A 57671-nucleotide genomic window follows, 5' to 3' on the forward strand; every position below is an offset into this window, starting at 1 on the left:
CGGCCAGGGCCCGCCCGAACGCCCTGCCCGAACGCGTGCTCCGGGCCCCGGCCGCACGCTCTCCGCCCCCCTCCGCCACCCCACACCCCACGCGGCCTTCACCCCCGCACCCCCCACCCCCCACCCCCCAGCCCCGCAGCAGGCCCAGACCCCGGCAGCAGGCCCAAACCCCGGGGCCGGCCCAAACCCCGGGGCAGACGCAGCCGGCGACACCGACCGGCCACATCCACACCGGCCCCACCCACACCCACACCCACACCCACACCCACACCCACCAGCACACCACCAGCCACCCAGCCGGCATGCCCGCCGCGAACAGGACCCCGCGCACACAGACCCCGCGATACCACCCAACCGCAAAGCAAAGGACCGCACCCGCGGCGGGCGAGCAGCCTCCGGCTCGGCCGGGGCACAGACCTGCAGACTCCCACGCATCCCCCTCCCCCAACGAAACACCGCCCGCTGGGGGGTGTGGTGGGCGAGCCCGTCAGTATGCGCAGGTTGACCGACCAAGAAGGGCAGAAGCTCCAGCAGATCGTGCGCCGGGGCAATACCCGTTCGGTTAGACGGACACGGAGTTCGTCGCCTCGGTCCAGGTCGTCCGCTCATCCGGACGCCGAGTTGCCGCAGGAGCCGGGGAGGCCGCCCACCGCCAGGATCCGGACTACCCCGGTCGGGCAGCTCGGGTGAGGACTGATGCGGGGGCGCTGCCCCACTTCTTGTGGGGCAGCGCCCCCGCATCGGACACGTCGACGGCGAACTGGCCAAGCTCCTGCAGGGTGAATAGCCGATGCCCCGTGCCTCCGAGCACAGATCGCCGGCGGCCCAGCGACACGCCGACACCGTCCGGTTCGTGCTCTTCGAAACCCGGCCGGCCGGTCTGACCTTTGTCCAGCTGGTCAGATCCAGCGAACTCTCCCCTCACCAGACTCGCGCGGGGCTTGCCTGCCTGCGGGACATCATCACCGAACGCGGCTGGCCGCCGCTGATCTGGACGAAGAAGGACGGCTACAAGTTCTGCGCCGACCCCGCCCAACTCCAGGCATACGAGATCGCGATCATCCGGGGCAAGCTCACCTAGATCCGCCGGTTCATCACCGGAGCCGTCGCCCCGCACGCGGCCCTCCGGCCCAAAGGCCGGTGGATCAAACACCTCAACACCCAGCTCAACTCGGTCGAGTCGACACTCGACGTCATCGCCGACTACACCGACGCCGACGCCTGATCGGCGGGCCCGGCCGCTTCGCGGCCGACGCCCGCCCCCCGTCTTTGAGGGAGGCAACGATGCCGCGCAGGCGCTGCTACCCCTCTGACATTTGGGACGACGAATGGGCGCTGATCGAACCGCTGCTGCCGGTCCCGGCCTGTGAGACCCCGGCCGGCGGCCGTCCGGAGAAGCACCCCCGCCGGGAGATCGTGGACGCCATCCGCTACGTCGTGGATACGGGCTGCAAGTGGAGGGCCCTGCCCAAGGACTTCCCGCCCTGGCGCACGTGTTACGGGTTCATGGCCCGCTGGGCCGCCTGCGGCGTCATCGGGCAGATCCGTGACCAGCTCCGCAAGCGGATCCGCCGCGAGATGGGCAAGGCGCCCGGAGCAGTCGCCACCGTCATCGACTCGCAGTCGGTCAAGGCCGCCGAGACCGTCGGCAAGGACTCCCGCGGCTACGACGCCGGCAAGAAGATCAACGGCCGCAAGCGACACCTGGTCGTGGACACCAAGGGCCTGCCGCTGTTCGTCATGGTCACCCCGGCCGACATGACCGACCGCAACGCGGCCAAGGAAGTGCTGTTCCGGCTGCGGCTGATGCACCCCGAGATCACCATCGTCTGGGCCGACTCCGCTTATGCCGGACAGCTCGTCGACTGGGCGAAGACCTTCCTGGGCCTGACGATCAAGACCGTCAGCCGGCCGAAGAACGTCCCCGGGTTCGTCGTCCTCCCCCGGCGATGGGTCGTCGAACGTTCGCATGCGTGGGTCATGCATGCCCGCAGACACGCGCGCGACTACGAACGGCTCGTCCAACACTCGGAATCGCTCATCACCTGGGCCGCAATCACCTTGATGACCAGGCGCATCACCCGCCGAAGCTCTCGCAGGAGCGGACAGCCGGCCTCCCGAGAGGCCCACCGCGACTGATCCGATCGGCACTGACGGTCAGCAGTGCCATCGAGAAGTCACCGGGCCCCCAAGTCAGCCCAATTTTCGCACCACCACGACGACTTCATCAGCGCAATCGGCAACATCGAGACCGGTGTCCTGTTGCCCAGAAAACCCAGGTCGCGCTGCCGGACGGCATAGCCGGAGTCGTCCTGCGTCCACCAGGCCGGCACGCTCTGCTCGACGGGTCTGTAGTGTGCGGCAATGACAGGAAGCGAGCGGCTCGCGGAGCAGTTGGACTGGTACTGGCGCAAGAACCTGCGGCCACGGTTGGACGGTCTTACCGACGAGGAGTACTTCTGGGAGCCGGTGCGCGGCTGCTGGAGCATCCGCCCACGTGGCACGGCCGCCGCACCGATGTCGGCGGGTTCAGGGGAGTGGACGATGGACTTCGCGTCCCCTGCCCCGGAGCCGGCGCCGGTGACCACGATTGCCTGGCGGCTGGCGCACATCATCTTCTCGTGCCTGGCCTATCGGGTCGAATGGTACTTCGACGGCCAGGACTTCGACGCCGAGGCATTCGCCTACGCGGGGACCGCTGACGAGGCGCTGAAACAGCTCGATGAGATGTACGAGAGATGGAACGCGGGGGTCCGCGAACTCTCGGACGCCGACCTGGAGAATCCGCCCGCGATGGGTCCCGAGCCGTATCCCATGGAGAACAGGGTCCTGCACGTCAACAGGGAGCTGATCCACCACGGCGCCGAAATTTCCCTGCTGCGCGACCTCTACCGCTGGCAGGACGGAGCCGCACCGCACCGAATATGAGCCGGGTGCGGTGCCAAGCAGCAGTCGACCAGCCGCCCCCGCCACCCAAACCCCGCCGTTCGAATTCTGAGCTGGGTAAACGCCCAAACGCCGCAGCTGGTCATGTCATGCCCAGCTCAGAAATAGCACTCAGCTGTTCTTTATAGTCTGACTTCGTGTGACAGGTCGGTGTAGCTGGCGGACGTTCATGAGCCGTGGAAGAGGGAGGACGGTCCGGAAGACATCAGCCAGCACACTGGGGAGAACCCGACCATGGGACCTCTGGTTAGTCGGATGGTTCGCCAGACGTGTCGTTCTTAGCGTTGCCTTCATGTCGATCACGCTGAGCCGAATCAGCCGTGGGACAGTGACCGTGCTCGCTGTCGCCCTCATGGCGTTATTCGTTCCGGCAGGATCCAGAGCGGCGGCCTCCGATCGCCTGGCCCAACTGCAGTTTGATGTCGACGCCCTGCGGGACGAGGGCACCACAGGCGTATAGGTAAGACTGGAGACACCCCATGGAGTGTGGGCCGTCCGTAGCGGGGGCAGTAATCTCAGCACCGGCCAGCCTGTGCCGACGAACGGCTACCTGCGGATCGGCAGCACCACGAAGACGTTCGTCGCGACCGTACTGCTCCAGCTCGCCGGCGAAGGCCGCCTGTCGCTGGACGACACGGTGGACTCGTGGCTGCCCGGCCTGGTCCACGGCCACGGCAATGACGGGCACCGGGTCATGCTGCGCCAGTTGCTCCAGCACACCAGCGGGCTGCCCGACTACATCGGCGACGTCGTCCCTGATCTCAGCGCGGCCGGGTACCGCACGAACCGCTGGACCACCTACACGTCCCTACAGCGTGTGGCCCTCGCGATGAAGCACCAGCCGTCCTTCGCACCCGGTGTCGGCTGGGAGTACTCCAACACCAACTACGTTCTTCTGGGCATGGTCATCAAGGCTGTCACGGGCCATTCATGGGAGTACGAGGTCCGGGCCAGGATTCTTCGTCCGCTGCGGCTCACCCGCACTCTCGCACCTGGCAACTGGCCGTTTCTCCCCGGCCCTCATGCCCGCAACTACCAGCAGTTCGAGCCAGGTGGTGCCATGACCGATACCACGGCCGCCTACCTGCCCTTCGACGCCGATGCCGACGGGTCGATGATCAGTACGGCTGCGGACATCAACAGGTTCTTCACAGCACTGGTGCAAGGCAGGCTTCTGGCCCCCGCCCAACTGACTGAGATGCAACGCACCGTCGGAGTCCCCGCCGACCGCGGTTTTCCACCGGACACGCGCGACGGGCTGGGCCTGTTCTGGACACCGCTGTCCTGCGGCGGCGGGTACTGGGGGCACAGCGGCGACGGATTCGGATACCTGGTGTGGCCTGCCACGACTCCGGACGGCCGGACCACTGTCACAGTCTCCTTGCACAGCCGACCAGGCGATGAAGGCACCGCCACTCGGCAGATCCAAGACGTTACGGCTTTTGTCGACCGCGCACTGTGCTCCGCTCATCGCTCTCCGACGTCCACGTGAACAGCACTCGCCCAACCGCACTGAGCGAAGTCACTGCAACAAACCCTCACAGCGAGCCCTGTCCGCCGGCCAAGCCAAACAGCTGCACTTCGAACGATGCCCCGAACGTAACCGCTCGTACGAGGATTCCGGGGACGTGAACTCGGCCTCCGTCTGGTCCTGTGCTCCGACCAAAGAGGCACTGACCAGTACGAAGGCCGTGGGGGAATGACTCTGCCGCATCACGATGTCCGGCGGGAAGTGTTGGCGGTGGCGTCACACTTCCGGGACGACTTCTTCGACTGCCTGCCCGCGCGCGGGGACACCTTGTTCGAGCTGACGGACGCCCTGCTGTGTGCGGACGGGCCGGTGAAGACACCGGTCGACCTCACGCTGACTGCCGAGCACCGGCGCGGACACGGTGCGATGTATGAAGCATTGAACCGCGGAGACGTCGATGTGTCACGGCTACGGCGGGTGCTGGCCGGGCTGCCGCAGCCCGAGGCCGCCGACGGGCGCCTGGTCCTGGCCGTGGACGTCACCCACTGGCTGCGGCCGGGCGCGCCGACCAGCTCGGACCGTTTGTTCTGTCACGTCTATGGTCGCAGCGGACGCTCGTCGGACCAGTTCGTGCCCGGCTGGCCCTACTCCGTCGTCGCCGCGCTGGAGTTCGGCCGGACCTCATGGTGCCAGATCCTGGACGCGCTGCGGCTGGGGCCGGCAGACGACGTCGCCGAAGTCACCGCCGTCCAGGTCCGCCGAGTCGTCACCGACCTCATTGAGATGGGCCGCTGGAAGCCGGGTGACCGCGACATCCTGATCGTCTTCGATGCCGGGTACGACGCTCCGCGCATGACCCATCTCCTGACCGGACTGCCGGTGGAGATTCTGGGACGGATGCGCACAGACCGTGTGATGCGCAAGCCCGTTCCGGTCCCATGGATCTCTCCACCGCAGGGTGGACGCCCGTCGAAACATGGCAGGGAGTTTCGCTTCGCCAAGCCGGACTCATGGGGCGATCCCGACGCGGAGACCGTGCAGGTCACCGACCGCTACGGCACCGCTCGCGTGATGGCCTGGGACCGCATTCACCCCCGGTTGACCACCCGCTCGGCTTGGATCGACCACACCGGCGACCTCCCTGTCATCGAGGGCACGTTGATCCGTCTGGAGGTCGACCGTCTGCCCGGCGGCCACGATCCGCTGCCGGTCTGGCTGTGGTCGTCGGTGACCGGTCTGTCGGGTGGAGACGTCGATCTGCGCTGGCAGGCGTTCTTGCGCAGGTTCGATCTTGAACACACCTTTCGAAGGATCAAGCAGACCCTCGGCTGGACCCGCCCGAAACTCCGCACGCCCGCAGCGGCGGACCGATGGACCTGGCTGATCATCGCCGCACAGACCCAGCTCCGCCTAGCCCGGCCCCTTGTCGCCGATCTCCGTCGTCCGTGGCAGAAGCCAGCCGAGCCAGGCCGGCTCACCCCGGCACGGGTTCGCCGGGAGTTCAGAAACCTCCGCCCCAACTTGCCCTGTCCGGCCCGTGCGCCGAAACCCAACCGGCCCGGCCCCGGGCGCTCGTCCGGCTCGAAGAACCGGCGCCCCGCCACCCGCTACGACGTGGGCAAAACGACCAGACGCCCCGCCACCATCATCGAACGTGACCAGGCCAGACCATAAAGAACAAGCTCAGGATTCTCCGGCCACGGGCCGGACGAGCCCCGGGCGGACCAACAGGCGCCAGGGCCAACGGCGTTGTGGCCCCTACCTCCTTCATGCCCATGAAATCGTCGCAGGAGAGTCACACGGGCTGCGCACAGCCTTGCGAAAGTCCCGTTAGCGTGACTGGCTGCTCGATCCCCGAGGGAATTCCGCTTATACGCAGCCAGGCCGTGGCCCGGGTGAGCCGACGGTGCAGTGGAACAGGAAGACCGGTAGACCGCAGATGGATTACTGCTCCTCATGTCGTCGGCACCTCAACGGCGCCCTGGTGTGCCCCGGATGCGGCGCCTACGCCCCGGACATCGACCCGCACGTCGGCGGGAACACCGGCGACACGGGTGACACAGGCGACAGCGGTGACTCCGCGGGCGCGAGACCGTCCGCCGCCTGGCCCTCACCCGTCGTCATCCCGCCCTCGCCCCCGTATCCGCGCCCGGCATTCGTGCCGACATCGGTGCCACTGACGGACCGCCCGCGCAGCAATCGGGGCGGGCGGCCCGCCGCCGCCAGGTGGCCAGATGGAAGAAGAACAAGCGCCGCGCAGTCGTCGCCAGTGCAGTCGCGATCGTCGGCGGCGGACTGACCATCGCCTCCGTGGACCGGCACTCCGACCACCGGGCCCAGGCCACCACCGCCCCGGCCGACCGGCCCCCCTCCGCCTCACCGGAGCAGCCCCCCGGGCAGGAGCCACCGACCACCGCCGCACCGACCGCCCCCGAGAGCGCACAGGGCCCGACGCCCGCCTCCGGCCCGTCGCAGCCGCAGCCGCGCCCGTCGACGGACAGTGTCAAGCCGCAGCAGCCCGCCGAGCCCCGGCACCGTTCGACGACGACAGCCTCGTCACAGAGCAACGACACCACCCCCTCCGGGACCACCCAGGGCCCGACGACCGCACGGACCCGGCCGGACACATCCGCCCCGGCCTCCGGTGACACGCCGCCCGAAGGCACCGACCCCACGACGCGGCCGTCGCCCGTCACCACCGCGCCGGGCGACGGCACCGACGAGGACACACCCGGGACACCACCCGCGGCAGACCCGTCATCGCCGCAGCTCTGCCTGCTGGTGGTATGCCTCGGCTGACCCAGGCGTCCCAGCCGTGGACGGGGGGCGGCACCCACCCCGCACAGCGAACTGCCAGCGGGCGGCTGTCCCCGTGGCGGTCGGCCTCGTCGCCGTCGCGCACCGCGAGGAGGATGTGCCGGCCGGTGAGCCGGTGCAGGTCCTGCATGAACGGCAGCGCGGCGGCGGTTCAAACCCCAGTTACTCGGCGTGAACACTCACCCCGACCGGCCGCACCGACCGACTGCCCATTCCACACCCGCTGCGTTCTCCCCCAAGACGGCTCCGCCCCGGCCTCGCCCGCACGATCAGGCCCGCCCACGAGGTCCAGCGGCCGACCTCCCTCCTCCAGGCGGTCGAGCATCCCTCGTTCAGGAGCGTGGTGGCGCGCTCACGTTTCACGGGAGACCTCGGCCGGCCGCTCCGCGTCAGCCGCGTACTGCGGTCAGGCACTCGTCGGGTTGTTGCGCGGTCCGAGCAGCCGCCAGACGACAACCAGGTGATGCCGGAGCCGCGGAACGCGGAAGATCGAGGTCGCCGTGGCGTGGCTGATCTTGGTGGCCGCGTGTGCCTGCGTCGCGCCGCCAGGGTGGCCGTGTCACATGTGCCACGGCCGTAGCCGGAGTTGACATCGATGGCCCGGCGGCCTCCGATGTGGCGGGGAACGGACAGTGCGCAATGCCTCCCAGGCAGGGTGCCCGGACGGAAGCATGCCGGACGACGTGCCCGGACCGGCGGGCAGGGAGCGCGTTCCCCGGCCGGCTCAGGGCAACTCCGCCGGGGACGCGCCGGAGTCCTCGGACTTCGATGCCCCGTTGTGAGGGGTTGCGACATCACGGGGGCGGGCACCGGCGGCCGGCGCCAGGAAGACGGCGATGACGACGAAGGCGAGTACCACCGTCATCGCTGGACGCAGCCCGTAGTGGTCGCCCAGGAACCCGAGAGCGGGCGGCCCGACCAGGAAAGCGATGTACCCGATCGTGGCCACGAGACTGACGCGGGCGGTCTGGTCAGGGCCGGAGCCGGCCGCCGCCGACAGTGCCACCGGGAAACCCAGAGACGCCCCCAGACCCCAGAACAGCACGGCCGCCGACGCCACGACGACGTTGTCGGAGAAGATGACCAGGACCAGGCCCATCGCACCGGAGACGGCACTCGCGCGCATCACGGTGACCCTGCCGAACCGCTCCAGGAAGAACTCTCCGCCGAAACGTCCCACGGTCATCGCCGCGGCGAATCCCACGTAAACGAGCGAGCCCGCGGTGGCACCCAGGCCGTGGCCGTCGACCATGAGCAGGGGCAGCCAGTCGTTCGCGGCGCCCTCGGCGAGGGCCATGGCCAGGATGATGGCCCCGATCAGCAGGAGCCTGCGGTCCTTCCACACCGCGGGAGCCGGATGCCGCCCCGCGCCGGGGTCCTGGGGCACGCCCCGGGCACCGACGCCCGAGGGGACGCCGCCCAGGGCGTAGGGCAGGACTCCCGCGGCGACCACCGCGGCGGCGGCCAGATGCCAGTGGACGGGAAACGCCGCAGCCGTGGCGGCCATGCCGAACAGACCACCGATGACCGTGCCGAGGCTGAAGCCGCCGTGCAGCAGGGGCAGGACCGCCTTGCCGGCGATGCGCTCCACGTCGGCACCGTCCACGTTCAGGGCCACCTCGCCCGCACCCATACCGGCGCCGAACAGACACAGTCCCAGCGCGACCAGAGGTGGCGACGGCACGGTGGCACCGGCTGCGACGACGAGCATGCTCACGGGTATCAGAAACGCGCCGAGTCCGATGACCGGCCTGGTGCCGAACCTGGCCACGAGACGGCTGGAACTCAGCAGGCCGCTCATGGAACCGACGGACAGGCCGAAGAGGACCAGCCCCATCTGGCTGGTGGACACGCCCAGTTGATCGCGGATGTCGGGGGTGCGCGTGATCCACGACGACATCGCGATGCCCGGCAGGAAGAAGAACAGGAACAGGGCGCCACGACGTCGGCGCACGGTGCGATCTGTCAAGGAGAGGCTCCGCTGAAGTACAGAAAGGGGTGGCCCGGACACTGCAGGCACGGACCTCGGCCCGAGCATGTACAAATGTACACACTAGGATGGTGCCGAAGAAGAGAAGAGAAGGAAGAGAGGCGGCCTCAGTCATGGCAGGCGGTTCCCGCGGGCCCAACGACCCGCAGCGGCGCGAGCGGATCCTCGACGCGGCACTCGACGTCATCGCCGAGCACGGCGCCATCAAGGTGACGTTCCGCAGGATCGCCGAGGCCGCGGAGGTGCCACTCGGCTCCCTCACCTACTACTTCGACGACATGCAGGATCTGCTCACCTCGGCGTTCACCCGCCTCGCCGAGTCCGTCTCGTCACGCTACGGAGCTCTTCTGGCGGCAGCGCGAACGCCCGAGGAGGCACGGGAGGCCGTGGTCGAGATCATCTGCGGCAAGGTCTGGGGCACCGAACGCAATCTCCTGCTGAGTTACGAGCTGTACGCCTTCGCCGCACGAAACCCCGAAGTACGCGAAGTCATGTGGTCCTGGATGCGGGCCAGCCGCGAGTCACTGGCCCGGCACTTCGACCCGCTTACGGCCCGTGCCCTGGACGCCCTGGTCGAAGGCTTCTCCATCCACAACTCCGTCGATCCCCGGTCCACCGACCGCGCGGAGGTGGCAGCCGTCGTCGACGCCATCGCGAATCGTCGCGCCCACGGGGACGGCGGGAGCGCCCCGGCCGGGTGAGGTGAACGTGGCCGCGAACATCATGAACCCTGCGATGAGCGTGACCGCGTTCAGCGCGCCGGTGATCTGAGTGAGGTGGTTGCCGGGCGGGGAGAGCACCTCGCCGGTCGCCCGGAGCCGGAAGGGGGCGGGCTGATCGGGAATGGCCACATAGGCGAGGGCGATCCACACCGGGATGTACACGACCACCAGTAGCATCGCGAACCGGTTGCGGGCGTGTCCGATCAGCGCGTACCGCGATGCCGTGGCGAACAGGGACAGGTGCCGCCTCACGCCGCGGCCTCCGTAGGCCGTTCCTTGATGTGCAGGCGCCCGCCCTCCAGGCGCCAGAGCTGGTCCAGCCGGTCGATGTCGTACGCGAGGTGCGAGACGACCAGCACCGAACGCCCGGCGTCGCGCAGCCTGGTCGCCAGTTCCCAGAAGCGCAGGTAGGTCTCCCAGTCGAAGCCCTGGTAGGGCTCGTCCAGCAGGAGTACGTCCGGTCGTGCATGAGGGCCAGGGTCAGGTTGAGCTTCTGCCGCGAGCCGCCGCTGAGCCGACCCGCGCGCTGGTCGAGGTACTCGGTGAAGGCCAGTGTCTCCATCACCTCCTCGGCCCGTTCGAGCCCGGTGAGGCCGAACGCGCTCCGGAAGAAGTCGAGATGCTGGCGGACGGTGAAGGAGTCGTCCAGCACCATGGTCTGCGGACAGTAGCCGAACCTGCCGCTGTGGTGCACGGCCCCCCGGTCCAGACGGAGTTCACCGGAGAGGATCTTCAGCAGGGTCGTCTTGCCCGCACCGTTCTCGCCGCCGATCCCGGCCAGGGTGCCGGGCTTCAGCCGGAGGCCGACGCCCCGCAGGACGGCATGCTGCCGGTAGGAATGGTGCGCATCATGGACGTCCATCGCTTCGCTCCGTCGTACCTGGCCTGCGGTCCGCGGAACCGCTCCGCGCGTGCCCAACGAGTCGGCCGGGCGAGGGAAACGGCAGCCGGGAGAGCGGCCTCCTGCGGTGTCAACCTGGCGCCTGCCCGTCACGCGTGCGACGGGAAGCCTGCCCGAAACCGCCTCGGTCGCAGTGGCGGCGGCTACCGTGACCGGGCTCCCGGAGGGGCGTACCCCTCGCGCCTCGTCCCGCTCCGGTGCCCGACGCAGTGTGACCAGCCCTCCCGTGCCGGTGCGGGGGCGGGGCCCGGCCACGTGCGGGCGCGGGGCAGCAGGGGCCCGTGCCCGCGCCCGCACACCCGCTCATCATCGCCGCACGCTCTCCTCCAGCTCTCGCACGGCCTGTTCCCACAGCTCCGGCAGCAGCTCGCCCAGCGGCAGGGCGCGGTCCGCGACGAAGGACACCTCCGCCCAGTCGCCGAAGAACGACAGCCCCACTCCGCAGAGGTGTCCCGGCACGAGGAGCGGCAGCAGGGCCGTCCCCGTCACCCGGGTCTCCCCCAGGCTCCCCTTTTCGGCGAGCGGCATGGAGGTGGCCATGACGTTGGTGACGCGGGGGGACAGCATTCTGCGCAGGTACCACGCGGTGGGACGGTCCGGCATGTAGCGGACCAGGTCCTGAACGGCCTGTCGCCAGGTGTCGCCCCGCAGCTTCTGGGTCACTGCCATGATCCGGTCGAGCCGTCGCAGCGGCGCCTCCTCGTCCGGGGAACCGTCCGGGCGGCCCGGGGTGGGTCCAACCGGCAGGTCGACCGGAAGGGCGAAGCAGCGGTTGCCCCAGGTCTGCTCCTCGTCGGCCCGCCGCGCGTCGACGGGCAGCACGGCCGTCACCCGGGGCAGTGGCACGCCGGAGCGGGCCGCCCACACCGACAACGCCCCGGCCAGCGCGGCGAGATGGGCGTCGTGGGCCGAGCCACCGCGTCCGGCGCCGATCAGCCGCAGGGTGTCCACGGGGACGCGCCCCCGCCACAGCCGCCGCTCACCGGCAGGGGCGAAGGCCGGGTCCGGGCGGTGTCCGCGTACGGCGAAGGTGCGCGCCAGGAACCTCGTGGCCAGCGCGGCTGCCGCGCCGAACCGCCGGGGCACGCCGACCACGCCGCTCCCGCCCGGCAGTGGACGCGCTGATGGCTCCCCGTCGCCCAGCATCGCGCGGAACGTCATGGCGGCGGCCGAGCCGTCCTGGCAGGCGTGGAGGAAGCGGTAGCAGAGGGCGTACGCGTCGGGTTCGTGGCCGTGGATCAGCCAGACCCCCCAGTAGGCGCCGGGCGCGAACGGGGCGTTGAGCGCGCTGTGCAGGGCGGTGTCCCAGTCGTCGGGTCCGTCGGCCACCACCTCGTACACGTGCCGGTCGACGGGGAAGTCCTCGGACGGCTGCCACCCGGGCCGCCTGCCTCCCGTCACCCGGCTGGTGAGCAGCGGCAGTTCACCGAGCCGGAACGCCACGTACGCGCGCAGATCGGCCAGGCTCGGGGGCGGGCCGCTGAGATACGCGACGCCGCCCGCGTCCCAGCGGACGTCGGGGCGGCGGCGCTCCAGGTCGAGGAACGCGCGGTCGACCGCGTGGGTGGGATGACGGGGCGGTGGGACGGAACGCTTCGGCAGGTCGGACCCCGTAGAGGGGGCCGCCGGCGCGGTGGGCGGGTCGGACACGGTGGACTGCTCGGAGTCGGGCATGCGGGTGCGGGCTCCCGTTCGGGCCGAGGCGGTCGCGATGACCACCGGTGGTGGGACAGAGGTACGGCGACGCGCGAAGGGCGGGGACTCCGGCGGCCGGGCGCCCCATCCGTCCGAGCCGGTCGCGCTGCCGGGACCGGCGGCTCACCAGGATGACCGGCGGCCGGGACAGCGTCGGCCGGCTGCGGCGGCCCGTCCCGGCTCCGCGGGCGGGTACCGGACGGTTCCGCGACGGTCGCCGCCCACCGGCTGTCCGCACCTCGCGGCCTCGCTTTCCCGTGCCGCGGCGGGGTCCCGGTGCCCGGCGAGCGCGGCCGTGTCCCGGGTCGCGGCCCGCGAGGGTGTCATCCTGGGGTGCCGCGACGAGTTCCCCCGAAAGAGGGACCGGACCGAGCGGCGTACGCCGGCGCCACCCACGGTCGAGCGAGATCCTCCGTTCGGGTGGCCAGGGCGGATCGATGGGTGTGTTCCGCCCGTCGTCTGCCATCGTGTGGAAGGCGCCGGAGATCACCGGGGTTCGAAGGCCCGGTGAGCGCCGTCCGGGACGAGCGTCGGGAGAGCCGGGGGGGGAGCGGCAGCACGGATCGGCGGGACGATTCGGACCGTGCGCGGTGCGATCGCCGACGACGACCCGCGCCGCGGGACGGTCGACGCCGTGCCGCTCCTGTCCGCTTCCGGTCCGCCGCACCGCCGGTGCTCCGCCGCCGCACGCCCCGCATGGCAGGGGACCGCCCTTCTCACCGCTCTGGGAGCCACGCTCGTGCACGTCGCACTCACCGGCGCCACCGGATTCCTCGGACTGCGCCTGTTACGTCGTCTGCTCGACACGCACGCGTGGGTGACGGTCCTGGCCCACGCCGGTTCGGGCGACGCGCTGCACCGCATCACCCGTTCCCTCGAACTGACGGGTGCGCCGAGCGCGTTCCTCGCACGACTGCCAAAGCGGCTGAGGGTGGTGGAGACCGATCTGGCGCTGCCCCGGCTGGGCCTGTCCGCACGGGCGTTCCGAGAGCTGGCCGACAGCCTCGGCGCGATCTGGCACAGCGCGGGAAGCATCCATCTGGAAGGGGACCTTCCCGAGCTGCGACGGACCAATGTCGAAGGCACCCGCCACGTCCTGGAATTGGCGGCCGCCGGGCGCGCGGAACCGGTGGTGCGCCATGTGAGCACCGCGTTCGTGGCCGGGGCGCGGCGCACCGGGGTGGCGTACGAGGACGAACTGGACGACGGCGCCGGTTTCGAGAACGCCTACGAACAGTCCAAGTACGAGGCGGAGCTGCTGGTTCACGCCTGGTCCCGCGAGCACGGGCGACCGGTCTTGGTGCTGCGGCCGAGCATTCTCGTCACGGATGTGCCCCCGCACCCGGAGCTGCCTTCGCACCCCCTGCAGGTGGTCGAGCGCATCCTGCGCGACGCGCGACAGGTCACCGTCGCCGCACCACCGACCGCCCCGGGCACGGCCACCGGGGCTCCGGACGGTCCTTCCCGCGGCGCTCCCGGGTCGCCGGGCCCCGGGGCTCGGCCCCGGGTACGGGCGGTGGGGCACCCGCACGGGCGGCTGAACCTGTTACCGGTGGAGCACGCGGCCGACGTCATGGTCCGCCTGGCCGAACTGCCGTCCTCACATGGGGTCGACACGTACCACGTCGTCCATGACCGCGATGTCCCCGTGCCCACCGTCGTCGCCCTGCTGGAACGGCTCGTTCCCCTCTCGATCGACCTGGTCGACGCCAAGCCGGAGGACCCTTCGGCGTTGGAGACCATGATCGATTTCTACCCGGGCATCACGGCCTACCTCACCCACCGGCGGAGGTTCGACGACACCCGGGTGAGGACCCTGCTCGGTCCGGCGGCGGTCTGCGCTCCGGTCGGTCTCGATCGGCTGTGGTCCGGACTGGCCCCGAGGAGCGGGGCGCTCCCCCGGCCCCCGCACACCCCACCCGCTCCTGCGCCCGCACCGTGCGCCTGAGCTTCCCGTACGTCGCAGACGGCGTACGACCGACCAGCAGCAACCGTGTCCCGTCCCGTTGGAGCTTCCGTGTCCGTTCTCGCCGCTCCCCGCGCCCTTGCCGTGCGTCCGCCGGTCTTCTCCCCCGAGGGGATCACCGACCGTGTCCGGCTGATCCGGGAACCCGTGCACGTCGTCAGCGGGCCGGACGGCCGGGAGCTGGGCCTCGCGACCGGGGCACCGCCTGCCGGTCCGGTGCTGGGCACGCTGCCGCCGCTGTACCCCGAGTGGCTCGGCGGCCGGACCTTCTGCGAGGCGCACGGCGTCCGCTTCCCCTATGTGGCGGGGGAGATGGCGAACGGCATCGCGACCACCGGCATGGTCGCGGCGATGGCGCGGGCGGAGATGATCGGCTTCTTCGGTGCGGGCGGCCTGCCCCTCCCGGAGGTGGAGCGGGCTGTGCACTCCCTGGCGCAGGAGCTGGCGTCCCGCACGAACTGGGGAGTCAATCTCATCCACTCACCGGCCGAGCCGGAGCTGGAGTGGCGGGTCGCGGAGCTTCTGCTGCGGTGCGGTGTCCCCCGGATCTCGGTGTCGGCGTTCATGGAGCTGACCCCTGCGGTCGTCCTGTGCTCGGCGCGGGGCCTGCGCCGGGGTGCGGACGGCGGCGTCGTCCGGCGTACGCGGCTGCTCGCGAAGCTCTCCCGTCCCGAGGTGGCCGAGAGGTTCCTCTCCCCGGCCCCGACCGCTCTGCTGGACCTCCTTGTCGCGCGGGGCAGCCTGACCCGCGAGGAGGCGGCCCTGGCGGCCCTGGTGCCGGTGGCCGAGGACATCACCGTCGAGGCGGACAGCGGCGGGCACACCGACAACCGGCCGTTGTCGGTCCTGCTGCCGCGGATCGCCGCCCTGCGCGACACGGTCTGCCGGCGGTTCGGGTACCGGCGGCCGGTCCGCCTCGGCGCGGCCGGGGGCCTCGGCACCCCGGACGCGGTGGCCGCCGCCTTCGCTCTCGGCGCGTCCTACGTCGTCACCGGTTCGGTGAACCAGACGGCGGTCGAGGCCGGTCTGTCCGACGAGGCCAAGGCGATGCTGTGCGACGCGGACGTCGCCGATGTCGCCATGGCGCCGTCGGCCGACATGTTCGAGCTGGGCGTGAAGCTGCAAGTGCTGTCGCGGGGCACGATGTTCGCCCGGCGGGCCGGCCGCCTGTACACGGCCTACCGTGACCACGGCTCGCTGGAGGAGATCCCGCAGGCGCTGCGTACCGCGATCGAACGCGACGTGCTGGGCGCCCCGTTCGAAGAGATCTGGCAGCACACGCGTGCCTTCTGGGAGGAGCGCGATCCGGCGGAAACCGTCCGTGCGGAGGCCGACCCCCGGCACCGCATGGCCCTGGTGTTCCGCTGGTACCTGGGCAGTTCCAGCCGGTGGGCGATCACCGGGGAGAGCGCGCGGCGGGCCGACTACCAGATCTGGTGCGGACCGGCGATGGGCGCGTTCAACCGGTGGGCGGCCGGCACCTTCCTGGCAAAACCGCCCCACCGGTCCGTGACGCAGATCGCCCTCAACCTGCTGGAAGGGGCCGCGACACTCACCCGCGCCCATCAACTGCGCACGTACGGCGTTCCGTTGCCTTCCGAGGCGTTCACCTACACGCCGCGTGAGCTGGCATGAGCGGCCCCGCCGCGGCACCGTCCGCCGTCGCCCGACCCCGAGGAGAGACCATGTCCGGCTCCACCCCCCGCCAGGTCCCCATCGCCGTGGTCGGCGTCGGGGCGCTGGTTCCGGGCGCCACGGACGCAGCCGGCTACTGGCGGGTCGTGACCGGCGGCCGCGACCTGATCACCGAGGTCCCCGCCTCCCGCTGGCGGGTGGAGGACCACTACGATCCGGACCCGTCCGCCCCCGACAAGACGTACGCCCGCCGGGGCGCCTTCCTTCCCGAGGTGGACTTCGACCCGATGGCCTACGGGGTGCCTCCCGCCAATCTGCCGGCCACGGACACCTCCCAGCTGCTCGCCCTCATGGTCGCCGACCAGGTGCTGAGGGACGCCGGCGGGACGTCCGGGATCGACCGGGACCGGACCGGCGTTGTCCTCGGGGCGGCCGCCCTCGAACTGCTGCCGCACATGTACGGGCGTTCCCAGCGCCCCACGTGGCTGGCGGGGCTGCGGGAGAGCGGGCTCGACGAGGCCGAGGCGCAGGCTGTGTGCGACCGCATCGCCGCCCGCTTCGAGCCGTGGCGCGAGTCGACCTTCCCGGGGCTGCTGGGCAACGTCGTCGCGGGACGGATCGCCAACCGGTTCGATCTGCACGGCGTCAACCACACCACCGACGCCGCCTGTGCCAGCTCGCTGGCCGCCCTGTCGACGGCGGTCGGAGAACTGTCCCTGCGCCGGGCGGACCTGGTCATCAGCGGCGGCGTGGACACCGGGAACGACATCGGCATGTTCCTCTGCTTCTCCAAGACGCCCGCGCTCTCCCCCAGCGGCGACTGCCGCCCGTTCGCGGAGGCGGCGGACGGCACGATGCTCGGTGAGGCGGTCGTGATGTACGCCCTGAAGCGTTTGTCCGACGCAGAGCGCGACGGCGACCGGATCCACGCCGTGATCAGGGGCATCGGCACCTCGTCGGACGGCCGGAGCACAGCGATCTACGCCCCGCTGCCCGAGGGCCAGGAACGGGCCCTGCGACGCGCGTACGAGGAGGCCGGCTACCCGCCGGAGACCGTGGAGCTGGTCGAGGCGCACGGCACCGGCACGAAGGCCGGGGACACCGCGGAACTGGCCGCGCTCAACGCGGTGTTCGGCGCCTCGGGACGTCCTGACGGCCAGTGGTGCGCCATCGGCTCGGTGAAGTCGCAGATCGGGCACACCAAGTGCGCGGCGGGTGCGGCGGGGCTGCTCAAGGCAGTGATGGCCCTCCACCACAAGGTCCTCCCACCCACAGTCAAGGTCGAACGGCCGAACCCGGCAGCCGCCGCCCCTGACGGCCCGTTCTACGTGAACACGGAGGCCCGGCCGTGGGTGCGGCCGGCCGGTCACCCGCGCCGGGCAGCGGTGTCGAGTTTCGGCTTCGGCGGCAGCAACTTCCACGTCACCCTGGAGGAATACACGCCGCCGACCGTGCCCACCCCCTCGTCGGGCACGCAGGCGGACACCCCTGCGCACCCCGCGCCGAAGAACACGGGCCGCCCTGCCCTGCGCCACCGCACGGCGTCGAGCGAGCTGGTTCTGTTCGCCGCCGCTTCGCCGTCCGCCCTGAAGGAACAACTACCCGAGGACGGACGGCCGCTGACCGAGCTGGCGAGGGAGAGCCACGCCGCGTTCTCGCCCACCGCCCGGGTGCGGCTGGCCGTCGTTGCCACCGACACCGATGACCTGCGGAGGAAGTACGCGCAGGCGCTCGCGCACATCCGGCGGCGCCCCGAGGCGTCGTTCTCGGCCCCTTCCGGAATCCGGTACGCGCACGGAGAGTCCGCGCCCGGCCGCATCGGCTTCCTGTTCCCCGGGCAGGGCTCCCAGTACGTCGGGATGGGGGCCGGGCTCGCGATGCTGGCCCCGGCCGCGCAGGCCGTGTGGGACCGGCTGGGCTCCACCCGCTTCGACGGAAGGCCGCTGCACCGGGCCGTGTTCCCGCCGCCCGCCTTCACCGAGGAGGAGCGCGCCGCCCGAGCGGCCCTGCTGAACGCCACCGAGTGGGCTCAGCCGGCGCTGGCGGTGCACGCGCTCGCGCTGCTGGCGGTGGTGCGGGAACTGGGGCTGCGGCCGGACTGCGTGGCCGGCCACAGTTTCGGCGAACTGGTGGCGCTGCACTGCGCGGGCGCCCTGGACGCGGAGTCGCTGGTCGGGCTGGCGCGTCGCCGCGGCGAGCTGATGCGGGAGGCGGCGGCCACCCCGGGCGCGATGCTGGCGGTGGCGGCGGACCGCGAACGCGTGGCGCAGGTACTGGCCGGCGGTGGCTTCGAAGACATCTGGCCCGCCAACCACAACTCGCCCCGTCAGACGGTGCTCTCAGGTTCGGTGGCGGCGGTCGAAAGGGCGCGGAGCGCCTTCTCGGCCGCGGGGATCGCCTCCCGCGGACTGTCCGCGTCGACCGCCTTCCACAGCCCGCTGGTCGCCCCGGCCGTCGAGCCGCTCGCCGCCCACCTGCGCACGGTGACGTTCTCGGAACCCCGCATCGAGGTCTACGGCAACACGGACGCGGCGCCCTACCCCTCCTGCCCGGACGCGGTGCGCCGCCGGGTCGCCGGTCATCTCGCCTCGCCGGTCCTCTTCCAGGACCAGATCGAGGCGATGTACGCGGCGGGGGTGCGGACCTTCGTGGAGGTCGGCGCGGGCGCCACGCTCACGGGCCTGGTCGGGCAGATCCTCGCCGACCGTGAGCATACGGCCGTGCCCCTCGACCGGCCGGCCGGGGCGGGCGTCGACACCTTCCACGCCGCGCTCGGTGAACTCGCCGTACTGGGCGTTCCCCTCGACCTCGTCCCCCTCTGGACCCCCTACGCATCGCCCGGAACACCAGCGAAGGAGCGCGAGCCCCGAATGACCGTGAAGATCAGTGGAGCCAACTACGGTCAGCTCCCGCCCTCCGGAACCCCACACGTCGAACCGACGCACGCTGCGGAGTACGGGCCGCGCGCCGACGCCGTACCGGCTGTCGCCGTCCCCGCACCGGCGGTCGCTCTGCCCTCGCAGCCCCCCGGCAACGTGCCACTGCCACCGGTATACGTGCCGGCTGCCGCGTCCTCGCAGCAGGGGTTCGGGCCGTCGCACCCGGCGGAGGCGCCGGCTGACGCCTGCCCGGTCATCGGCGACGATCGGCAGCTGGCCGTCGAGAGCATCCACCGGCAGACGGCCGATACCCACCTCGCCTGTCAACGTCTGCTGACGGACAGCCATATGGCCTTCCTGAGGATGACCGAGACGACCCTGGCCGCGCTGCTCGGTGCGCCGGTCCCGGATGCGGTCCCGGACGTGACGGCGCCCGCTGCGCTGCCGCTCCCCCGCTCCGGCGGCCCGCTCGACGTACCGGCCGCCGCGGCGCCCCCGGTGACGGCGCCGGCTCCCGCGGCGGTCGTCGGGGCCGCGACGCCGTATCCCGTGCCGGAGGCGAGCGCCCCTGCGGCGAGCCACGCGGTGCGCCCCTCGGTATCGGAGCCGGCACCGCCGACCGAAGCACCGGCACGGGATGCGTCGGCGCCGGACCGATCGGTGTCGGAGCCTGCTCCCTCGGAGCTGTCTTCCTCCGAGCTGTCTTCCTCCGAGCTGGAGGAGTTGCTCCTGTCGGTGGTGGCCGACCTCACCGGCTATCCGACCGCCATGCTGCACGTGGACATGGATCTGGAGGCTGACCTGGGCGTCGACTCCATCAAGCGTGTCGAGATTCTGTCGGCCGTGCGCCGCCGGGTGGGCGACGTGGCGGTCGGGGACGCCGGACGGCTCGGCAAGCTCCGTACCCTGCGCGAGATCACCGCGGCACTCGCCTCCGGCGCCCCAACCGCCGGGTCCGCGCCGGAGCCGGACGTCCCCGGCGTGCCCGCGCCCCGCGCGGACGCGTTCGAGCCCTCCCCGGCAAAGGCTCGCGAGGCCGCCCCGTTCTCCACGACCGTCGATGTCCCGGCCGTACGGGGCGACGGATCCGGGGGGTCCGACGGTGACGCGGGGGCGGACGGGTGGACGCCCTTGACCCGGCTGGTGCCGCGCATGGTGGAGTCCCCGGCGTCCGGGCTGGCCACGGCGGGGCTGCTGGACGGGCCGGTCGTGGTGAGCGGCGAGGACGTCACGGGGTGCCCGGTCGTCGGCCTCGTGGCCCGGAAGCTGGCGGAGCGCGGTGTGGACGCCACCGCTGTGGCGGAGGTACCCGAAGGGGCGCGCGGCGTCATCCACCTCGGCGGCCTGTCCGCGAGCGGCACACCGAACGAGGCCCGGGAGGTCCACCGCTCGGCGCTCCGCGCGGCGCGCGCGCTGGCACCGCGGGCGGCCGAGGGCGGCGGCCTGTTCGTCACCGTCCAGGACACCGGCGGCGACTTCGGGCTCGGCGGACACGCGCCCGGCCGTGCGTGGCTGGGCGGGACGGCCGGACTGGCGAGGACCGCCGCGAAGGAGTGGCCGGACGTCCAGGTGAGGGTGCTCGACTGCGAGCGGGGCGGGCGGGACGACGAAGAGGTCGCCGACGCGATCGTGTGCGAACTACTCGAAGGCGGAGCCGACACGGAGGTCGGCCTTCGTGCGGACGGCACCCGCGCCCTGCTGCGGATGGTGCCCGCCCCGCTCACACCCGGCGGCGCCCCGCGCATCGGCGAGAACTCCGTGATCGTGGCCACCGGCGGTGCCCGCGGGGTGACCGCCGCCGCGCTGCTCGACCTGGCCAGGACCCACCGGCCGCGGATCGTCCTGCTCGGACGGACCCAGGCCGCCGCCGAGCCCGCCGGCCTGGCATCGGCCACCGACGAAAGGGCCCTAACCCGACTGCTCGCGGAGCGGGCCCGGGATGATGCGGAGGGGTCCTCGCCCGCCCGGATCGCGGAGGAGGCCCGGAGGATTCTCGCCGCCCGCGAAGTACGGGCGACGCTGGCCGGGCTGGAGGCCGCCGGTTCGCCCGCCCGGTACGTCAGGGTGGATGTCCGGGACGCCGACGCCCTCACCGCGGCGCTGCGCGAGGTGCGCGCGACGTGGGGGCCGGTGACCGGCATCGTGCACGGGGCGGGCGTGCTCGCCGACAAGCGGATCGCGGACAAGACCGACGAGCAGGCAGAGCCGGTCATGGCCACGAAGGTGGACGGTCTGCGGGCGCTGCTGACGGCGACGGCGGACGATCCGCTGGACACGATTCTGCTGTTCTCCTCGGTGGCCGCCGTGTTCGGCAACGCGGGTCAGAGCGACTACGCCATGGCCAACGAGGTCCTCCAGCAGGTCGCGTCGGCCGAGCAGGCTCGCCGCCCCGACTGCCTGGTGCGCTGCGTGGCCTGGGGCCCCTGGCAGGGCGGCATGGTCACCCCGGTCCTGGCCGCGCACTTCGGCCGGGCCGGGGTGCCGCTCATCCCCCCGGCCCAGGGGGCCGCGGCCTGCACCGCCGAACTGGACGGTGCGGCCGGCGAGGCCCGTGTCGTGCTGACGGCGGGCGACGGGCCGGCCGCCGCGGACGAGCGGTTGCGCGCACAGGTGCTGGTCAGCTCGGACACCCTGCCGCAGTTGGCCGACCACGCACCCGCCGGTGTCCCGGTGCTGCCCGTGGCGCTGGTCCTGAACTGGTTCGCGGGCGCCGCGGCGGCCTGGCTGCCGACCGAGGGGCCGCTCGTCCTGCGTGATCTGCGGGTGTACCGGAAGTACGACCTGCCGGAGCTGGAAGGCGGGGGCCACCGGCTCACCGTGCTCGGCAGCCGGGGCGCGCCCGGCTCCCCGGACGGGCTGGAGGCGGAGCTGCGGGGCGAGGAGGGCCCGGCGCATTTCCGTGCCGTCGTGGACACCGGCGACGGTGCACCCGACCGGTCCTCCTGGGACACCCCGGCGGACCTGAAGCCGCTCGACGTGGCCGCGCCGTACCACGGGGGCGTCCTCTTCCACGGCCCCCGGTTCCACGCCCTGCGCGAAGTGCGCGGTGTGTCGGAGCACGGGGCGGAGGCGACGGTCGCGGGCCTGCGGTCCCTGGGCTGGCCGGGCGGGCGCGGCCCGCTGGATCCGGCCGCCGTGGACGGCGCGCTGCAACTCGCGCTGCTCTGGGGCGAGAAGGTGCTCGGGTCGGCGACCCTGCCGATGGCCGTCGCGGAGTGCAGGGTGTACCGGCGGGGCCCGGTGGACGACGCCGTGCGCTGTGTGGTGCGGGGACGCAAGGTCCACGACACCGGGGCACGCTGCGACGCCGCGCTGATCGGACCCGGCGGGTCCGTCCTGCTGGAGCTGACCGGCGTCGAACTCGTCAGCCGCCCCTCCTGACCGGGCGCTCTCCCTCCTGTCCGAACCCGCCGTGAAGTGAGACCCGCATGCGTTTCGAACCGATCGCCATCGTCGGCCGGGGCTGTGTCCTGCCCGGCGCACTGGACCCGGACGGGTTCTGGGAGAACGTCGCCGCCGGGCGCACGAGTCTGACGGCGGCCCCGGAAGGCCGGTGGCGGCTGCCGCGCCACCGGGTCATGGGCACGGTGGACGACCACCTCGACCGCACCTGGACCGACATCGGGGGGTACGTCGAGGGGTTCGAATCCGTCTTCGACCCGGAAGGCTTCCTCGTCCCCCCGGAGCGGATCGCGACGCTGGACCCGCTCTTCCACTGGGTGCTCCACGGGGTACGGCAGGCGCTCACGGAGGCGGGCCGCACCGCACCGCTGGGGCGCGGCGGGCTGATCCTGGGCAACCTGTCGTACCCCACCCCCACCGGGGCGGCCTTCGCCGAACACGTCTGGCTGTCGGCGCAGCGCCCGGAGCTCCGCGACGCGCTGCTGACGGGTGGTCACCACCCCCGCCCCGATGCCCGCAACCGCTTCTCCTCCGGTCTCCCGGCCCTGCTCGCGGCCCGCGCGCTCGGGCTCGGGGCCGGGGCGTGGTCCCTCGACGCGGCCTGCGCCTCCTCGCTGTACGCGATCAAGCTGGCGTGCGACCGCCTGCACGACGGCACGGCCGACCTGATGGTGGCCGGTGCGGTCAGCCGGCCCGACCCTCTCTACCTGCACGTGGGGTTCTGCGGGCTGTCCGCGACGAGCCGTACGGGGCGCAGCCGCCCCTTCGACCGGGACGCCGACGGGCTGGTGCACGGTGAGGGCGCCGGGTTCGTCGCCCTGGCGCGGCTCTCCGACGCCCGCGCGGCGGGGCTCCCCGTGTTCGGCGTGATCCGCGGGGTGGGGCTGTCCAACGACGGGCGGGGGTCCGGTCTGATCAGCCCGTCCGAGGAGGGCCAGGTGCGGGCGATGCGCCTGGCGTACGAGGTGGCGGGCGTCGCTCCCGAGTCGGTGTCGCTCGTCGAGTGCCATGCGACGGGAACCCCGGTCGGCGACGCGGTGGAGGCACGGGGCATGGCCCGGGTCTTCGGGGCCGCCGACGACGTGCCGATCGGTTCGGCGAAGTCGAACGTCGGGCATCTGCTGGCCTCGGCGGGCGTGGTGGGGCTGCTGAAGGTGCTGGGTGCGATGCGCTCCGGGGTGCGCCCGGCGACACTCGGCGCGCGTCGGCCGCTGGACGCCCTGTCGGGCACGCCGTTGCGCGTCCTGGACACGGCGGAGCAGTGGGCGGGACCCCGCAGGGCGGCGGTCAGCGCGTTCGGGTTCGGCGGGACCAACGCCCACCTGCTCCTCGACGACCCGGACGACGCTCCCCCGCCCTCCGGGCCCCGGCCGGTGTACGGACCGCGGCCCAGCACGCGGCGGACCGCACCGGCGGACCGGGCACCGCAGGACCCGGTGCCGGGACCCGACGCGCCGGACACCCCGGCCGCGGCGGCCGACAGCGGTCCGCCGGGCGACCGTATGCCCGGGGCGTGCGCGGTACCCGTGGCGATCGTCGCCATCGGGGCGCGGGTCGGAGAGGGAACGTCGGTCGAGGACCTCCGCCGGGCGGTGCTGGGCGGTGGACGGCGCGGCCCGGTCGCGGAGATCGCCGTGCAGCTGACGGGCCTGTGCTTCCCCCCGCTGGCCCTGGAGCGGACCGTACGCCATCAGCTCCTGGTGCTGGAGGCCGCCCGCGAAGCCGCCCTGACGGTGAACCTGCCCCGGGAGCGGACCATGGTGGTCATCGGTACCGGCGTGGACCCGGAGGTGGCCCGGGCGGGCGCGCGCTGGCGGATTCCCCACTGGCTGGAGGAGTCGGGTGTGCCCGTTACGGCGGCGTGGACGGACCTCGCCCGCAACGCCTTCACCCAACCCATGACGGCGGAGGGGGTGGTGGGCAGCATGCCGAACCTGGCGGCGAACCGCATCAGCACCCAACTGGACCTGGCGGGACCGAGTTTCACGGTGTCCGCCGAGGAGGCGTCCGGGCTGGTGGCGCTGGAGGCCGCGGCCCGCGCCCTGCGGTCGGGGGAGGTCGACGCCGCGCTCGTCGGCGCCACCGACCTGTCCTGCGAAGCGGTCCACCGGGCCGCCGTGCGGGAGTCCGCTCCCGGCGTGGAGCCCGGTGACGCGGCGGTCGTCCTGGTCCTCAAGCTGCTGGACGCCGCCCGCCGGGACGGGGACACCGTCGTCGCCATACTGGACGAGGAAGCCGGCGACGAACCCGACATGGTCATCGGCGACGGCCCGGACGCGGGATTCGATCCGGCGTCCGCCTTCGGGCGTGCCCATGCGGCATCCGGGCTGGTGTCCGTCGCCGTCGCGGCGCTCTCGCTCCAGCACCGCGCGGTCCCCCGCCCCGACGCGCCCGCCGACACGGCGGCCGTCGCCCACACCGCGCGGGTCGTCGCCGTACCGGCGGAGGGGCCGGCCACGAGCGTCCGGCTGCGCGCCGGGGACCCCCGGCCGTGGCTGCCGGGGCCCGCCCCGCGCCTGCGCGTCTTCTCCGGGGCGGACCGCGCTCAGGTGCTGGCCGCACTGGAGGCCGGGACCGAGTCCTCGGCGGGCCCGGCGCGGCTGGCTCTCGTGGCGGACGGCGGCACCGCCTGGGCGGAGCGCCGCGAAGCGGCCCGTCGCTGGCTGGCTCAGGGCGGGGCCCGCCCGGCGGATGTCCTGTACCGGGACGCGCCGGTCGGCGGCGAGACCGCCTTCGTGTACACCAACGGCTCGGCCGCGTACCCCGGGATGGGCCACGCGCTGACGCTGGCGTACCCGTCGCTGGGCGAGAGCGTCCGTGCGGGGCACCGGGCGATCGGGACGCGGCTGCGCTCCGGGAGGGGGCCCGGCGTGCTCGACCAGATCTGGTCCGTCGCCGAACTGGCGGTCTTCCACACCGTGTTCAGCCGTGAGGTGCTGGGCCTGCGGCCGGACGCCGCGATCGGCTACTCCTCGGGCGAGTCGACGGCACTGGTCGCGCTGGGCGCGTGGCCGGACGCCTCGGGGCTGTACGAGGCGACGCGGGAGAGCGGGCTGTTCACCACGGAGCTCACGGGTGAGCTGCGGGCGGTGCGGCGCTACTGGCGGCAGCGCGGCATCGACGGCGACCGCTGGTCGAGCTATCTGGTCGCCGCGCCGCTGGAGGCCGTCCGCGCGGAGCTCGCCGGGGAGCGGGCGGTCCATCTGATGGCGGTGAACGCGCCGGGGGTCTGCGTCGTCGGCGGCGAGTCCGAGGCATGCGCGGCCGTGGTCACCCGGCTGGGCGTGGACCGGGCGATCGAGCTGGACTACGACATGGCCGCCCACGCCCCGGAGTTGGCGGAGGTCCGCGAGGTGTGGCGGGAGGCCCACCGCCGCCCCACGGTCGATGTGCCGGGGGTCCGGTTCTACAGTGCGGCCACCGGCCGGGCGTACCGTCCGACGACCGAGCGGGCCGCGGAAGCGCTCACCGCTCAGGGACTGGGCACGATCGACTTCGCGGCGACGATCGAGCGGGCGTGGGCGGACGGTGTCCGCGTCTTCGTGGAGCACGGGCCCCGGAAGCTGTGCACCGGCTGGATCAAGCGGGTACTCGGGGACCGGGAGCATGTGGCCGTCGCGCTGGACGCCCCGGACGACGCCGGGCTGCGGAATCTGTGCCTGGCCGTCGGCGAACTCGTGGTGGCCGGGGTGCCGGTGCGGGCCGACGCGTTGACCGCCCGGCTCGCCGAGGCCGCTACCGGTCTCCCAGCCCCCGGCCCCACCGTCACCGTTGCCGTACCCCCCACGCCCTGCCTGCCGCCCCTGGAGCGCGCCGTGACCGTTCTGCCCCGGGCCCCCGAGCTGGCACCGGTGCCGGCCGAGCGGCCCGCTCCCGCGGAACGGCCCGGTGCCCCGGTTGCCGCCGTATCCGCCGCCGCGGTGGGGCCGGTGGCCCGGTTGTCCGACCCGGCGTCCCCGGCGTTGGGGTCGCCGGAGGTCGCGGGCACGGTCGTCCGGCAGAGCCGGCGGGCCGCCCTGGTGCACGAGGAGATCATGGCCGCGCACGCGGAAGCCCACCGGCGGTTCCTGGAGGTGTCCGCGCTGGCCGTCACGGCGCTGACGGCGGGCGGCAGGTCGGACGCCGGACGCGCGGCGGTCTCCCTGCCCGCGGGAGGCGTTGTCCCCGTACCGCCGTCCGCCGCCCTCCCCGTACCACCGCCGTGCGCCCCGCCCGACCCCGTGCGGCCACGGGGCCCGGTATCAGCCCCGCGCCCCGGCACGGCTCCGGCTCCGGTCCCTGTCCCTGTCCCTGTCCCTGGGGCGAAGCCGGTGTTCGACCGGGCCCAGTTGGAGCACCTCGCCTCCGGGGAGATCTCCGCGCTGTTCGGTCCGCGCTTCGCCGAGCAGGACCGGTACGCGGTGCAGACCCGGATGCCGGGACCACCCATGCTCTTCGCCGACCGGGTCACCGCCATCGACGCGGTGCCCGCGGCGCTCGTCCTGCCCGGGCCGGTCCGCACGGACGGGCGGATCTGGACGGAGACCGACGTCCTGACCGACAGCTGGTACCTGGACGCGACGGGACGCATGCCGGCCGGCGTGCTGATCGAGGCGGGACAGGCCGATCTGCTGCTGCTCAGCTGGCTGGGGGCGGACCTGCTCAACCGGGGCGAGCGCGCCTACCGCCTGCTCGGCTGCGAGGTGACGTTCCACGGCGGCCCGCCCCGCCCCGGCGACACCTTGTGCTTCGAGATCCATGTGGACGGCCACGCGGAGGCGGGCGGGGTCCGGCTGGCCTTCTTCCACTACGACTGCTACGTGGACGGTGAGTTGCGGCTCAGCGTCCGCGAGGGCCAAGCCGGCTTCTTCACCCCCGCCGAACTGGCCGCCGGCGGCGGGGTGCGCTGGGACCCGGCCGAGCACCCTCCCGGCGACGACCTTCCGTTCGACCCTCCGGCCGTACGCTGCGAGCGGACCAGCTTCGGCACGGACCGGGTGCGGGCCCTGGCGCAGGGGTCGCCCGCGGAGTGCTTCGGGCCGGGCTGGGAGGCGACGGCAGCCCATGTGCGGACACCCCTGCTCGACGGGGAGCGGCTGCGCCTGCTGGACGAGGTCACCGTGTTCGACCCGGTCGGCGGGCCGTGGGGCCGGGGGTATCTGCGCGCCGAGACGGCGGTGTCCCCGGACGACTGGTTCTTCACCGGCCACTTCAAGAACGACCCCTGCATGCCTGGCACCCTGATGCTCCAGGGCGGTCTCCAGGCCATGGCCTTCTATCTGACGGCCTCGGGCCACACCGTCGACCGGGACGGCTGGCGTTTCGAACCGGTCGACACCCAGCCGTCCCGGGCCAAGTGCCGGGGCCAGGCGACCCCGGAGTCCCGGAGGATCGTCTACGAGGTGTTCGTCCGGGGCGTCTCGGCCGGGCCGGTGCCGACGCTCCACGCCGATGTCCTCGGGTCGGTGGACGGCAGGAAGGCGTTCCTGGGGCGCGGCATGGCACTCCGGCTGGTGCCCGACTGGCCGCTGTCGCAGTGGCGGGTCTCGGGGCCGCCCGCCGTGCAGGAGGACGGTGCGCCGGTGCCGCTGCCCCGGCTCGGCGGACTGTCCGGGCACCGGGAGGAAAAGGCGGTGGCCGTCGCCGCCGACGGGTTCCGCTTCGACTACGCGTCGTTGCTGGCATGCGCCTGGGGCAGGCCCAGCGAGGCGTTCGGCACCATGTACGAGCCCTTCGACGGCACCCGCAGGGTCGCCAGGCTCCCCGGGCCGCCCTACCACTTCATGAGCCGGATCGTCTCGGTGGACGGCGTCCAGGGCGGCATGCGGGAGGGCAGCGTCGTCGTCGCCGAGTACGACGTACCGGAACGGGCGTGGTACTTCGAGCAGAACCCGTCCCGGCGCATGCCGCTCTCGGTCCTCATGGAGGTCGCGCTGCAGCCCTGCGGGTGGCTGGCCTCGTACGTCGGCAGCGCGACAACCAGCGAGCAGGACCTGCTGTTTCGCAACCTGGACGGAGCGAAGACGGTCACCGGCGAGGTCACCGCCGGGACGCGCACGATCCGCACCCGGTCCGACCTGACCCGTGTCTCGCGCAGCGGAGACATGATCATCGAGTCGTTCCGGGTGGTGTGCACGGCCGACGACGCGCCCCTCGCCGAACTCACCACGGTCTTCGGCTACTTCCCCCGGTCGGCGTTCGACGACCAGCAAGGGCTGCCGGTCCCGGCCGAGGAGCGCGCCCGCCTCGACGAGCCCTGCGACCGAGTGGTCGACCTGACCACCCGGCCCGCCCGCTACTGCGCCGGGGAGCCGCGCCTGCCGGGCCGCATGCTGCTGATGCTGGACCGGGTCACGGGCTCCTGGCCGGAGGGCGGAAGCGCGGGGCTCGGCCGACTGCGGTCGGAGAAGGACGTGCGCCCGGATGCCTGGTTCTTCCGGGCCCACTTCTTCCAGGACCCGGTGCAGCCCGGCTCACTGGGGGTCGAGGCCATGTGCCAGCTGCTCCAGTACCACCTGATCGAAGGCGGCGCGGCGGACGGGATCGTCCACCCCCGATTCGAGCCGGTGCTGCCCGGCCGGGAGACGGTGTGGACGTACCGGGGCCAGATCACCCCCGCCAACCGGCTGATCCGGGTGGACATGGACATCGTGGAGACCGGTACGGACGCACGCGGGCCCTATGCCGTCGCGGACGCGACGCTGTGGGGCGACGACACGTGCATCTACCGGGTGCGGGGGCTGGGGATGCGGGTGGTGTCGGGCCCCCCGCCCGTACGGTGATCTGCTCGGTCCTCGGGGGTCGAAGCTCTGATGGCTGTTCAGCTCTCCGCTTCGTCCTCGGCGAGGATGCGGTAGACGGTGGCGACTGGCCTTCGGTCATTCGCGCTGTCTGCGAGCGCGCAGGGCGGCCCATTGGCGTAGGCGCTCGGTGATCTGGACTTCGTAGCCGTTGCGGGTGGGCTCGTAGTACGTCTCGCGGTCCATGCCGTCGGGGAAGTAGTCGGCGCCGGAGAAGCCGTCGGTGGTGTCGGGGTCGTACTGGTAGTCCTTGCCGTAGCCGAGATCCTTCATCAGCCGGGTCGGGGCGTTGAGGATGTGGGCGGGCGGCAGGAGTGAGCCGGTGCGCCGGGCGGCTCGGTTGGCGGCGTTGAAGCCGCGATGGACGGCGATGGACTTGGGGGCGGTGGCGAGGTAGACGACTGCCTGGGCGATCGCCAGCTCGCCTTCGGGGGTGCCGAGCCGCTCGTACACGTCCCAGGCGGCGAGCGCCTGCTGAACGGCGTGCGGGTCGGCGACGCCGATGTCCTCGTTCGCGAACCGAACCAGTCGGCGGGCGACGAACAGGGGGTCCTCGCCGCCGTCGAGCATGCGGGCGAGCCAGTACAGGGCCGCGTCCGGGTCGGAGCCGCGCATCGACTTGTGGAGCGCGGAGATCAGGTTGTAGTGGCCCTCCTGCGCCTTGTCGTACAGCGGGGCGCGCTGCTGGATGTGGTGGACGAGCGCGGCGGGGTCCAGGGTGGCCCCGGTGTCGGGGAGGGCCAGGAGCTGTTCGGCCATGTTGAGGAGGTAGCGGCCGTCGCCGTCGGCCATGGCGATCAGGGCGCGTCGGGCGGCGTCGTCCAGGGGCAGGCGGTGGCCGGTGAGGTGTTCGGCGCGGTCGAGGAGGGTGGACAGGGCGGCCTCGTCGAGGCGCTTGAGGACGAGGACCTGGGCGCGGGAGAGGAGGGAGCCGTTGAGTTCGAAGCTCGGGTTCTCCGTGGTGGCGCCGATCAGGGTGATGGTGCCGTCCTCGACGTAGGGGAGGAAGCTGTCCTGCTGGGCCCGGTTGAAGCGGTGGATCTCGTCGACGAACAGCAGGGTGCCCTGGCCGATGCCGCGACGGCGTTGCGCCGCGGCGAAGACCTTGCGCAGGTCGGCCACGCCGGAGAAAGTGGCCGACACCGGTTCGAAGGCCAGGTTGCCGGCGTGGGCGAGGAGCCGGGCGATGGTGGTCTTCCCGACGCCGGGCGGGCCCCACAGGATGGCGGAGCTGAGGCGCTGCTGGGCGACCATGCGGCCCAGCGGTGCGTCCGGGGCCAGGAGGTGGTCCTGCCCGATGACCTCGTCCAGCCGGGTGGGGCGCAGGCGGTCGGCGAGTGGCCGGGCGGGCTCCTCGTCGAAGAGCGGCAGGGTCGGTTCCATGGATCTCTCGGTCGGTGGCGAGCGTGGGGAGCTTTGTACGGGGCGTTGGCAGGTGTCGGATCAGCCACTGCTGGGCGCGCTGGGGGTGCTCATCGGAGCCTTGGGCGATCGCGTCGTGGCAACCCTTCGACGACCAGGTCGTAGGAGTCCTCGACCACGTCGGTGATGAGGCGCTTGGTGATACCGGGTCCCGGCCCGAGCGTCATCCAGTGGCGTTTGTCGAGGTAGCGGCCCGGTGTGATCGCGGCGTGGGCGTGCGCGAGGGCACGGGCGTGTTCGGGTTCGCACTTGACCGTGATGATCTGCTCGTCCGGGTCGTCTGTGACGATCAGGAACACCTTGCCCGCGACCTTGTACACGTCGAGCCGGGGGGTGAAGGGGCGTGAGTGGCTGACATCGGGAAGGGCGAGGGCCGCCGTACGGGCGGCGTCCTGGAGCCGGTCGCCGGCCGCGCTCACCGGGATGCCCGCGTGCCGCCGGCGTAGGTGTGCGGGTCGACGGGCTGCCTGGCTCTGGGCAGGTGGGCGACGACGAGCCGGTAGGACTCGGTGACGAGCTCTTGGACGAGGGATTCGTCCACGCCGTCCCCGTGCTCCAGGGTGATCCAGTGCTTCTTGTTCATGTGGTAGCCGGGGGTGATGTGGCTGTTGTGTTCTCGCAGGGCGAGCGCCTCGCCGGGGTCCGACTTGAGGATCACGACGGGGCGTCCGGGGACGTCGGTCATCAGCATGAACACTTTGCCGCGCACCTTGAAGACCTCCCAGTCGTCCCCGAAGGGGTGCCCCAGCTCGGCTCCGGGGAGCTCCCGCGCGCAGTCGGCTGCGGTCTTGTGCAGGGTCATGGGGCGTTGTCCTCCTTGAAGTGGTGGCGGGCTTCGGCGCTGAAGACCGCAGAGTGTGCGCTCCCGCAGGTGCGGCGGCACAGTCCATCCTTGCCCGGAAACCGCCGAAAACGGACGGTAGGCTGCGGACACATGATGGTCGACAAACGACATCCGGCTCTCCATGGCCACGCCGGACCGGCCGAGGTCCCCTTGTACGGTTTCCAGCCCCCGGTCGGCACACCCTTCGGGCTGGAGGTGAACACCGTGGAGGACTTCTTCGCCCAGCACGACGACTGGCCGTGGAGCCCGCCCCGTCCGGGCCGCGCGACCTTCCACTACCTCATCGGGGTCACCGAGGGCGAGCTGCTCCACGACGTCGACCACCTCACGCGGACCGTCGCCCCCGGCCAGTGGCTGTGGGTACGGCCCGGACACACGCAGTGCTGGCATCCGCCCGGCACCGCTCGGGGCCCGTTCATCCTGTTCGAACCGGGCGTCCTGACACCTGGCACCGCCCGCCTGCTGGCGCCGCTCACCGCGCACGAGGCCTCCGCCGTGCTGAGCCCGCACCCCGACGACGCCGTCTGGCTCCGGCAGACGGCACTTCAGCTTCTCGACGAACACCGCGCGCTCGGGCGCCGCCCCCTCGATGTCCACCACGCCCTGCGGCGCGGCCTGCTCGAAGCGCTGCTGCTGCGCCTGGCCAACGCCCCCGGCATCACGCCCACGGTCACGGCGACGGCCGGCCCAGGCCGTGGTGACACCTACGGCAGCTTCGCGGACGCCCTGGAGCTGCACTTCCGCGAACTCCACCGGGCCGCAGACTACGCCGAGCTGCTCGGCTGCTCGGTCCGCACCCTCAGCCGCGCCGCCCGGGACGCGACCGGCAAAGGGGTGCGTGACCTCATCGACGAGCGGCGACTACTCGAAGCGCGGCGCCTGCTGGGGCATGCCCGGTGGGAGGCCCGGGCTGTGGCCGCTCATCTCGGTTTCTCCGATCCCGCGAACTTCGGCCGCTTCTTCCGCGACCGCACCGGTCTCACCCCGGCCGCGTTCGCGGCCCACGACGCCACCACCCGTCCATGAGCGGAGTGCGCCCCCGAGTACTCGCTTCGCTCACTCGTCCAGCTGGACCGGACCGTCCTGTTGCCCGCGATCAGTCACTTTCGCGTGGAGGTCAGTGGTTGCGTGGGGTGACAAGGCCGGATTCGTAGGCGAGGACTACGAGTTGGGCCCGGTCGCGGGTGCGGAGTTTGGTCATGGCCCGGTTGATGTGCGTCTTCGCGGTCAGCGGACTGATCACCATGTGGTCGGCGACCTCGTCGTTGGACAGGCCCTGCGCGACCAGGGCGACCGCCTCGCGTTCGCGACGGGTCAACTCGTCGAGCCCGGTGGCCTTGCTGGTCGGGAGCGGCCGGGTGACGTACCGGTCGATGAGCCTGCGGGTGATCGACGGGGCGAGCAGGGCGTCGCCCCGCGCGGCGACCCGTACGGCGTGAAGGAGGTCCTCCGGCACGATGTCCTTGACGAGGAATCCCGCGGCGCCGGCGCGCAGCGCGTCCAGGACGTACTCCTCCATACCGTAGTTGCTCAGGATGACCACGTGCACCTGAGCCAGAGCCGGGTCGGCGGCGATGCGACGGGTCGCCTCGATACCGTCGACGAGCGGCATCCGGATGTCGATGAGCGCGACGTCGGGCAGATGCTCCTTGATGAGTACCAGGCCCGCGCTGCCGTCGCCGGCCTCGGCCACCACCTCGATGTCGTCCTCGAGATCGAGCAGCGCGCGGAAACCGCTTCGGATGAGCGGCTGGTCATCGACCAGTAGGACACGGATCACGATGTCTGCTCCACGGGGAGTTCGGCCTGGACGGTGAAGCCGCCCTCGCTGCGCGGTTCGGCACACAGCCGTCCGCCCAGGGCGGTGACGCGCTCACGCATCCCGAGGAGCCCGATGCCGGGTGTCGGTGCGGTGTCCGCAGCGGCCTCGCCGTCGTCGTCGACGCGCAGCGCGAGAGAGGCCGGACGGTACTCGATCCGGACGAAGGCGGTCGTGGCGTCCGCATGGCGGGCGATGTTGGTCAGCGCCTCCTGGACGATCCGGTAGGCGGTCCGGCCCACCGTGACCGGCACGCCGTACGGCCGTCCTTCGATCGTCAGGACCGTCTTCAGGCCGGTCGTCTGGAACCGTTTGACCAGCTCCGGTACGGCATCGAGCGCGCGCGGCTGGATCGTGCCGTCGTCCCGAAGCGCTCCCAGCGTCGCGCGGAGCTCCTGGGTCGCCTCGCGGCCCGCCTCCTGGATCGCGAGCAGCGTCTCCGGCACCTGTTCGCCGCGTCTACGGGCGATGTGGACGGCGACCTCGGACTGCACCTTGATAACCGATATCTGGTGAGTGAGCGCGTCGTGCAGCTCCCGTGCGATGTGTAGCCGTTCCTCATCCGCACGGCGCCGTGCGGTCTCCTCCCTGGTGCGTTCGGCCTCCTCAGCCCGCCGCTCGGCTTGCCGCAGCGCCTCCCCGGCGGCAAAGGCCGCGATCAACCAGGCCACTTCCAGGACGCTACGGGCCTGGGTGAGCGCTTCTCTCCCGGTCCCGTCGCGAAAGAGCAGAGCCGTGACGTGCAGAACGAGCAGCAGGGTCACGGACGCCGTCACGGCGAGGGCGCCGTGCCCGGCCCGCACCGCGGCGTACACCGCGACCAAGTACGCGACGGAGAGCACATCGAACCCGGCCGCCAGGTAGCCCACCGCGCACAGTCCGGTCACGGTCAGAACCAGGACCGGAGCCCGTCGGCGCGCTGCGAGCGCAAGACCGCCGGCCGTGAGCACGACGGAGCCGAACAGGCCCGCGCCCCCGCCGGGGTGTGCCTGTGACACACCGGTGCCCAGCAGCAGCGCCGCAACGGCGACGGCGATCGTCCAGTCGCCGGCCCAGGCCGGAACGCCGAGCCGTCGTATGTCCATGCGCGCACCCTAGACCGGGCGGCCCCGCGCCCGAGTCCCGCCCGCGGACGAGACGGCTGCTACCGCAACCGCGGTAGCCGTGCGGCGGCTGCGGCATCCGCGGTAGTCGACTGCCGCAGCGGCGGAAGCACGAAGTGTCCGCGCCTGGTGGACGACCAGTGGTGTGTCCGCCGCGCATGCTCAAGTCACTGCGAAGGCACGGAGATTGCCTGCGCACGAAGGAGGAGAGCAGCATGAACGCATCACAAGCCCTGGCGGTCGCCGCCGAGGGCGGCATCATCGGAGACGGGCGGACCGGGGCCAACCTGGCCCTCGGAGTCGGGCTGATCGGCCTGGCCATCGGCTGCGCGGCTCTGCTGCGCATCACCGGCCGGATCAGCATCGGCAACGCACGCACCGGCGGCCTGTCGGCGATGGGGGCAGGGGTGGCGGGCATGGTCCTCGCGGTGCTGCATCTGGCCACCTCCAGCGGCGGACCCGGCACCGGCAACGGGCTCGTCGGAGCCATCGCCGCCGTCCCGCTCGGGCTGGTCACGGTGGTGGTCGGCCGCCGGGCACTGGCTCTCTCCCGCCACACCGGCCCGGCGACGGAGCACAGCGCTCACGAGCGCACGGCCGAGCCTCACTGAACCCGTCCGCTCCGCGTTCCAGCACGGCCTCTGCGGCCACGGCTCACGTGCCTCACAGGGTCGAGCAAAGGCGTGCCAGCGAGTTGTTGCACTTTCTGTCGCTACAGGGAATGAGCGCCCAGCAGCGGGTCCATGTCGTCCAGTACAACGAAGATGTCTGGCAACGGGTCTACCAGCTCAACGCTGAACAGTTCAATGACCCGCCGGCCTCCGATATGACTGCCCGTTGCACCACAGCGCCAGCCCCTTCCCGGGCTCACGGGACCCACAGGACTGACGCGGGACGTATGTCTGAAGCGGCCTCGGCCGACGCCAGAGGACGAGCCGTCGGGCACCGCCCCGGTCCGGACGACGCGGATCACCGATGCCCCCGGCCGGGGCCGACCTGCTCCCTGCTGCTCGCGGACCGCGCCGGGGAGCGTGAGCGTTTGGCGACACCGACCGAGGTGGGCTGTCAAGGCTGTTGTGGCCCCCGCGGACTGCCGAGCGCGTGGGCCCAGGCCAGCAGTTCGGGGGCGTCCAATGCCGGTAACCAGCTGTCGGCCAGGGTGGCGCCGTCGCCCTGCGGCCGGGGGCCGACGCCCAGGACCCGCAGGCTTGCGCGGCGGGCCGCGTCCACACCGGTCAGGGAGTCCTCCACCGCCAGCGCCCTGTGCGGGGGGACACCGCAGAGCCGGGCCGCCACGGCGTACACGTCGGGATGCGGTTTGGGGCGCACGCGGTCCCCGGGGTCGGGGACGACGAGGTGCTGGAAGTGCGCGAGCAGCCCGGCCCGTTCCAGGCTGCCTTCGACCACCACCCTCGGGCAGTTGCTGGCCACCGCCAGCGGCAGGCGGTCGGAGAGCAACCGTACGAGCCGGACCGCACCCGGCATCGTCACCGGTTCGTCGGTGACGAGTGCCAGGAAGTGGTCGAGAAGCGCGGCTGTCAGGTCCTCGGCCAGTTCGGGTTTGTGCGCGGACTGCGCCATGAGCCGGCCGCAGTCCTCGTAGTGCAGGCCGAGGGCCCGCTCCGCGAACCCGGGCGGTGGCTGAAGGCCGTGCTCCTGGAAGGCCCGGTTGCGAGCCTCCTGCCAGTGGCGTTCGCTGTCCATCAGGGTGCCGTCGCAGTCGAAGACGACGGCTTCGGGCGACCAGTCGAGCAGAGTGTGGTCCGAGGTGGTCACTAGGGCCTCCCATGCTTTCGCATGCATGTGGCATTCCCGTCTCCACAGGAAGCGGAAAGATAGTTTCCGCTACGTTATTTCCGTCCGGGCAAATCGGGCAATAACCCTTTTCAGTGACTCGACGAGCGCCAGAAACAGGGGTATGCCTGTGCGCCGACGGGCGCGGTGCCGCCATCGAGAGCGTTAACACCACATGCCCGCCCGTCAGTTGACAGGCGCGACCGACGGTCCGAGGCCGGAGCGTCGCGCTTCCTCTACCACTCGCACGCGTTCATCTTCGAAAGAACTGTGTAATTGCCGCCCGAAAGTGCCCGTCTGGGCTCCGGGCGTACGCTGGCGCACTAAATTCGTGGCCCGACATCAAAACAGACGAGGGCGGACGGAACGTTGCAGGAACGGGCGAAGGTAACCCGCAGATCACTGCTGGAAGCGGCGGCCCAACTGTTCGCCGAGCAGGGATACGCGGCCACCAGCGTCAACGACATAAGCGCGAGGTCGGGCCGGACCAGCGGCGCGATCTACTTCCACTACACCAGCAAGGAAGGAATCGCCGTCGCCGTCGTCGAGGACCGGTTCGCTACCTGGTCCCAGCTCGCAGCAAGCTATGGAGACGAGACCGTACCCCCGCTCGAACGGCTCGTGGCCCTCAGCTACGACATCGCCCACGCTCTCACCCGTGACCCAGTGACCCGTGCCGGTGCCCGTCTGTGGGTCGAGCGCACCGTCATCAAAGCTCCCATCCCCGACCCCTTCGCGCTCTGGACCGCCGCCACCACACGGCTGCTCGCCCAGGCCCGACTGGCAGGGCACGTCAACGAGGGGATCCGCCCCGCCCGCGCGGCCCGCACCCTGGTACCCGCGTTCTTCGGCCTGTGCACTCTCACCGAGGCACTTGAGGACACGACCGCCCTCGACAACCGCCTCACCGACTGGTGGCACCTGACCCTCCTCTCCCTCCGGCCGCAACCGTCGCCCGGAAACCGTTAGACGTCACTGCCCAGCAGGTGCGGTCTCCGGCCATAGGCCCAGAGAAGAGCGACACGATCGACTCCAAGGGCGCGTGCCGTCTCCAGCGTCCTGGTCGCCACCACGCTCGGCGGCGTCGCCGGGCCCAACCTCGCAGCCCCCGCCGGCACCCTCGCCGAACACCTCGGCATCCCCCACCTCGCCGGGCTCTTCGTCATCTCCGGCGCCGCGTACGCGCTGGCCGCGCTCGTCCTCGCCCTCTGGCTGCGCCCCGACCCGCTGCTCCTGGCCCGCGCCCTTGCCCAGACCAAGGAGGCCGACGCCGCGACCGACCCGGCCACCGCCGATGACGCCGACAGCAGCCAGGGCCGCGGAGGAGTGGTCCTGGGTGCGCTGGTCATGATCCTCACTCGGCTCGTCATGGTCGCGATCATGACGATGACCCCGGTCCACATGCACGACCACGGCCACTCCACCGCCGCATCCGGCCTCGTCATCGGCATCCACATCGGTGCCATGTACCTGCCCTCGCCACTGACCGGATGGCTCGTCGACCGCTACGGCCGGATGAAGATCGCCGCAGCCTCCGGCATCACCCTGCTGGCCGCCGGAATCCTCGCCGCCGCGGCGCCCGGCGACTCGGTCTTCCTCCTTGCTCTCGCGCTCGCCCTGCTGGGTCTCGGCTGGAACTTCGGCCTCGTCTCGGGCACCGCGATCATCACCGACACCGTCCCGTTGGCTACGCGCGCCAAGACGCAGGGCGTGGTCGACGTCTCCATCGCCATCGCCGGCGCCACCGGCGGCATGGCCTCCGGCATCATGGTCACCGCCACCAGCTACCCCGCCCTCGCCCTCGCCGGCGGAGCGCTCTCCCTCGCCCTCCTGCCCGCCTGGTGCCACATGATCGGACACCACTACCTCGGCCGTGTACCGAATGCCGCTGACGCGCCTGTGTACGCACTGCGGATCGCCACCGGTGCCCGCCCTACCCGAGCAGGCGCCCCCTGGCATCCGGACGACACAGAAGGCTGACGGCCCGCCTCACCTCGGGTCCTGGACCCGTCCTTTCTGGGCCCCGTTGCCAGGCCCTACTGACCAAGGCGGGGTTGGAACCGAGTACGCCGCCGAGAACTGCCGGCCGCACCTCAGTGGCCGCGACCGCCTCGGGGCCGGACGAGCAGCAGAGAAAGCGTGGCGAGCGCGGCGACGGCCTGGGCGACGGCGGTGGCTTCCTTCTGGCCGTACCAGACCGGCTCGTACATGTCCGGGATCGGCCCCAGTTCGCCGACGTCCACGTAGCGGTACACGAGCAGCAGCGCGAGTCCGCCGACCGCCACCAACGCGGCGAAGAGGTCCCCTGGGAGGCGGCGCCAGACGAGGACGAGCAGGGCGGCCAGTGCCGCGAGGGCCGCCTCGAGGCGGAAGAGGGTGCCCTGGCCGACGACGCTCGACGCGATGGCGTCGTACCGGTCGGCGAGGTGCGCGTGCAGATACGCGTCCACGGCGAGACCGGCCGCGGCGAGCACTCGCACGGCACCCCGTACGACCCGGCCGGCGCCGCCTCGGCGCGAGGGCGGAGCGGTGGACTGTGACGACATGGCAGGTCTCCGTTCTCGGGGCCGGGGGCCACCGGCCGGGGTCACTCGACGGTGAGCGTGCCCTTCATGAACGGGTGGATCGTGCAGGTGTAGGGGAAGCCGCCCGCCGTGGACGGCGCCGTGAAGGTGGCGCTCTTGCCGGGGGCGATGTCTCCGGTGTCGAAGGAACCGCCCTTGGACGCCGTCAGGGTGTGCGTGGTCGAGTCCTTGTTGACGACGGTGACCTTCGCCCCGGGAGAGACGGTCAGGGAGGCGGGCTCGAACTTGAAGTCCTTGATCGTGACCTGTGTCCCACCGCTCGCGGACGATCGGGTGGCGGACTCGGTCGCGCCGTCGCCGCCACCGCCTCCCCCGTCGGAACATCCGACGAGGGTGGTCAGGGCGAGCGCGCAGACGGCGGCCGCGGCGAGCCGGGCGGCACCGGTGAGGAACGGGAACGGCATGGGGTCTCCGAGCGCTGGTGGGCCGGTCCGGCCTGAGGTCAGTAGCCGCCGTCGCCGGTCTTGGGCTTGGTGGTGATCTTGTCGCCGTCGGGGTCGACGACGAACCACTTGGCGCCGAAGGCGTCGACGTCCTGCCCGTTGGTGTCACCGGGCTTCTGGTCGTCGGCGAACCGGTACAGCGGGTGCCCGTTGTACGTCACCTGCTCGGAGCCGTCGTCCCGCTTGATGGTCTTGAGCAGGTCCTTCTTCACTCCCTTGCCCGCGGTCGGGGTCGCCTTGACCGTGAACGGCGGCCACGCCTTGGCGCAGTCGCCGTCGCACTTCGACTTGTCCTTCGAGTCCTTCTCGAAGAGGTAGAGGGTCCGGCCCTTCTCGTCGACGAGCGACTTGCCGTAGGTGCCGTCCTTGACGTCGACCGCGGGGGCGCTCGACGAGGTCGCGGCCGGGACGACGTCGGTGTCCGGCACGTCCGCGGCGTTGCGGGTCTCCGTACCGCCGGCGCTGCCTGAGCCACCGTCGTCCGAACACCCTGCCGCCGCGCCGGCGACCAGCAGGGCCGCGGCCAGCGCGGTGGCTGTCCTGATGCGTTTCATGAGGGTCTCCTCGACCGTCGGGCCGCCTCGCGGGGCAGCACGCGGCCCCGCTTCGGGGCCACCGGACTCAGTGCACCCCAGGACTCGCGAACCGACCAACGCACCGCGTCTGTTCGGAGTGCGGCCGACCGCGCACGGTGCCGCCGGCACGCTTCGGAGCGGTCGGGTCCGGGTTCGGAGCCCGCGCTCAGCTCATGTCGGGAGCGTGCAGCAGCAGTTCCGTCACCCCGATGGCGGCCACCACGATGGCCGTGCGGAACAGCCACCGGCTGCGGGCTCCCGACCGCACGGCCGTGCCCGCCACGGCGGCGACCACGGCCGCCCCCGCCAGCACCTGGTCCATGACTCCGGTCGCGCCGGGCGGTCCCACGACGAGCACTCCCACGGCGGCCGACATCACGACCGGCACCAGCCGGCGGCAGGCCGGCCGGCGCAGCCGCTGCGGCAGCCCGCGCACCCCCGTGGCCAGGTCGTCCTCGATGTCCGGCAGCACGTTCGCCAGGTGGGCACCCACGCCCAGCAGGGCCCCGGCGGTCGTGGCCCACCATGCGGGCCAGGCCGACAGGGGCGGGCCGAGGGTGACGAAGGCCGGCAGGGCGGCGAAGCCCACCGCGTACGGCAGCGGCGAGAGGACCGTCCGCTTCAGCCGCAGGTTGTACGCCCAGCCGGCGGCAACCCCCACCAGGTGGACCGTTCCCGCGGCGAGCCCGCAGAGCAGGGACAGGGGTACGCACAGGGCCAGGGCAGTGCCCGCCGCGGCGGCGGCAGCGGCCCGCGGAAGCTCCCCGGTGCCCACCGGCTTGTCACCGCGTCGGCAGGCCGTGTCGCGCCGCGCGTCGACGGCGTCGTTGCACCAGCCGATCGAGAGTTGGCCGGCCAGTACGGCGAGCGCCACGGCCACCGACCCGGCCGGTCCGCGGCCGGCTCCGACCGCCAGGACCGCCACGAAGACGGTGACGGCGACCGTCGGTTCCGGATGGCAGGCGCGCAGCAGCGCCACGACTCTGCCGGACGAGCGCGGGAGAACCCCGGACGGGTGGAGTGACACGTACGCACGGTAGTGGGACCGGCGGCCGAGGAAGGCATGAACGACATGCGTGTCCCCGTGCTAGTCGAGCATGCTCCCTCGCCGTCCGCTCCCGCTTCCCCCGCGCGGCGCGCGTCGCCACCGTCCGCGGCGGGCCCCCGCATCGCCGCCGTGCGGTGCGCGCTGCCCCCGCACCGGTACGCCCAGCACGAGCTCACCGGGCCCATCGGCGACCTGTGCCTGTCCCCCGGGGCGGACCGCGCCCTGCTGCACCGTGTGCACGCGTCCGCGGGGGTGGGTACGCGTCACCTCGCGCTGCCGATCGAGCGGTACGCCCGGCTCGGTGACTTCGGGCGCAGCAACGACGCCTGGCTCGAGACGGGTCTCGAACTGGGCGAGGAGGCCCTCTCGGGCGCGCTGCGCGAGGCGGCGCTGGCACCGGACGACGTCGACCTGCTGGTGTTCGCCTCGATCACGGGCGTGGCCGCGCCGTCGCTCGACGCCCGGCTGGCGGGGCGCATGGGGCTGCGGCCCGACGTCAAGCGGCTTCCGCTGTTCGGGCTCGGCTGTGTCGCGGGGGCCGCCGGTCTCGCCCGGGTGCACGACCACCTCCGCGGGCATCCCGACGACACCGCGGTGCTGCTCACCGTGGAGCTGTGCTCGCTCACGCTCCAGCGCGGTGACTCCTCGCGCGCCAACCTCGTCGCCGGGGCGCTCTTCGGCGACGGCGCCGCCGCACTCGTCGCCCGCGGCGGCAACACCGACGGCGGCAGCAGCGGCGCGGTCGCACCCGCGGCCGGTCCCCGCGTGGTCGCCACGCGCAGTCACCTGTACCCGGGTACCGAGCGGCTTCTCGGGTGGGAGATCGGCGCCGCCGGCTTCCGCGTCGTGATCGACGCCGGTGTCCCGGACATCGTCCGGGGCCACTTCGGCCGGCATCTGCGCGCGTTCCTGGCCGAGCACGAGCTGACCGTCGACGACATCGGAACCTGGATCTGCCACCCCGGCGGCCCGCGGATCCTGTCGGCGGTGAGCGAGACCCTCGGCCTGTCCGAGGACGCCCTGGACTGTTCACGGCGCTCCCTGGCGGCGGTGGGGAACATGTCGTCCGTGTCCGTGCTGCACATCCTGGAGGGCATCCGGGCACGCCGTGCGCCGGAGCCCGGCACCTGGGGTCTGCTCCTGGCGATGGGCCCCGGATTCTGCTCCGAACTCGTCCTGCTGCGCTGGTGAGGTGCTCTCATGTGGTACGCGCTTCTCGTCCTCGCCGTCGCCGCCGAACGCGTGGCCGAACTCGTCGTCGCCCGCCGCAACGCGGCGTGGACGCTCGCCCGCGCCGGAGTGGAGCACGGCCGTGGCCACTACCCCGTGATGGTGGCCCTGCACACCGGCCTGCTCGCGTGCTGTCTGCTCGAACCCCTGCTCGCCGACCGCCCGTTCCTGCCCGCCCTGGGGTGGCCCATGCTGGCCCTCGCGCTCCTGGCGCAGGCCCTGCGCTGGTGGTGCATCGCGACGCTCGGGCCCTACTGGAACACTCGGGTGATCGTCGTTCCGGGAGCGCGTCTGATCGGCGCCGGGCCTTACCGTTTCCTTCGCCACCCCAACTACGTCGCGGTGGTGGTGGAGGTGGCCGCCCTGCCCCTGGTGCACTCGGCGTGGCAGACCGCGGCCGCTTTCACCGCGGCCAACGCGATGCTGCTCACCGTCCGCCTGCGCTGTGAGAACACGGCCCTCGCCCAAGTGGCGCCCGCGTGAGCGCCCGCCACGACCTGGTGATCGTCGGGGGCGGGCCCGCCGGTCTCGCCACCGCCCTGCACGCGGCGCGCGCCGGTCTCGACACGGTCGTCGTCGAGCCCCGCCCGGCGCCGGTAGACAAGGCGTGCGGCGAGGGGCTGATGCCCGGCGCGGTCCGCTCGCTCGCCGCGCTCGGCCTGGTAGTCCCCGGCGTCCCCGTCAGCGGCATCCGTTACGTCCAGGGCGCCCGCGGGGTCCAGGCCGCGTTCCGCCACGGCCCCGGCATGGGTGTCCGCCGCACCGACCTGCACGGCGTGCTGCACCGTGCCGTGCTGGCGGCCGGGGTTCCGGTGCTGCCGCTGCGCGTGGCAGAGGTGCGGCAGGACGGTGCGGGCGTGAGCGTGCCCGGCACGGGGCTGCGCTCCCGGTGGCTGGTCGCGGCGGACGGCCTGCACTCACGTGTGCGGCGCTCCCTCGGCCTGGATACGCCAACCCGTGGCGCACCCCGCTACGGGCTGCGCCGGCACTACGCGGTGGCACCCTGGTCGCCGTACGTCGAAGTGCACTGGGGCAGCGACGCGGAGGCATACGTCACCCCGATCGGCCCCCGGCTCGTCGGGATCGCCGTGCTGACCACCCGGCGCGCCTCCTTCACCACCCACCTGGAGGGCTTTCCCGGTCTGGCGGCCCGTCTGCCGCCGGACCGGGCGGTCACCTCGGTGCGGGGCGCCGGGCCCCTGCGGCAGCGCGCCCGCACCCGGGCCCACGGCAGGATCCTGTTCGTCGGCGACGCCGCCGGATACGTCGACGCCCTGACCGGTGAGGGCGTCGCTCTCGCCCTCGTCGGCGCCGAAGCCCTGGTCGCCAACCTGCGCCGGGGCACACCCGGCCGCTACGAGACCGACTGGCTCAGGGCGACCCGCAGACACCGGCTGCTGACCGAACTCCTGTTGCGAGCCCGTCTGCAGCCCTCGCTCGCCCCCCGCATCATGCCCACCGCCGCTCGTCTGCCCCGCGTGTTCTCGGCCGCGGTGAACGCGCTGGCCTGAGCCCTACCGGCCCCGCGCGGCCCGGGCCCCGACGGTTCGGCGTCCGGGCTAGGGCGGCAGGCAGAGCTCAGGACGAGGCCCTGGAGACGAGGACGACTCGGGCGCCGCGCACGGCGGGCGTTTCCACCACCCTCATCAACTCACCTCCTTCAGTCTCCGCGAGCAGACAGATCATCACTTCGACGCGAACCTCAGCACCCGTCGCGAGGGCTACGGGCCGCCCCGGTGCGGTCGTCGGGCGGCCGTGGCTTCGGGCTCCTGCTCGGGCGGGTCGACGACCACGCAGCAGCGGCCGGGGCGGGGGGCGAGCACCGCACGGCCGGGCTGGTGTCCGCCGGCCTCGAGCACGCCCCGTACCAGGTGCAGGTTCAGCCAGCACACCAGTTCCGTGTGCTCGCGAGCGAGCCGGTGGAAGGGGCAGTTGCGCAGGTCGATGCTGCCTCCGGCCGTCGTCGCGGGCTCGTAGCCGCAGCCGCGCAGCGCCGCCGTCAGGTCCTCGCCACCGGCCGACCTGCCCGCCGCGTGCGCGGCGGCGGCCACGGCCTCCCGCACCGCTCCGGAGTCGTCCGCGGCGACGGCCTCGGCCAGCACCCCGGCGAGCAGACCGTAGTCGCGGGGCGGCACACTGACCGACAGCTCCTGGTCCGTCCGCGCGTAGCGCTTGGCCGGCCGGCCGGCTCCCGGGCCGCCGCGCCCGGCGGCCCGCGCGTAGCCGACGGTCAGCAGGCCCGCCTCGGCCAGTTTGTCCAGGTGATAGGCCGCGAGCGTGCGGCTGATCCCGGCCGCGTTCGCGGCGTCCTCCCGGCTGACGGCCTCGTCGCAGGTCCGCACGTAGTCGTACAGCCGACGCCGCACCGGATCGTCCAGGCTGCTCAGTCCACCGATGGCGTCCCTGTCACGGTCCTCGTTCGTACCCACATTCCCAATGTAACACCAATGAGATTTGACAAATCTCCGGCGCGGTGGCCAGCCTGTAAAAACAACAGAAGTTGGCGATACACGGAGGGCCGTGCTCATGTCACAGGAGGGTCCGTGGATATGACTGCCACAGCCGCACTGCAGGTGATCGAGGACGTCACGGGGCCCGACGAGGTCACCGGGCCCGACCTGGAGGCCGCCGAGCGGGCCGCCCGGGAGTTCCTGCAGGCGCTCGGGGTCGTGGTGGACAGCGAGGGGACCCGGGACACGCCCGGCCGGATGGCGCGCGGCTACGCCGAACTGCTCAACGCGCGCCCCTTCCGGATGACCACGTTCCCCAACGACGAGGGCTACGACGAGCTCGTCCTGGCCCGCGACATCCCCCTGCGGTCGGTCTGCCAGCACCACATGCTGCCCTTCGTGGGGGTGGCACACGTCGGCTACCTGCCCGGCGCGCGGATCCTCGGGCTGTCGAAGCTGGCCCGGGTGGTGGAGCACTACGCCTGCCGGCCCCAGGTGCAGGAACGGCTGACCAAGCAGGTCGCCGACCACCTCGCCGAGCAGTTGCGGCCCCGGGGCGTCGGGGTCGTCGTCGAAGCCGAGCACACCTGCATGACGCTGCGCGGAGTGCGGGCCACCGGATCGAGAACCGTCACCTCCACCCTGCTCGGAACGCTGCGCGACGACGCGGCGTCCCGCCAGGAGTTCCTCGCCCTCACCGGCGTCCAGCGGTAGCGGAGCAAACGCACCAGGCCATTGGGAGGCAGTCATGAGCACATCGCAGCACCCGCCCCGGCGGATCCTGATCGTGGGCGCCGGGCTGGCCGGCGCGTCGGCCGCCGCCGCCCTGCGCGAGCAGGGGTTCGACGGTGACATCACGGTGTTCGGAGAACAGTCCCACGACCCGTACGAACTTCCGCCGCTGTCCAAGGACGTCCTGCTGGGCCGGCGGGACGAACCGGACTGGGTCCGCGGAGCCGGCTACTGGGACGACCACGGCATCTCCCTGCGCCGTGACACCGCCGTCACCGCGCTCGAACCGGCCGACCACGAGATCGTCGACGCCGACGGCACGGCCCACGGATACGACCGGCTGCTGCTGGCGACCGGGTCCCGCCCCCGGGTCCCGCCCGGCTTCGAGGCTCCCGGGGTGCACACGCTGCGCACCCTCGACGACGCCCTGGTCCTGCGCGAGAAGCTGACCGACGGAGCCCGCGTGGTGATCGTCGGCGCCGGATGGATCGGCTGCGAGGTCGCTTCGGCGGCCCGCGCCCGCGGCGCCCGGGTGACCATGGTCGACCCCGTGCCGCTGCCGCTGCGGCACGTCCTCGGCGACCAGGTCGGAGCGGTCTTCCGCGACCTGCACGCCGACCACGGCGTCGTCCTGCGCCTGGGCGTCGGGGCGACCGGCACCGAGGTCCGCCCCGACGGCCGGACGGTCCTCCTGGACGACGGCAGCGAACTGCCCGCCGACGTGGTGGTCGTCGGCGTCGGCGCCGTGCCCCGCATCGAACTCGCCGAAGCCGCCGGTCTGGACCTCGCGGCGGGCGCGGTCGCCACCGACGCCGCGCTGCGCACCTCCGCCCCCGACGTCTACGCGGCCGGCGACATCGCCGCCCACGACCACCCGCGCCACGAGGGGCGCGTACGCGTCGAGCACTGGTCCAACGCCAAGGAGCAGGGCACCCACGTGGCGGGCAACCTCCTCGGCGGCCACGACGCCTACGGCGCCGACCCGTACTTCTTCTCCGACCAGTACGACCTCGGCTGCGAGTACCGCGGCCTCGCCGACCCCGCCCGCGACGAACTGGTCCTGCGCGGCGACCCGGCCACCCGCGAGTTCCTCGCCTTCTGGCTGCGCGACGGGCGGATCGCCGCCGCCCTCAACGTCAACTCCTGGGACCACTGCGACGCACTCACCGCCCTGGTCGGCACCCGCGCACGGGTCTCCGCCCAGCAGCTCACCGAGGCGGACCTCGACGCGCTCGCCACCGGCGACGCACCGCCCCGGCCATGAGCGCCCTCGACCGGCCGACGACAGGAGCCGCACACACCATGCCCACCACAGCAGTCGACCTGGAGTTCCGGGGCCACCGCGTAGTCGACGACCGGCCCCTGGTGATGGCGATCGTCAATCGCACACCGGACTCCTTCTACGACCGGGGTGCCACCTTCGCCGCCGAGGCGGCCCGGTCCGCCATCGCCCGGGCCGTCGCCGAGGGCGCGGACATGATCGACCTCGGCGGCGTCACGGCCAGTCCGGGAGCGGAGGTCACGGCCGCCGAAGAAGCCGCCCGCGTCGTTCCGCTGGTGGAATGGGCCCGCGACCGCTACCCCGACCTGCTGATCAGTATCGACACCTGGCGCCACGAAGTCGGCGACGCGGCCTGCCGGGCCGGAGCGGACATCCTCAACGACGCCTGGGCCGCCGCCGACCCGAAGCTCATCGAGGTGGCCGCCGACCACGGGGCCGGCTACGTGTGCACGCACACCGGCGGCCGAACGCCCCGCGCCGACCCCTTCCGGCCCGACTACCCCGACGTGCTGGCAGCCGTACGCACCTCCGTCGTCGAGCTGGCGGAGCGGGCCGAAGCCGCCGGCGTGCCCCGCGGCGGCATCCTCATCGACGCCACCGGCTACGGCAAGAACACCGCCGACCACCTCCTCCTGCTCCGCAACCTCCGCGAGTTCACCCGGACCGGGTGGCCGGTCCTGATGGCGCTGTCCAACAAGTCGTTCGTGGGCGAGATGCTGGACGTGGAACTGGAGGACCGGCTGGCCGGCACCCTCGCGGCGACCGCGATCGCCGCCAGGGACGGCGCCGCCGTCTTCCGGGCCCACCAGGTCCGGCCCACCCGGCACGTCGTCGAGATGGCCGCGGGCATCAACGGCAGCCGTCCTCCTGCCCGTACGAGTACCTGGATCGCCTGATGCACCTGATCTGGCCCGCCGAACACGCCCGTCCCATCGACGACGACGAACTGGAACGCCTCTACACCTACCCGGACCGTGAGCGCTGGCTCGCCGTCAACTTCGTCGCCAGCGCCGACGGGGCCGTGGAAGTCGGCGGCCTGGCCAGGCCGCTGTCGACCCCGCCCGACCGCAAGGTGCTGCGGCTCGGCAGCGACCTCGCCGACGTCCTGCTGATCGGCGCCACCACGGCCATGGTCGAGGGCTTTCGCGGCGTCCACCCCGACCGGCAGACCCTCGACCGCCGGCGCCGCCACGGCTTGGCCGACGTCCCGCCGACGGCCGTGGTGAGCACGGGCCGATCACTGCCCCCCGACGCCCCGGTCATCACCCGGGCGCGCGTCCCGACCACCGTCCTCACCTGCGCTTCGGTACCCGAGCCCACGCGTCGGGCCTGGCAGGAGGCCGGGGCGGACGTCGTCGTCGCGGGCGAGGACACCGTCGACCTGGCCGCGGCGGTCGCCGCACTCACCCGGCGGGGGCTGCGGCGCATCGACTGCGAAGGCGGGCCGCACCTGTTCGGAGCACTGACCGCCGCCGGCCTGGTCGACGAACTCCGTCTGACCGTCTCCCCGTTGCTGACCGCGGGCCCGGCCGGCCGAATCGCCACCGGGCCACCCGCCCCGCCCACCGGCCTGCGCCTGGCCACCGCACTCGCCGAGGACGACACCCTGCTGCTGCGCTACCTCACGCCCTCGCGCTGAACAGGCACGGCCCACGGGCCCGGTTCGCAGAACATGAGACGGGCTCAGGGGCCGAGCGGGTCAGCGTGCCGGCACCTCGTCGCGGAAGTACGGCGGGTAGTCGTCCGCGCCCTTGCCGGTGATCTCGGTCGCTGTGGCTGCAGATGAGCACCGCGACGGTGTACGCGCACCGCTTCGACGCCCCCAACGACGAGGCCACCGGTGTGACCGGCGGTACCGAACCGGGCGTGCCGGACTACTGGGCGTACAGCGTCGAGATCGCCAAAGCCTGGGAGCAGGGCTCAGCGGCAGGCGGAGACGCCGGCCACGCGCAAGGTCGCTCTGCGCTCGGCCATGGTGATGAGCCCCGACCCCGGCGGGGTCTTCGCCGTCCTGCTGGGACTGGCCCGCCTGGGTCTCGGCGGCCCGGTCGCCGGTGGCGCACAGTACGTGTCGTGGATCCACGAACACGACTTCGTGCGCGCGGTGGAGTTTCTGCTCGACCGGGGAGACATCGCGGGACCGGTGAACCTGGCGGCTCCCCATCCCCTGCCACAGCGCGCGTTCATGCGCACCCTGCGCTCCCCGTGGGGTGTACCGGTGGGTCTCCCCGCGACCAAGTGGATGGCCGAGGTCGGCGCGTTCGCTCTGCGTACCGACACCGAACTGCTGCTGAAGAGCCGCCGTGTCGTCCCAGGCAGATTGGACCAGGCAGGCTTCGACTTCCAGTACACACAGTGGCCGCAGGCCGCGGATGAGCTGGTGCGCCGGGTACGCAAACGGGTCGGACGCGGTCCCGCGGCACGCCGTTGATCGTCCTCTTCATCCCCTGAAGCCTTCACGGCTGAGGAAGTGTCGCCGTAGTCCATGTGCACCACCTTCCCGTCGCGTGACCAACTCGGGCTTGACGACGCACGTAGCCTCCACCCGGCCATTACCTCTGGCGTAATCGACCACGCTCCCCTGCTGCGGCAGCGTGACACATGTCAACGAGATCCCGACGAGGGTTCCGGCACCCAAGGCGCGAGGAGCAACCATGTCCATCAAGTCCGCTGACCTCACCACGAGTTCCGTCACCGACACCACCCGCCACGTCGTCCAGGAGTTCCTCGCCGCCCGGATGGCCGGGGACGTCGAGCGGCTCGTCGCGCTCTTCGCGGACGACGTCGACTGGCTGCTCGCCGAGAACCCCGCCGTCCCGTGGATCCGGCCGCGCTCCACCGGAGCCGAATGCGCTGCCCAGTTCACGGAGCTGGCCGAGCACACGGTGGCCGAGGATGCGCGGGCCTCCGTCGACACGTTCCTCGTCGACGGCACCGACGCCGTCCTGACGGGATACCTCTCGGGGACCGTGCGCGCGACGGGGAAGTCCTTCGAGGGCCCCTTCGCGCTGCGCCTCACCGTCGAGGAGGGCCGGATCACCCGGCATCACCTCTACGAGAACAGCGTGTCGATCGCCGACGCGTGCACCCCTTCCTGAGTCCCGAGCCCTTCGCCTGGTCCGCCACCGCACCAGTGTGCGGGGGACGGCCGACCGATGCGCAGAATCCAGGACGTCGACGCCTGTCACGTGAATCTTGCGTGTCTGCACTGACGGGTTGAGAGCACATGGAAGAGTCACTGTTCCATGTTGACCGTGAGGAGGGCAGAGACATGCCAAAACAAGGCCCCTCGGCACCTGATGGACCCGCTCCTGCGGATGGGCCGGCACCTCGGTCCACCTGGTTGGACTCGCTGGCCGCCGCGGCGTACCTGGCGGACGAACATGGCGTCATCACCGCCGTCAATGCGAAGGCCGAACAGCTTCTCGACCGCCCCGCCGCAGAGCTTCTCGGACACGACGCGCATGAAACACTGCATCGAGACGCCCGTGGCCAACCCGAACCGAGAAGCGAGTGCCCGATTCGGCAGGCCACCTTGGCCAGCCGTACGGCGCAAGGCGGAGAGCTCTGGTTCGAGCGGGGCGACGGCTCAGTTACGCCTGTGGCCTGGCTGGTCACCGGATACGACGACGGCAACCGACGGGGCATGCTGGCGCTCTTCCACCCGTTGGCCGACACGCAGCCCGGCGCGGTTCAGGAACCGCTGTCCAAGCTGAAGCGCCTGGCGCTGTTCGCGGAGCTGACCACCCATCTGACCTCGACGATGGACGTGGAAGAGGTCCTGAACCGGCTGGTACGTCTGCTGGTGCCGCGGCTGGCGGACTGGGCGGTCGTCGACCTGATCACCGAGACGGGCGAGGTCTGGCGTCGTGCGGTCGTCCATGTCGAGGACGGCGATCTGAGGAACCAGGAAGACCTCGTCGGCCCCATGCCCGCAGTTCCTCAAGAGTCCCAGCTCCCGCTCTCGCGTGCGCTGAGGGGCGCCTCGTCCGCCCTGGCGGGCCCCGAGATCTACCAGGGGGAGCCGGACTCGGGAATCGCCGTTGAACAGCGTCGGCTGTTTGCCGCCACAGGGATCCAATCCGCCATCATCGGCCCGGTCCGCGGCCTCCGAGACGTGCTGGGCGCTCTGACTCTGGGCCGCTCCGAGGGCTCGCGCCCTTTCACCACCGCCGATCTGCCACTGCTGGAAGAGATCACGCGGCGGGCCGGACTCGCCCTGGACAACGCCCGTCTCTACCAGAGACAGCGGAAGGTGTCGGAGACGATGCAACGTCACCTCCTGCCGCATCTGCCACGTGTGCCCGAACTACAGATGACAGCCCGCTACATGCCGGCACCGGACGCTTCCCAGGTCGGCGGCGACTGGTACGACGCGTTCGTCCTGCCCGACGGCGCAACCGCATTGGTCATCGGAGACGTGGTCGGACATGATCTTGACGCAGCGGCCGACATGGCCCAGCTGCGAAACATGCTGCGCGCCTACGCCTTCTCCCAGCAGAAACCGCCCAGCAAGATCGTCGAATGGCTGGACCAAGCCACCATGCAAATGTCCGGGCCCGCCATGGCCACCCTCGTCCTGGCCAGGCTCACGCACGTCGCATCCCTCGGCTGGGAGCTGACCTGGACCAACGCGGGCCACCCGCCACCCCTGCTCATCACCCGCGAGGGAGTGCCCCAGTACCTCACCGACGCACACGGGATACTCCTCGGGACAGGACTGCGGGAGCCACGCCCGGACGTATCGCTGCTCCTGCCACCGGGGGCCACACTACTGCTGTATACCGACGGCCTCATCGAAGAGCCCGGCGCATCACTCGACGACGGACTCGACAGGCTGAGCCGCCACGCCGCTGCCCTCTCACACCAGTCCCTGGACACCTTCACAGACAAGCTACTCGCCCGTGCCCGCCCGGCAGCCAACGAGGACGACATTGCCCTTCTCGCCCTGCGCACCCAGGGTCGTGGAAAGTGATCGACGAGTAGAAAGGGGCCTGGGCTCCGGGCGCGAGAACGCTGACCGCGAGGCCGTCCGGCTGTTCCTCGCCGACGGCGTGACCGACGTCGAGAGCCGCACTCGCACTCTGCTGACCTGCATCGACGAGCTGGTCTCGGCCGCCTGGTGGACGGTGGCGAAGTACAGCGAGTGGTAGCACTCAGCGGACTCGGCGGCCCCGACGGCGTACTCGACCGCGTGGGAGCGCTGGCGCACTCTCGTGAACCGGGCGCGGCGGGCGCTCTCGTAGGCGGCCAGGGCTGTAGTGGTGCTGGATCCGCGGCCAGTTCGACCCGAGTCCCCGCCGTGGGCGGGTGGCGGCTCCGGCCCGCACGGCTACGTGGCATCCTTTTCACGAGCAGCGGTCGCAGCGTAGTCGGTCGGGGTCCTGCCGTAGTACTGGCGGAAGGCGCGTGCGAAGTGGCCGCTGTCGGCGAACTGCCAGCGGGCGGCTATCTCCGTGACGGTCATGCGCCGGTGCGGTGCGACGAGCGCGCGGCATGCCTCCTCGAGGCGGCGGCGCCGGATGTAGGTGCTCAGCGGTCGGCCTTCCCTGGCGAAGGCCCGTTGGAGGGTACGCGGGGAGACGTTCAACTCCCGGGCGAGAGCCGAGGGGGACAGGGCGGGATCGGTGAGCCGGCGGTCGGCCAGGTCCCGCGCGGCTTGGGCCAGGGCCGACGACAACAGGGGTTCCACGTCGTCCAGGCCGCCCCCGGCGGCGGCCCGGGCCAACTCGGCCAGGGTGCCGCGGGCGGCGTCGACCCCGGCCGGCGCGAGGCGGTCCAGCACCCGGCCCACCATCGCGGCGTGCGCCGTCAGCAGCCGAATCTCGGCGGTGTCGGCCGGTCCGGAGGCAGACCCGCCTCGTGCGGACTGGACCTCTGCGGCGGGCAGGACGAGTACCTGCACGACGGTGTGTGGCGCCGCGGCGAAGGAGGACAGCCTTCCCCTCTGTACCACCAGGTGGCCGGCCGGTGCCGTGTGCTCGGCTCCTCCCGGTTCCTCGAACCGCCAGGTCCCCCGGTGGACGATCCACAGGCGTACGTGATCGTCGGCTCCGACCCGTCGGCCCGCCGTCCGCAGGGCGGCCGCGGTCTCGAAGCGGTTGAACATCATGTCCCGCACCCGGAACCCGCGGGACCGCGCCGAGAAGCCGGACACGGTCGTCCGGCGGAAGGGTGCCAGTGCGAAGGTCTCGCCCATCCGGCTCCGCCACTGGTGCGCGAAGTCGCTGAAGGCGTTGGCGCCGCTCACGTCTGCCGAGAAAGTGCCGCTCATCGTTGTCGCGAATCTCCCGTTCGGGCTGACGCGCCGGTCCGAGGCGCCGAGACCACACGCTTCCTACCGTTGTTCCGGCATGCATCGAAGATCCGACATCCGCGGTCCGGAAGTCGATACAAGGATAACGAGGTGGGGAATTGAGCACGCTCGCGATCGTGGGCGCAGGCCCGCAACTGGGGCGCGCGATCGGCCGGCGGTTCGCCGCCGAGGGGATCGACGTGGCGCTGATCGCCCGCAGCCGTACGACGCTGCAGGCGGTGGCCGACGACCTGTCCGGCATGGGCGTGCGGGCCGAGGCGTTTCCCGCCGACGTGACCGACCGTCCCGCTCTGCACGCGGCGCTCACCGCCGCCGAGGAGCGGCTGGGACCGATCGACATACTCGAGTACTCGCCCGCGCCGTCCCCGGCCGACCTGCGCCGGGCGCCGCTGGTCGAGGCCACGAAGGTCACCGTCGACTCGGTTCTGACGCAGCTGGACCTCTATCTGCTCGGGGGCGTGGCGGCGGTGCAGCACGTCCTGCCCGGCATGCTTGAGCGCGGCACGGGGACGATCCTGATCAGCAGCGGGGCGGGGTCGGGGCCGGTGATCGCCCCGCACGTGGCAAACGTCCAGATCGCCACGGGCGGGATGCGCAACTGGATCCTCAACCTGCATGCGGCGCTGTCCGGCACCGGCGTCTACGCCGCGCACGTGGCGATCGCCGCCTTCATCGGCCAAGGGGGCCACGACTCCCAGCCGCAGACGATCGCCGACGCGTACTGGCGGCTGCACACCGGACGGACCGAAGCCGAGCTGGTCATCCAGGATCTGCCGGACGACTACCTGGAACGGGGTTTGGCGGACAAGTTCGTCGAGCCCTGATTCGCCGGCGGCTGCACGGCCGGGCCGGGTGTAGGGCGGTGTGCCGTTCCGGCCGTCCACGGCGGCAGTGCCGTGGACGGCCGGAACGGTGACGAGGGACCGGCCCGTGGGCGTTCCCGCCGACGGGCGCCGGTCTGCTGCCCGGCGCAGGCGTGATTCACGGCCCCGCGGCCCGGGAGATCGCCGGACTCGCCCTGCGCAGCGCCGTCACGGCCGCGGTGCGGGGTGCGCCGCCGACCTGCGGGGCCAGGGGCGCAGCAGTTGGACCCCGAAGCGGTACAGCCTCGACAACTTCGGCAACGGCCTGGTCCGGTTCATCACCCTGGTGGTGAAGCGGCCCGTCGTCGTCGAGCAGATTTCGTCGGAGGGGCTGTTCAGCGGCCGGAGCAGGGCACGCGCGGAGTCCGTGTAGCGCATGCCGGTCTTCTCCCCGAGACCGAACACCTGCGCCAGGCGTGACCACGCCGGCCTGTCTGGTGGCTGCTGTGCGGGAGGCGGCGACTCAGCGGCTGGAGAACTCCTCCAAGTGGGGCGACCCGCGGGCCTACCCCGCGACCTGAGGCCGACCCGCTCTCGTCCCCGGGTGGGACCCGCCGAGGGCGTAGTACTGCGTATTCAGTACCCCGCAGTGTCGGCAGCGGGACGACGACAGGACACTGCCCTCTTCAGCAGTCTGGAGGCACCTTCGAGACCCGGATGCGGAGACCTCCCCGTGGCTGCTTTTCTGTATCGAATGGGCCGTTTGGCCTTCAGGCGACGCTGGACCGTTGCCCTTGTCTGGGCCGCCGTACTGGCCGCCGTAGGACTTGCCGGCATGACCGCGCCGGAGGCGGAGGAGGAACCCTTCGCCATGCCGGGGATCGAGTCGCAGGAAGCCTTCGACCTGATGGAGGAGCGGTTCCCCGGCGCCGCCGCCGACGGCGCGACCGCCCGCGTCGTCTTCGTCTCGCCGAACGGCGAGAAGGTCACCGCCACCGAGAACAAGGAGGCCGTCGAGGCCGCGATAGCCGAACTCGGGGACGGCACCCAGGTCGAGAGCACCGTCGACCCGTACGAGTCCGGCGCGGTCAGCGAGGACGGCCTCACCGCGTACACGACCGTGACCTACAAGGTCGACGCCGCCGGCCTCACCGACGCCAGCCGCAGCCACCTGGAAGAATCGCTCGAGCACGCCCGTGACTCCGGGCTCACCGTCGAGGCGGGCGGCGACGCCATGGAGGACATGGGCGGACCCAGCGGCACCGCCGAGGCAATCGGCATCTCCGTCGCCGCCGTCGTCCTGCTGATCACCTTCGGCTCACTGGCCGCCGCCGGACTCCCGCTGCTCACCGCGCTCATCGGCGTCGGCATCAGCCTGTTCGCCATCACGGCCCTGGCCGGTCCGCTGGGCCTGGCCGACACCACCAGCACCGTGGCCATCATGCTCGGCCTGGCCGTCGGCATCGACTACGCCCTGTTCATCGTCTCCCGCTACCGCGAGGAGCGCGCCAAGGGGCGGACTGCCCAGGAGGCCGTCGCCCTCGCCACCGGCACCGCGGGCTCCGCCGTGGTCTTCGCCGGGCTCACCGTCGTCATCGCGCTCGCCGGTCTCTCCGTCGTCGGCATCCCGATGCTGACGGAGATGGGCCTGGGCGCGGCGGGCGCGGTCGTCGTCGGCGTCCTCATCGCGCTCACCCTGGTCCCGGCCTTCCTCGGCTTCTGGCCCAATGCCATCCTGACCCGCAAGGACCGCAAGGCCCGGCGAGCGGGCGGTACGCCGCGGGAGACGCGCAAGGTCAACGGCGGCACCCGCTGGGCGAGCTTCGTACTGCGCCGCCCGCTGCCCGTGCTGCTCGCGGCCGTCGCGGGCCTCGGCGCCCTGGCGCTGCCGATGACCGACCTTCAGCTCGGTATGCCCGGCGACGAGGCCAAGTCCACGGAGACCACCCAGCGGCGGGCCTACGACGCGCTCGCCGAGGGCTTCGGGCCCGGCTTCAACGGACCGTTGACCGTGGTCGTGGACGCCAAGGACGCCGACGACCCGAAGGCCGCGGCCGGGACCGTCTCCGAGCGGATCGGCGGCACCGAGGGCGTGGTGTCGGTGTCCCCGGCCCAGTTCAACGAATCCGGCGACACGGCCGTCTTCTCCGTCGTCCCCACCACCGCGCCGACCGGCCAGGAGACCAAGGACCTGGTCAACACCATCCGCGGCGACCGGCCCGGCATCGAGTCCGAGGCCGGGGCGACCTTCGAGGTCACCGGGACCACCGCGATGAACATCGACGTCTCCGAGAAGGTGCAGTCCGCGCTGGTGCCGTACCTGCTCGTGGTGGTCGGGCTTGCCGTGATCCTGCTGCTGGTGGTCTTCCGCTCGATCCTGGTTCCGCTGAAGGCGGCCGCCGGCTTCCTGCTCTCGGTGCTCGCCTCGCTCGGCGCGGTGGTCGTGGTCTTCCAGCAGGGCCACGGCGCCGATCTGCTGGGGGTGGAGACCACCGGTCCCATCATGAGCCTGATGCCGATCTTCCTGGTGGGCATCGTCTTCGGCCTCGCGATGGACTACGAGGTCTTCCTGGTCTCGCGGATGCGCGAGGCGTACGTCCACGGTGAGCGGCCGGCCCAGGCCGTGACCTCCGGGTTCCAGCACAGCGCCCGGGTCGTCGTGGCCGCCGCGCTGATCATGATCGCGGTGTTCTCCGGGTTCATCGGGGACAGCGACGCCATGATCAAGATGATCGGCTTCGGCCTCGCCTCGGCCGTCCTGCTCGACGCCTTCGTGGTCCGGATGGCGATCGTCCCGGCCGTCCTCGCCCTGCTCGGCGAGCGGGCCTGGTGGCTGCCGAAGTGGCTGGACCGGATCCTGCCCCGGGTCGACGTGGAGGGCGAGGCCCTGACCCGCCCGGCCGAGCCCGAGGCGGAACCGGCCGAGAAGGACCTCGCCCGCGCCTGACCGGATGCGCGGAAGCCGCCCGAGGTCGCCCCAGCGATCCGGGCGGCTTCGCATCGTCCACCATGGATGCCAGCCCCTCACCGAGAGAGCCCACCATGAACAGCAGCCTGGAGCGCTACACCGAGCGCGTGGAGCAGTACGCGTCGCGCTTCTCGCGCTTCCCCCGCTTCCTGGAAGTGACGATGGTGCTGGCCCTCATCGGCTGCGCCTTCTTCGGCACCCAGCTCAGCCTCCCCGGCGTCGACCGCCCGGACACGGGGAAGTCGCTGGAGGTCCTGCTCGGCCTGTCCTGCTTCGTCCTGCTGAAGTACCGCACCCACACCCGCACGGTCGTGGTCGTGGTCGCCGGGGTCACCATCGCCGCGATCGCGCGGGGGTACCTGCTCACCCCGATGCTGCTGGCCCCGCTGCTCGCCGCGATGTACTGGCTGGCCGTCCTGTGCGACCGCCGGACCGTTCGCCTGTACGCGCTCGTCGTCACGGTGGCCCTGCTGACGGTGAACCTGTTCTCCGACGGCATGCGTGACCTTTCCCCGGTCCTGACCGTGGTCGGCCCGGTGTTCTGGATGGCCCTGCCGCTCGTCGGCGGCAGCCTGGCCCGGCTGCGCGGCGACTACCTGGAAGCGGTCAAGGCGCGGGCCGAGCACGCCGAACGCACCCGGGAGGAGGAGGCCCGGCTGCGGGTCACCGAGGAACGTATGCGCATCGCCCGCGAGTTGCACGACGTTGTGGCCCACCACCTGGCCCTCGCCAACGCCCAGGCCGGCACCGCCGCCCACCTCTCGCGCAGCAGCCCCGAGCAGAGCCGGAAGATCCTCGACGACCTCACCGGCACCACCTCCGCGGCGCTGCGCGAGCTCAAGGCCACCCTGGGCCTGCTGCGCCAGGACGACCGGCCCGAGGGCGAGGGCCTGGACCCGGCGCCGGGACTCGCCCGCCTTCCCGAGCTGATCGACTCCTACCGCTCGGCGGGCCTGGAAGTCGTCGTCCACCAGGAGGGCGTGCGCCGCCCGCTGACGCCGGGCGTGGATCTGACCGCGTACCGGATCGTGCAGGAAGCCCTCACCAACGTCGC

At 72.1% G+C, this 57671-nt stretch carries 43 protein-coding genes and 5 pseudogenes (1 of these 48 running past the window's edge); 31 read left to right on the plus strand and 17 right to left on the minus strand.

Translation table 11 applies throughout. The features are described from left to right. Window positions 1-790 precede the first annotated feature (790 nt). The 8 genes and pseudogenes from IE258_RS12110 to IE258_RS12140 all read left to right on the plus strand — a co-directional run bounded on the left by IE258_RS12110 (window position 791) and on the right by IE258_RS12140 (window position 7216). A pseudogene (locus tag IE258_RS12110) lies at window positions 791-1225 on the plus strand (RacP protein). A 59-nt stretch (window positions 1226-1284) separates the two neighbouring features. Next, window positions 1285-2139, plus strand: coding sequence for an IS5 family transposase (locus IE258_RS12115; protein ID WP_189742686.1), 855 nt, complete (start codon window positions 1285-1287; stop codon window positions 2137-2139). 225 nt (window positions 2140-2364) lie between these two features. After that, the gene (locus IE258_RS12120; RefSeq protein WP_189742688.1) at window positions 2365-2928 is read left to right on the plus strand and encodes a DinB family protein; all 564 of its coding nucleotides are present in this window, start codon (window positions 2365-2367) and stop codon (window positions 2926-2928) included. A 310-nt stretch (window positions 2929-3238) separates the two neighbouring features. Continuing rightward, window positions 3239-3406, plus strand: coding sequence for a hypothetical protein (locus IE258_RS12125; protein ID WP_189742690.1), 168 nt, complete (start codon window positions 3239-3241; stop codon window positions 3404-3406). A gap of 24 nt (window positions 3407-3430) precedes the next feature. Continuing rightward, a complete protein-coding gene (locus IE258_RS12130) occupies window positions 3431-4438 on the plus strand; it encodes a serine hydrolase domain-containing protein (protein WP_189742692.1) in 1008 nt (335 codons plus the stop codon). A gap of 207 nt (window positions 4439-4645) precedes the next feature. Beyond that, window positions 4646-6091, plus strand: a complete 1446-nt coding sequence (locus IE258_RS12135; protein ID WP_189742695.1) for an NF041680 family putative transposase — start codon at window positions 4646-4648, stop codon at window positions 6089-6091. Window positions 6092-6356: 265 nt separating this feature from the next. Then, window positions 6357-6716 (plus strand): SCO2400 family protein, encoded by a 360-nt coding sequence (locus tag IE258_RS42185; RefSeq protein ID WP_444545799.1) that lies wholly within the window; start codon window positions 6357-6359, stop codon window positions 6714-6716. Further along, a complete protein-coding gene (locus tag IE258_RS12140; RefSeq protein WP_189742697.1) occupies window positions 6644-7216 on the plus strand; it encodes a hypothetical protein in 573 nt (190 codons plus the stop codon). The genes IE258_RS42185 and IE258_RS12140 overlap by 73 nt, the downstream gene beginning before the upstream one ends. Window positions 7217-7958: 742 nt before the next feature. On the opposite strand, the gene IE258_RS12145 is transcribed toward IE258_RS12140, so the two are convergent. Next, window positions 7959-9203 (minus strand): MFS transporter, encoded by a 1245-nt coding sequence (locus tag IE258_RS12145; protein ID WP_229892080.1) that lies wholly within the window; start codon window positions 9201-9203, stop codon window positions 7959-7961. A 134-nt stretch (window positions 9204-9337) separates the two neighbouring features. On the opposite strand from IE258_RS12145, the gene IE258_RS12150 reads away from it, so the two are divergent. Continuing rightward, complete coding sequence (locus IE258_RS12150) at window positions 9338-9925, plus strand: TetR/AcrR family transcriptional regulator (RefSeq protein WP_189742701.1); 588 nt, start codon at window positions 9338-9340, stop codon at window positions 9923-9925. Here the strand turns inward: IE258_RS12150 and IE258_RS41160 are convergent. From IE258_RS41160 to IE258_RS12160, 3 genes and pseudogenes are all read right to left on the minus strand, one after another. Beyond that, window positions 9926-10198 (minus strand): annotated as a pseudogene (locus IE258_RS41160) (ABC transporter permease); the annotation flags it as partial. Then, window positions 10195-10808, minus strand: a pseudogene (locus IE258_RS12155) (ATP-binding cassette domain-containing protein). The pseudogenes IE258_RS12155 and IE258_RS41160, both read right to left, overlap by 4 nt. A gap of 345 nt (window positions 10809-11153) precedes the next feature. Further along, on the minus strand, window positions 11154-12521 hold the full coding sequence (locus IE258_RS12160) for a hypothetical protein (RefSeq protein WP_229892081.1): 1368 nt from the start codon (window positions 12519-12521) through the stop codon (window positions 11154-11156). Between the two features lie 760 nt (window positions 12522-13281). Between IE258_RS12160 and IE258_RS12165 the strand changes: the two genes are divergently transcribed. From IE258_RS12165 to IE258_RS12180, 4 genes are all read left to right on the plus strand, one after another. Then, a complete protein-coding gene (locus IE258_RS12165; protein ID WP_189743569.1) occupies window positions 13282-14490 on the plus strand; it encodes an SDR family oxidoreductase in 1209 nt (402 codons plus the stop codon). Window positions 14491-14559: 69 nt separating this feature from the next. Continuing rightward, window positions 14560-16143: a PfaD family polyunsaturated fatty acid/polyketide biosynthesis protein gene (locus IE258_RS12170; RefSeq protein ID WP_189742703.1), complete on the plus strand. Its 1584-nt coding sequence runs from the start codon at window positions 14560-14562 to the stop codon at window positions 16141-16143. Between the two features lie 50 nt (window positions 16144-16193). Beyond that, a complete protein-coding gene (locus IE258_RS12175; protein ID WP_189742704.1) occupies window positions 16194-22403 on the plus strand; it encodes a type I polyketide synthase in 6210 nt (2069 codons plus the stop codon). 47 nt (window positions 22404-22450) lie between these two features. After that, complete coding sequence (locus IE258_RS12180; protein WP_189742706.1) at window positions 22451-29185, plus strand: type I polyketide synthase; 6735 nt, start codon at window positions 22451-22453, stop codon at window positions 29183-29185. Between the two features lie 96 nt (window positions 29186-29281). Here IE258_RS12180 and IE258_RS12185 read toward each other — a convergent pair whose 3' ends face one another. The 3 genes from IE258_RS12185 to IE258_RS12195 form a co-directional block, all read right to left on the minus strand. Next, entirely contained in the window at window positions 29282-30586 is a 1305-nt protein-coding gene (locus IE258_RS12185; RefSeq protein WP_189742708.1) for a replication-associated recombination protein A, read from the minus strand. A gap of 89 nt (window positions 30587-30675) precedes the next feature. Next, window positions 30676-31044 (minus strand): MmcQ/YjbR family DNA-binding protein, encoded by a 369-nt coding sequence (locus IE258_RS12190; protein ID WP_189742710.1) that lies wholly within the window; start codon window positions 31042-31044, stop codon window positions 30676-30678. Further along, the gene (locus IE258_RS12195; protein ID WP_189742712.1) at window positions 31041-31427 is read right to left on the minus strand and encodes an MmcQ/YjbR family DNA-binding protein; all 387 of its coding nucleotides are present in this window, start codon (window positions 31425-31427) and stop codon (window positions 31041-31043) included. Before IE258_RS12195 ends, IE258_RS12190 begins: the two co-directional genes overlap by 4 nt. 132 nt (window positions 31428-31559) lie before the next feature. On the opposite strand from IE258_RS12195, the gene IE258_RS12200 reads away from it, so the two are divergent. Beyond that, window positions 31560-32495 (plus strand): helix-turn-helix domain-containing protein, encoded by a 936-nt coding sequence (locus IE258_RS12200; RefSeq protein ID WP_189742714.1) that lies wholly within the window; start codon window positions 31560-31562, stop codon window positions 32493-32495. A gap of 91 nt (window positions 32496-32586) precedes the next feature. Here IE258_RS12200 and IE258_RS12205 read toward each other — a convergent pair whose 3' ends face one another. Beyond that, on the minus strand, window positions 32587-33249 hold the full coding sequence (locus tag IE258_RS12205; protein ID WP_189742716.1) for a response regulator: 663 nt from the start codon (window positions 33247-33249) through the stop codon (window positions 32587-32589). Continuing rightward, window positions 33246-34373 (minus strand): sensor histidine kinase, encoded by a 1128-nt coding sequence (locus IE258_RS12210; protein WP_189742718.1) that lies wholly within the window; start codon window positions 34371-34373, stop codon window positions 33246-33248. The genes IE258_RS12205 and IE258_RS12210 overlap by 4 nt, the downstream gene beginning before the upstream one ends. Window positions 34374-34606: 233 nt before the next feature. On the opposite strand from IE258_RS12210, the gene IE258_RS12215 reads away from it, so the two are divergent. Further along, window positions 34607-35002: a DUF6223 family protein gene (locus IE258_RS12215; RefSeq protein ID WP_189742720.1), complete on the plus strand. Its 396-nt coding sequence runs from the start codon at window positions 34607-34609 to the stop codon at window positions 35000-35002. 454 nt (window positions 35003-35456) lie between these two features. Here the strand turns inward: IE258_RS12215 and IE258_RS12220 are convergent, their stop codons facing one another. Beyond that, window positions 35457-36167 (minus strand): HAD family hydrolase, encoded by a 711-nt coding sequence (locus IE258_RS12220; protein WP_189742722.1) that lies wholly within the window; start codon window positions 36165-36167, stop codon window positions 35457-35459. Window positions 36168-36554: 387 nt separating this feature from the next. On the opposite strand from IE258_RS12220, the gene IE258_RS12225 reads away from it, so the two are divergent. Further along, complete coding sequence (locus tag IE258_RS12225) at window positions 36555-37154, plus strand: ScbR family autoregulator-binding transcription factor (protein ID WP_189742724.1); 600 nt, start codon at window positions 36555-36557, stop codon at window positions 37152-37154. A gap of 66 nt (window positions 37155-37220) precedes the next feature. Next, window positions 37221-38165: pseudogene (locus IE258_RS12230) on the plus strand (MFS transporter); the annotation flags it as partial. Between the two features lie 113 nt (window positions 38166-38278). On the opposite strand, the gene IE258_RS12235 reads toward IE258_RS12230, so the two are convergent. The 4 genes from IE258_RS12235 to IE258_RS12250 form a co-directional block, all read right to left on the minus strand. Continuing rightward, on the minus strand, window positions 38279-38731 hold the full coding sequence (locus IE258_RS12235) for a hypothetical protein (RefSeq protein WP_229892083.1): 453 nt from the start codon (window positions 38729-38731) through the stop codon (window positions 38279-38281). A gap of 41 nt (window positions 38732-38772) precedes the next feature. After that, window positions 38773-39174, minus strand: a complete 402-nt coding sequence (locus IE258_RS12240; RefSeq protein WP_189742728.1) for a cupredoxin domain-containing protein — start codon at window positions 39172-39174, stop codon at window positions 38773-38775. 38 nt (window positions 39175-39212) lie between these two features. Further along, entirely contained in the window at window positions 39213-39767 is a 555-nt protein-coding gene (locus tag IE258_RS12245) for a COG4315 family predicted lipoprotein (protein WP_189742730.1), read from the minus strand. A 187-nt stretch (window positions 39768-39954) separates the two neighbouring features. Further along, a complete protein-coding gene (locus IE258_RS12250; RefSeq protein ID WP_189742732.1) occupies window positions 39955-40815 on the minus strand; it encodes a UbiA family prenyltransferase in 861 nt (286 codons plus the stop codon). Window positions 40816-40851: 36 nt separating this feature from the next. Between IE258_RS12250 and IE258_RS12255 the strand changes: the two genes are divergently transcribed. The 3 genes from IE258_RS12255 to IE258_RS12265 are packed head-to-tail and all read left to right on the plus strand — an operon-like array spanning window position 40852 to window position 43577. Beyond that, window positions 40852-42027 carry a type III polyketide synthase gene (locus IE258_RS12255; protein ID WP_189742734.1) on the plus strand — a complete coding sequence of 392 codons (1176 nt, stop codon included), beginning with the start codon at window positions 40852-40854 and terminating at the stop codon, window positions 42025-42027. A gap of 9 nt (window positions 42028-42036) precedes the next feature. Continuing rightward, window positions 42037-42549, plus strand: coding sequence for an isoprenylcysteine carboxyl methyltransferase family protein (locus tag IE258_RS12260; protein WP_189742737.1), 513 nt, complete (start codon window positions 42037-42039; stop codon window positions 42547-42549). Next, complete coding sequence (locus IE258_RS12265; RefSeq protein WP_189742739.1) at window positions 42546-43577, plus strand: NAD(P)/FAD-dependent oxidoreductase; 1032 nt, start codon at window positions 42546-42548, stop codon at window positions 43575-43577. The genes IE258_RS12260 and IE258_RS12265 overlap by 4 nt, the downstream gene beginning before the upstream one ends. 210 nt (window positions 43578-43787) lie before the next feature. On the opposite strand, the gene IE258_RS12270 is transcribed toward IE258_RS12265, so the two are convergent. Beyond that, a complete protein-coding gene (locus IE258_RS12270) occupies window positions 43788-44495 on the minus strand; it encodes a helix-turn-helix transcriptional regulator (protein ID WP_189742741.1) in 708 nt (235 codons plus the stop codon). A gap of 120 nt (window positions 44496-44615) precedes the next feature. On the opposite strand from IE258_RS12270, the gene folE reads away from it, so the two are divergent. The 8 genes and pseudogenes from folE (at window position 44616) to IE258_RS12310 (ending at window position 51683) form a co-directional block, all read left to right on the plus strand. Then, the gene (folE, locus tag IE258_RS12275) at window positions 44616-45230 is read left to right on the plus strand and encodes a GTP cyclohydrolase I FolE (protein ID WP_189742743.1); all 615 of its coding nucleotides are present in this window, start codon (window positions 44616-44618) and stop codon (window positions 45228-45230) included. A gap of 34 nt (window positions 45231-45264) precedes the next feature. Next, on the plus strand, window positions 45265-46512 hold the full coding sequence (locus IE258_RS12280; RefSeq protein ID WP_189742745.1) for an NAD(P)/FAD-dependent oxidoreductase: 1248 nt from the start codon (window positions 45265-45267) through the stop codon (window positions 46510-46512). Between the two features lie 38 nt (window positions 46513-46550). Then, entirely contained in the window at window positions 46551-47426 is an 876-nt protein-coding gene (gene folP / locus IE258_RS12285) for a dihydropteroate synthase (RefSeq protein WP_189742747.1), read from the plus strand. Then, the gene (locus IE258_RS12290) at window positions 47426-48169 is read left to right on the plus strand and encodes a dihydrofolate reductase family protein (RefSeq protein WP_189742749.1); all 744 of its coding nucleotides are present in this window, start codon (window positions 47426-47428) and stop codon (window positions 48167-48169) included. The genes folP and IE258_RS12290 overlap by 1 nt, the downstream gene beginning before the upstream one ends. A gap of 131 nt (window positions 48170-48300) precedes the next feature. Further along, a pseudogene (locus tag IE258_RS12295) lies at window positions 48301-48961 on the plus strand (DUF1731 domain-containing protein); the annotation flags it as partial. 223 nt (window positions 48962-49184) lie between these two features. After that, window positions 49185-49628 (plus strand): nuclear transport factor 2 family protein, encoded by a 444-nt coding sequence (locus IE258_RS12300; RefSeq protein ID WP_189742751.1) that lies wholly within the window; start codon window positions 49185-49187, stop codon window positions 49626-49628. A gap of 173 nt (window positions 49629-49801) precedes the next feature. Then, complete coding sequence (locus IE258_RS12305; RefSeq protein WP_189743571.1) at window positions 49802-51505, plus strand: SpoIIE family protein phosphatase; 1704 nt, start codon at window positions 49802-49804, stop codon at window positions 51503-51505. Continuing rightward, window positions 51495-51683 carry a hypothetical protein gene (locus tag IE258_RS12310; RefSeq protein WP_373309747.1) on the plus strand — a complete coding sequence of 63 codons (189 nt, stop codon included), beginning with the start codon at window positions 51495-51497 and terminating at the stop codon, window positions 51681-51683. Before IE258_RS12305 ends, IE258_RS12310 begins: the two co-directional genes overlap by 11 nt. A 179-nt stretch (window positions 51684-51862) precedes the next feature. Here the strand turns inward: IE258_RS12310 and IE258_RS12315 are convergent, their stop codons facing one another. After that, complete coding sequence (locus IE258_RS12315; protein WP_189742753.1) at window positions 51863-52804, minus strand: helix-turn-helix domain-containing protein; 942 nt, start codon at window positions 52802-52804, stop codon at window positions 51863-51865. Window positions 52805-52944: 140 nt separating this feature from the next. Between IE258_RS12315 and IE258_RS12320 the strand changes: the two genes are divergently transcribed. Next, window positions 52945-53670 (plus strand): SDR family NAD(P)-dependent oxidoreductase, encoded by a 726-nt coding sequence (locus tag IE258_RS12320; protein ID WP_189742754.1) that lies wholly within the window; start codon window positions 52945-52947, stop codon window positions 53668-53670. A 207-nt stretch (window positions 53671-53877) separates the two neighbouring features. Here the strand turns inward: IE258_RS12320 and IE258_RS12325 are convergent, their stop codons facing one another. After that, on the minus strand, window positions 53878-54087 hold the full coding sequence (locus tag IE258_RS12325) for a hypothetical protein (RefSeq protein ID WP_189742755.1): 210 nt from the start codon (window positions 54085-54087) through the stop codon (window positions 53878-53880). Window positions 54088-54382: 295 nt separating this feature from the next. Here IE258_RS12325 and IE258_RS12330 point away from each other — a divergent pair, with 295 nt between their 5' ends. Both IE258_RS12330 and IE258_RS12335 read left to right on the plus strand, forming a co-directional pair. Further along, complete coding sequence (locus IE258_RS12330; RefSeq protein WP_189742757.1) at window positions 54383-56596, plus strand: MMPL family transporter; 2214 nt, start codon at window positions 54383-54385, stop codon at window positions 56594-56596. A gap of 95 nt (window positions 56597-56691) precedes the next feature. After that, window positions 56692-57671, plus strand: the 5' portion of a protein-coding gene (locus IE258_RS12335; protein ID WP_189742759.1) for a sensor histidine kinase. 265 nt of this gene lie beyond the right edge of the window; the window shows 980 of its 1245 coding nt (coding positions 1-980); the start codon lies at window positions 56692-56694; its stop codon lies off the right edge, out of view.

Source organism: Streptomyces tendae (assembly GCF_014650435.1).
Classification (GTDB): Bacteria; Actinomycetota; Actinomycetes; order Streptomycetales; family Streptomycetaceae; genus Streptomyces; species Streptomyces tendae.

What these genes read in the sequence shown, in the direction of transcription:
- IE258_RS12115 (WP_189742686.1), top strand. Translation starts at nt 1,285, where the DNA reads ATGCCGCGCAGGCGCTGCTACCCCTCTGACATTTGGGACGACGAATGG.
- IE258_RS12180 (WP_189742706.1), top strand. Translation starts at nt 22,451, where the DNA reads ATGCGTTTCGAACCGATCGCCATCGTCGGCCGGGGCTGTGTCCTGCCC.
- IE258_RS12125 (WP_189742690.1), top strand. Translation starts at nt 3,239, where the DNA reads ATGTCGATCACGCTGAGCCGAATCAGCCGTGGGACAGTGACCGTGCTC.
- IE258_RS12260 (WP_189742737.1), top strand. Translation starts at nt 42,037, where the DNA reads ATGTGGTACGCGCTTCTCGTCCTCGCCGTCGCCGCCGAACGCGTGGCC.
- IE258_RS42185 (WP_444545799.1), top strand. Translation starts at nt 6,357, where the DNA reads ATGGATTACTGCTCCTCATGTCGTCGGCACCTCAACGGCGCCCTGGTG.
- IE258_RS12315 (WP_189742753.1), bottom strand. Translation starts at nt 52,804, where the DNA reads ATGAGCGGCACTTTCTCGGCAGACGTGAGCGGCGCCAACGCCTTCAGC.
- IE258_RS12280 (WP_189742745.1), top strand. Translation starts at nt 45,265, where the DNA reads ATGAGCACATCGCAGCACCCGCCCCGGCGGATCCTGATCGTGGGCGCC.
- IE258_RS12175 (WP_189742704.1), top strand. Translation starts at nt 16,194, where the DNA reads ATGTCCGGCTCCACCCCCCGCCAGGTCCCCATCGCCGTGGTCGGCGTC.
- IE258_RS12135 (WP_189742695.1), top strand. Translation starts at nt 4,646, where the DNA reads ATGACTCTGCCGCATCACGATGTCCGGCGGGAAGTGTTGGCGGTGGCG.
- IE258_RS12200 (WP_189742714.1), top strand. Translation starts at nt 31,560, where the DNA reads ATGATGGTCGACAAACGACATCCGGCTCTCCATGGCCACGCCGGACCG.
- IE258_RS12290 (WP_189742749.1), top strand. Translation starts at nt 47,426, where the DNA reads ATGCACCTGATCTGGCCCGCCGAACACGCCCGTCCCATCGACGACGAC.
- IE258_RS12240 (WP_189742728.1), bottom strand. Translation starts at nt 39,174, where the DNA reads ATGCCGTTCCCGTTCCTCACCGGTGCCGCCCGGCTCGCCGCGGCCGCC.
- IE258_RS12185 (WP_189742708.1), bottom strand. Translation starts at nt 30,586, where the DNA reads ATGGAACCGACCCTGCCGCTCTTCGACGAGGAGCCCGCCCGGCCACTC.
- IE258_RS12255 (WP_189742734.1), top strand. Translation starts at nt 40,852, where the DNA reads ATGAACGACATGCGTGTCCCCGTGCTAGTCGAGCATGCTCCCTCGCCG.
- folP (WP_189742747.1), top strand. Translation starts at nt 46,551, where the DNA reads ATGCCCACCACAGCAGTCGACCTGGAGTTCCGGGGCCACCGCGTAGTC.
- folE (WP_189742743.1), top strand. Translation starts at nt 44,616, where the DNA reads ATGACTGCCACAGCCGCACTGCAGGTGATCGAGGACGTCACGGGGCCC.
- IE258_RS12300 (WP_189742751.1), top strand. Translation starts at nt 49,185, where the DNA reads ATGTCCATCAAGTCCGCTGACCTCACCACGAGTTCCGTCACCGACACC.
- IE258_RS12235 (WP_229892083.1), bottom strand. Translation starts at nt 38,731, where the DNA reads ATGTCGTCACAGTCCACCGCTCCGCCCTCGCGCCGAGGCGGCGCCGGC.
- IE258_RS12325 (WP_189742755.1), bottom strand. Translation starts at nt 54,087, where the DNA reads ATGCGCTACACGGACTCCGCGCGTGCCCTGCTCCGGCCGCTGAACAGC.
- IE258_RS12245 (WP_189742730.1), bottom strand. Translation starts at nt 39,767, where the DNA reads ATGAAACGCATCAGGACAGCCACCGCGCTGGCCGCGGCCCTGCTGGTC.
- IE258_RS12195 (WP_189742712.1), bottom strand. Translation starts at nt 31,427, where the DNA reads ATGACCCTGCACAAGACCGCAGCCGACTGCGCGCGGGAGCTCCCCGGA.
- IE258_RS12150 (WP_189742701.1), top strand. Translation starts at nt 9,338, where the DNA reads ATGGCAGGCGGTTCCCGCGGGCCCAACGACCCGCAGCGGCGCGAGCGG.
- IE258_RS12305 (WP_189743571.1), top strand. Translation starts at nt 49,802, where the DNA reads ATGCCAAAACAAGGCCCCTCGGCACCTGATGGACCCGCTCCTGCGGAT.
- IE258_RS12210 (WP_189742718.1), bottom strand. Translation starts at nt 34,373, where the DNA reads ATGGACATACGACGGCTCGGCGTTCCGGCCTGGGCCGGCGACTGGACG.
- IE258_RS12160 (WP_229892081.1), bottom strand. Translation starts at nt 12,521, where the DNA reads ATGCCCGACTCCGAGCAGTCCACCGTGTCCGACCCGCCCACCGCGCCG.
- IE258_RS12215 (WP_189742720.1), top strand. Translation starts at nt 34,607, where the DNA reads ATGAACGCATCACAAGCCCTGGCGGTCGCCGCCGAGGGCGGCATCATC.
- IE258_RS12120 (WP_189742688.1), top strand. Translation starts at nt 2,365, where the DNA reads ATGACAGGAAGCGAGCGGCTCGCGGAGCAGTTGGACTGGTACTGGCGC.